The sequence below is a fragment of the Hymenobacter negativus genome (assembly GCF_017571495.1).
Taxonomy (GTDB): Bacteria; Bacteroidota; Bacteroidia; order Cytophagales; family Hymenobacteraceae; genus Hymenobacter; species Hymenobacter negativus.
The window spans coordinates 228,667-286,337 of sequence record NZ_JAGETZ010000005.1 but is presented as its reverse complement, the minus strand read 5'-3'; the positions used below and the strand labels follow the sequence as shown (position 1 = coordinate 286,337).

44 protein-coding genes (2 of these 44 only partly in view) are annotated in these 57,671 nt (G+C 61.0%); 23 read left to right on the top strand and 21 right to left on the bottom strand.

Annotated features, from left to right (window positions below; translation table 11 throughout):
* The 3 genes from J4E00_RS13585 to rhaT form a co-directional block, all read right to left on the bottom strand.
* Window positions 1-254, bottom strand: the beginning of a protein-coding gene (locus tag J4E00_RS13585) for a rhamnogalacturonan acetylesterase (RefSeq protein WP_208175716.1). It extends 517 nt beyond the left edge of the window; the window shows 254 of its 771 coding nt (coding positions 1-254); its start codon is at window positions 252-254; its stop codon lies beyond the left edge, outside the window.
* 50 nt (window positions 255-304) lie between these two features.
* The gene (locus tag J4E00_RS13580) at window positions 305-2,254 is read right to left on the bottom strand and encodes a rhamnogalacturonan lyase (RefSeq protein ID WP_317196623.1); all 1,950 of its coding nucleotides are present in this window, start codon (window positions 2,252-2,254) and stop codon (window positions 305-307) included.
* 75 nt (window positions 2,255-2,329) lie between these two features.
* The gene (gene rhaT / locus J4E00_RS13575) at window positions 2,330-3,418 is read right to left on the bottom strand and encodes an L-rhamnose/proton symporter RhaT (protein WP_208175714.1); all 1,089 of its coding nucleotides are present in this window, start codon (window positions 3,416-3,418) and stop codon (window positions 2,330-2,332) included.
* Window positions 3,419-3,663: 245 nt separating this feature from the next.
* Here rhaT and J4E00_RS13570 point away from each other — a divergent pair, with 245 nt between their 5' ends.
* The 16 genes from J4E00_RS13570 (at window position 3,664) to J4E00_RS13495 (ending at window position 24,919) form a co-directional block, all read left to right on the top strand.
* Window positions 3,664-5,772, top strand: a complete 2,109-nt coding sequence (locus J4E00_RS13570) for a bifunctional aldolase/short-chain dehydrogenase (protein ID WP_208175713.1) — start codon at window positions 3,664-3,666, stop codon at window positions 5,770-5,772.
* A gap of 288 nt (window positions 5,773-6,060) precedes the next feature.
* Window positions 6,061-7,104: a GntR family transcriptional regulator gene (locus J4E00_RS13565; protein WP_236049762.1), complete on the top strand. Its 1,044-nt coding sequence runs from the start codon at window positions 6,061-6,063 to the stop codon at window positions 7,102-7,104.
* 327 nt (window positions 7,105-7,431) lie between these two features.
* Window positions 7,432-8,712: a TIM barrel protein gene (locus J4E00_RS13560; protein ID WP_208175712.1), complete on the top strand. Its 1,281-nt coding sequence runs from the start codon at window positions 7,432-7,434 to the stop codon at window positions 8,710-8,712.
* Entirely contained in the window at window positions 8,709-10,094 is a 1,386-nt protein-coding gene (locus J4E00_RS13555) for an FGGY-family carbohydrate kinase (RefSeq protein ID WP_208175711.1), read from the top strand. The genes J4E00_RS13560 and J4E00_RS13555 overlap by 4 nt, the downstream gene beginning before the upstream one ends.
* A 105-nt stretch (window positions 10,095-10,199) precedes the next feature.
* Complete coding sequence (locus J4E00_RS13550) at window positions 10,200-10,946, top strand: (Fe-S)-binding protein (RefSeq protein WP_208175710.1); 747 nt, start codon at window positions 10,200-10,202, stop codon at window positions 10,944-10,946.
* A gap of 158 nt (window positions 10,947-11,104) precedes the next feature.
* A complete protein-coding gene (locus tag J4E00_RS13545) occupies window positions 11,105-12,505 on the top strand; it encodes a lactate utilization protein B (RefSeq protein ID WP_208175709.1) in 1,401 nt (466 codons plus the stop codon).
* Window positions 12,502-13,071, top strand: a complete 570-nt coding sequence (locus J4E00_RS13540) for a lactate utilization protein C (RefSeq protein WP_208175708.1) — start codon at window positions 12,502-12,504, stop codon at window positions 13,069-13,071. The genes J4E00_RS13545 and J4E00_RS13540 overlap by 4 nt, the downstream gene beginning before the upstream one ends.
* Window positions 13,072-13,250: 179 nt before the next feature.
* Window positions 13,251-13,820 (top strand): RNA polymerase sigma factor, encoded by a 570-nt coding sequence (locus J4E00_RS13535; protein ID WP_208175707.1) that lies wholly within the window; start codon window positions 13,251-13,253, stop codon window positions 13,818-13,820.
* A gap of 53 nt (window positions 13,821-13,873) precedes the next feature.
* Window positions 13,874-14,173 (top strand): MOSC domain-containing protein, encoded by a 300-nt coding sequence (locus tag J4E00_RS13530; protein WP_208175706.1) that lies wholly within the window; start codon window positions 13,874-13,876, stop codon window positions 14,171-14,173.
* Entirely contained in the window at window positions 14,148-14,510 is a 363-nt protein-coding gene (locus J4E00_RS13525) for an MOSC domain-containing protein (protein WP_236049758.1), read from the top strand. Before J4E00_RS13530 ends, J4E00_RS13525 begins: the two co-directional genes overlap by 26 nt.
* 147 nt (window positions 14,511-14,657) lie before the next feature.
* The gene (locus J4E00_RS30025; protein ID WP_208175704.1) at window positions 14,658-15,662 is read left to right on the top strand and encodes a FecR family protein; all 1,005 of its coding nucleotides are present in this window, start codon (window positions 14,658-14,660) and stop codon (window positions 15,660-15,662) included.
* Between the two features lie 131 nt (window positions 15,663-15,793).
* The gene (locus J4E00_RS13515; protein ID WP_208175703.1) at window positions 15,794-19,264 is read left to right on the top strand and encodes a SusC/RagA family TonB-linked outer membrane protein; all 3,471 of its coding nucleotides are present in this window, start codon (window positions 15,794-15,796) and stop codon (window positions 19,262-19,264) included.
* Window positions 19,265-19,405: 141 nt separating this feature from the next.
* Window positions 19,406-20,875, top strand: a complete 1,470-nt coding sequence (locus J4E00_RS13510) for a SusD/RagB family nutrient-binding outer membrane lipoprotein (RefSeq protein ID WP_208175702.1) — start codon at window positions 19,406-19,408, stop codon at window positions 20,873-20,875.
* A 147-nt stretch (window positions 20,876-21,022) separates the two neighbouring features.
* Window positions 21,023-22,294, top strand: coding sequence for a DUF5689 domain-containing protein (locus J4E00_RS13505; RefSeq protein WP_208175701.1), 1,272 nt, complete (start codon window positions 21,023-21,025; stop codon window positions 22,292-22,294).
* A gap of 141 nt (window positions 22,295-22,435) precedes the next feature.
* Entirely contained in the window at window positions 22,436-23,935 is a 1,500-nt protein-coding gene (locus J4E00_RS13500; protein WP_208175700.1) for a calcineurin-like phosphoesterase C-terminal domain-containing protein, read from the top strand.
* A 111-nt stretch (window positions 23,936-24,046) separates the two neighbouring features.
* A complete protein-coding gene (locus J4E00_RS13495; protein ID WP_208175699.1) occupies window positions 24,047-24,919 on the top strand; it encodes a glycerophosphodiester phosphodiesterase family protein in 873 nt (290 codons plus the stop codon).
* 465 nt (window positions 24,920-25,384) lie between these two features.
* On the opposite strand, the gene rhaM is transcribed toward J4E00_RS13495, so the two are convergent.
* From rhaM to J4E00_RS13405, 18 genes are all read right to left on the bottom strand, one after another.
* On the bottom strand, window positions 25,385-25,699 hold the full coding sequence (rhaM, locus tag J4E00_RS13490; protein WP_208175698.1) for an L-rhamnose mutarotase: 315 nt from the start codon (window positions 25,697-25,699) through the stop codon (window positions 25,385-25,387).
* Between the two features lie 72 nt (window positions 25,700-25,771).
* A complete protein-coding gene (locus J4E00_RS13485) occupies window positions 25,772-28,615 on the bottom strand; it encodes a glycosyl hydrolase (RefSeq protein ID WP_208175697.1) in 2,844 nt (947 codons plus the stop codon).
* 163 nt (window positions 28,616-28,778) lie between these two features.
* On the bottom strand, window positions 28,779-29,912 hold the full coding sequence (locus J4E00_RS13480; protein WP_208175696.1) for a glycoside hydrolase family 88 protein: 1,134 nt from the start codon (window positions 29,910-29,912) through the stop codon (window positions 28,779-28,781).
* A gap of 87 nt (window positions 29,913-29,999) precedes the next feature.
* Entirely contained in the window at window positions 30,000-31,226 is a 1,227-nt protein-coding gene (locus tag J4E00_RS13475; protein ID WP_208175695.1) for an oligogalacturonate lyase family protein, read from the bottom strand.
* A gap of 250 nt (window positions 31,227-31,476) precedes the next feature.
* Window positions 31,477-33,072 carry a glycoside hydrolase family 32 protein gene (locus J4E00_RS13470; RefSeq protein ID WP_208175694.1) on the bottom strand — a complete coding sequence of 532 codons (1,596 nt, stop codon included), beginning with the start codon at window positions 33,070-33,072 and terminating at the stop codon, window positions 31,477-31,479.
* A 127-nt stretch (window positions 33,073-33,199) separates the two neighbouring features.
* Window positions 33,200-34,096 carry a carbohydrate kinase family protein gene (locus J4E00_RS13465; RefSeq protein WP_208175693.1) on the bottom strand — a complete coding sequence of 299 codons (897 nt, stop codon included), beginning with the start codon at window positions 34,094-34,096 and terminating at the stop codon, window positions 33,200-33,202.
* Between the two features lie 210 nt (window positions 34,097-34,306).
* Complete coding sequence (locus J4E00_RS13460) at window positions 34,307-35,626, bottom strand: sugar porter family MFS transporter (RefSeq protein WP_208175810.1); 1,320 nt, start codon at window positions 35,624-35,626, stop codon at window positions 34,307-34,309.
* A gap of 120 nt (window positions 35,627-35,746) precedes the next feature.
* Entirely contained in the window at window positions 35,747-37,471 is a 1,725-nt protein-coding gene (locus J4E00_RS13455; RefSeq protein ID WP_208175692.1) for a RagB/SusD family nutrient uptake outer membrane protein, read from the bottom strand.
* A 22-nt stretch (window positions 37,472-37,493) separates the two neighbouring features.
* A complete protein-coding gene (locus J4E00_RS13450; protein WP_208175691.1) occupies window positions 37,494-40,652 on the bottom strand; it encodes a SusC/RagA family TonB-linked outer membrane protein in 3,159 nt (1,052 codons plus the stop codon).
* A gap of 255 nt (window positions 40,653-40,907) precedes the next feature.
* Window positions 40,908-43,676: a substrate-binding domain-containing protein gene (locus tag J4E00_RS13445; RefSeq protein WP_208175690.1), complete on the bottom strand. Its 2,769-nt coding sequence runs from the start codon at window positions 43,674-43,676 to the stop codon at window positions 40,908-40,910.
* Between the two features lie 105 nt (window positions 43,677-43,781).
* Complete coding sequence (locus J4E00_RS13440) at window positions 43,782-44,204, bottom strand: response regulator (RefSeq protein ID WP_208175689.1); 423 nt, start codon at window positions 44,202-44,204, stop codon at window positions 43,782-43,784.
* Window positions 44,205-44,340: 136 nt separating this feature from the next.
* The gene (locus J4E00_RS13435; protein ID WP_208175688.1) at window positions 44,341-46,050 is read right to left on the bottom strand and encodes a sensor histidine kinase; all 1,710 of its coding nucleotides are present in this window, start codon (window positions 46,048-46,050) and stop codon (window positions 44,341-44,343) included.
* A 4-nt stretch (window positions 46,051-46,054) separates the two neighbouring features.
* Window positions 46,055-46,384: a circadian clock KaiB family protein gene (locus tag J4E00_RS13430; protein ID WP_208175687.1), complete on the bottom strand. Its 330-nt coding sequence runs from the start codon at window positions 46,382-46,384 to the stop codon at window positions 46,055-46,057.
* An 8-nt stretch (window positions 46,385-46,392) separates the two neighbouring features.
* Complete coding sequence (locus J4E00_RS13425; protein WP_208175686.1) at window positions 46,393-46,707, bottom strand: circadian clock KaiB family protein; 315 nt, start codon at window positions 46,705-46,707, stop codon at window positions 46,393-46,395.
* A 49-nt stretch (window positions 46,708-46,756) separates the two neighbouring features.
* A complete protein-coding gene (gene kaiC, locus J4E00_RS13420) occupies window positions 46,757-48,466 on the bottom strand; it encodes a circadian clock protein KaiC (RefSeq protein WP_236049757.1) in 1,710 nt (569 codons plus the stop codon).
* A gap of 231 nt (window positions 48,467-48,697) precedes the next feature.
* A complete protein-coding gene (locus J4E00_RS13415; protein ID WP_208175684.1) occupies window positions 48,698-48,916 on the bottom strand; it encodes a DUF1153 domain-containing protein in 219 nt (72 codons plus the stop codon).
* Window positions 48,917-48,987: 71 nt separating this feature from the next.
* Window positions 48,988-49,752, bottom strand: a complete 765-nt coding sequence (locus J4E00_RS13410; protein WP_410779754.1) for a LytR/AlgR family response regulator transcription factor — start codon at window positions 49,750-49,752, stop codon at window positions 48,988-48,990.
* A complete protein-coding gene (locus J4E00_RS13405; RefSeq protein ID WP_208175683.1) occupies window positions 49,731-50,843 on the bottom strand; it encodes a sensor histidine kinase in 1,113 nt (370 codons plus the stop codon). Before J4E00_RS13405 ends, J4E00_RS13410 begins: the two co-directional genes overlap by 22 nt.
* 367 nt (window positions 50,844-51,210) lie before the next feature.
* On the opposite strand from J4E00_RS13405, the gene J4E00_RS13400 reads away from it, so the two are divergent.
* From J4E00_RS13400 to J4E00_RS13370, 7 genes are all read left to right on the top strand, one after another.
* A complete protein-coding gene (locus tag J4E00_RS13400) occupies window positions 51,211-52,383 on the top strand; it encodes a cytochrome-c peroxidase (RefSeq protein WP_208175682.1) in 1,173 nt (390 codons plus the stop codon).
* A 141-nt stretch (window positions 52,384-52,524) separates the two neighbouring features.
* Window positions 52,525-52,713 carry a hypothetical protein gene (locus J4E00_RS13395; protein WP_208175681.1) on the top strand — a complete coding sequence of 63 codons (189 nt, stop codon included), beginning with the start codon at window positions 52,525-52,527 and terminating at the stop codon, window positions 52,711-52,713.
* A 154-nt stretch (window positions 52,714-52,867) separates the two neighbouring features.
* A complete protein-coding gene (locus tag J4E00_RS13390) occupies window positions 52,868-54,775 on the top strand; it encodes a gliding motility-associated C-terminal domain-containing protein (protein WP_208175680.1) in 1,908 nt (635 codons plus the stop codon).
* Between the two features lie 96 nt (window positions 54,776-54,871).
* Window positions 54,872-55,111 (top strand): HPr-rel-A system PqqD family peptide chaperone, encoded by a 240-nt coding sequence (locus J4E00_RS13385; protein WP_208175679.1) that lies wholly within the window; start codon window positions 54,872-54,874, stop codon window positions 55,109-55,111.
* 7 nt (window positions 55,112-55,118) lie between these two features.
* Window positions 55,119-56,177 carry an ATP-grasp domain-containing protein gene (locus tag J4E00_RS13380; protein WP_317196621.1) on the top strand — a complete coding sequence of 353 codons (1,059 nt, stop codon included), beginning with the start codon at window positions 55,119-55,121 and terminating at the stop codon, window positions 56,175-56,177.
* A 46-nt stretch (window positions 56,178-56,223) separates the two neighbouring features.
* Window positions 56,224-57,570: a diaminopimelate decarboxylase gene (locus J4E00_RS13375; RefSeq protein ID WP_208175678.1), complete on the top strand. Its 1,347-nt coding sequence runs from the start codon at window positions 56,224-56,226 to the stop codon at window positions 57,568-57,570.
* A 52-nt stretch (window positions 57,571-57,622) separates the two neighbouring features.
* Window positions 57,623-57,671: the beginning of an urea transporter gene (locus J4E00_RS13370; protein ID WP_208175677.1), read on the top strand. 2,318 nt of this gene lie beyond the right edge of the window; 49 of the gene's 2,367 nt are visible here — the first part of the coding sequence; it begins with the start codon at window positions 57,623-57,625; the stop codon falls past the right edge of the window.

Here is a 57,671-nt window from a genome sequence, read left to right as displayed (position 1 = left end):
TCGATGGTGGTTTTCCAACGGCCTTCGGTGATGAAGGTGCGGGTGCTGCGGCCGGCCTTGGCGTTGTTGCGAATCTTTAGCCGCGTGGTGTCGAAGTAGGCCCCGATGACGTTGCCCCAGCCCAACTGCCCCTTGCCATTGTTGTTCACCGTCGAGTCGCCGATAATAAACAGCGTAGGCGGCGGGCTGGGTTTGGTGAAGGCAAGCGACAGCAGCAGGAGCAGCACAAAGGGAAACAGGAGTCTGGCTTTCATGAGGTGTGGAGGTTCAGAAATTGGGTGCTCAGCAGGCATGATGGCCTTTATCAATTCGCTTCGCCTTTCATGCCTTCGCCCAGAAAAAAACCGGGGTGCGGCGGCTGGTTATAGCCCACGTTTTCGCGGGCCACGCCCAGACGGTAAGCGCGGTCCTGCATCAGCGTCGCCATGCGGTGAGTGGTCGGAATCGTTGTGCTGAAAATGAGCAGCGCCGCATTATCGGCCGTGCGCCATACCACCTCCTCGCGCCAATCGCCCAGCAAGTCGGCGCTGAGGCAGGGCGTGGCTTTGGTGCCATTGCAGGAGGCGGCGCCGAAGGCTTTGCCTTCGAGCAGCGTGCTGAGCTGGCCAGCCTGATAGTCCCACTTTTCCACGCGGGTGTCGTTGAGCAATTCGCGCAGCAGGTCGCCGTCCCACCACAGGCCGAAATTGACGGAACGGGGTGCAGGACCTATTTTCTCGCCCTTGCAGCTTAGCAGGCCCAGTTCGGCCACGTTGGTCCACATTTCGGCCCCGGGGTGGCGCGGGTCGATGTCGGCGGCCATGCCACGGCCCACATCCTGGCCCGGCAGCTCGGAGAAGAGGATTTTGCCAGTGCCGGCGGCGTACAGAGCCGCGCCGGGGCCATTTTCGTAGCCGGGCACTTTCTCCTCGTTCTCGTGCACGCCCCAGGCTTCGAGGCCAGGTGTAGCGGGGTCGAAGTCGCTCACGTGCAGGGCATCGCCGTGGCGCAAACCGGTGCTGAAGAGGCCCGTGCCATTGTCGTCCACCACCATCGAGCCGTACACGATTTCGTCTTTGCCGTCGCCGTCCACGTCGTTCACGCTCAACCCGTGGTTGCCCATGCCAGAAAAGGGGCTTTTGCCATCTTTTGAGTCGAATACCCAGCGCGAGGTGAGCTGGCCGCCGCGCCAGTCCCAGGCAGCCAGCACGGTGCGGCCGTAGTAGCCGCGGCACATCACCACGCTGGGCTTGGCGCCGTCGAGGTAAGCCACGCAAGCCAGGAAACGGTCAACGCGGTTGCCGTAGCTGTCGTTGCCGCCATTGCCCCCGATGCCGCCCCAGCCATTGAGGTCGCCCCGGGCGGGCAGGTAGGGTGTGCTGGCGAGCGCGCCACCGGTCAGGCCATTGAACACCGTGAAATACTCCGGCCCGGCCAGGACGCGGCCGTATTTGCTGTCGCGGGCCGAGGCCACGCCTAGCCCATCGGTGGGCACGGTGAGTGAGCGGTAGTCTTTGCTGGCATCGCCAAGGGTTTTGCCCTGGCCGTCCACAGTGCCATCGGCGGTTTTGCAGGCTACTTCGGCCCGGCCGTCGCCGTCGAGGTCGTAGGCCATAAACTGGGTGTAGTGTGCGCCAGCCCTAATATTCTTCCCTAAGTTGATGCGCCAGAGCCGGGTGCCATTCAGCTTATAGGCATCCAGAATGACCGGGCCGGTAATACCGTTCGAACCATTGTCGCGGGAGTTGGTGGGCTCCCATTTCAGCACGATTTCGTACTGGCCGTCGCCGTCCAGGTCGGCCGTGCTGGCATCGTTGGCAGTGTAGGTGTAAGCGCTGGTTTCGGAGCCGCTGCTCACGGTGCCACCGGGCGGCGGCTGAAGCGGCAGGCGCAGGTAGCCGTCGGCCCACGCAGCAGCGGTGGCAGAAGCATCATTTGCGGCTTTGGACGTGCCGGCCAGGCACACGGAGTAGGTGCCCGACTTGCCTTTTTTAGCAGCTTCATCCAGCCAGTTGGTGCCGGCCGTGAGCGGCTGCGCGTTCAGCTTAATGGGAGTCCCCTTGCCGGTTTGGCGGTACACATCGAAGGCCACACCGGGCGCATCCGTGGTCAGCAAGCGCCAGCTGATGAACACCTTACCATCAGGCTGCGCCACGGCCACCACGCCGCGCCCCAGCCGCTCGGCCTGGGCCTGCGGGGCAGCGGGAGGCGCGGCCATCGGGCGGGCACTTAGCAGGCCAGTGGTCAGCAGAAAAGCAACGAAGCGTTGGGTCATGGCAAATGAATAAAAAAGCCCAGGCCCCATCTACTGACAAGGCCCGGGCGCTTGGCCTGCGGCAGCCAAAAACGACTATTTGCCGGAACTGACGGCCGCTGCATCCTGCGCGGGCTGGCTGTGCTCCGGCGAGCCCAGGTAGTTGCCGTAGCCCACCACAATGGTCGAAAACACTACCGTCAGAATGCCCAGCGTCACGGTGCGCATAGTGGCCTTATTGGCCCCGCGCCACTCGTGCAGCACCAAGCCCCACATGCTGCTGAAGGCGATGATGAAGGCCATGTGCAGCGTCCAGCCCGAGAAGCGGTAAGTGCCCAATTTGGTATCGCCCATGCCGTAGAAGAAGAACTGGAAGTACCACATGGTGCCTGCCATAGCGCAGAAAATGATGTTGCGCAGGGCCGGATACGAGGGGTTGAAGTAGTCGGTGTAAGTTTTGTTCTTGACGTTGAGGTAGAGGCACCACACGGCGTTGGTGGTGAGGCCACCCAACAGAATGACCACCAGAATGGCGTTGTTCTTAAAGAGCGGGTCGGCGCCCTGCTGCACGGCCAGGTCGGCTATTTTCTGCCCGGCCGCCAGCCCGAAGGCAAAGCAGGCGCTCATGATGCCGGAGAATACGGCCACCATCAGCCCCTTGCGCAGGTCGTACTCAGCAATGGACTTGCCTTTTTCTTCCGCCGTCAGCGACTTCTCCTTCATCAGGCCAGCGCGGCTACAAATCAGGATACCCACCAGGCACACCAGCAGCCCCAGCAGCGTTACCTGCCCGGAGAGGGTGCTAGCCAGGTGCCCCATGGTCCCTTCCCAGATGGGCGGTACCAGCGTGCCCACCAGGGCGCACAGGCCCATAATCACGGCCATGCCCAGGCTCAGGCCCAGGTAGCGCATAGCCAGCCCAAAGGTGAGACCACCAAAGCCCCACATGATGCCCCAGAAATACACCCACAGCAGCGTGGTACCATCGGTTTGGTGCAGCACCTCCAGCAGGTTCGGCACGGTGGCAAAGCCCAGTATCCACGGCACCACCAGCCAGCTCACGATGCCTCCCACCAGCCAGTAGCTTTCCCAGGCCCAGCCGCTCACCTTCTTATAAGGCAGGTAAAAACTGCCGGAAGCAAAGCCGCCCAGCGCATGAAGGATAACTCCCCAGATTACAGCCATAGTTATGTCGATTTTAGGCAAAGCTGCCCGGTAAGTGAGTCCAAACCCTCCTGTGCTCTCCTGAACGCGAAATAACAGCGAATTTGCGGTCCAGGCCCTCGTTTGCTGCGATATTACCAGCAGGCCAACATTTTTTTTACGACCGAAGCAGGAGAGTGCAGGATGTTGCCGGTTTGTTATTCCAGCACCTTTGTCGAAAGCAAACCTATCCCTGTTTTCTGGTTAACCGCAACCGAAGCCTTATCATGGAAAAAACCCTCACTTTCCAGCACGTCAGCTACCTCTGGGACGAAGCCAAAGCCGCCGAGCTGGCGGGCGATGAAGTAGCCCTTTTCCTCTACCGCTCCAACCTGCTCGGCGCCGACCTGCGCCTGACCAACTACGCCGGTGGCAACACTTCCTGCAAAATCCAGGAGACCAACCCCGTGACCGGCGAAGCCGCCGAAGTGATGTGGGTGAAAGGCTCGGGCGGCGATATCGGCACGCTCACCAAAGCCGGCTGCGCCAACCTCTACGTGGAAAAGCTGCACCAGCTGAAAAACCGCTACCGCGGCCTGGAATTCGAAGATGAAATGGTGGGCCTGTTCGAGTACTGCCTTTTCGACCCCAAGTGCGCTACGCCTTCCATTGATACCCCCCTGCACGGCCTGCTGCCCTTCAAGCACATCGACCACCTGCACCCCGACGCCCTGATTGCCATCGCGGCCAGCAAGGACGGCGAGCAAATCATGCACGAAATCTGGGGCGACACCATGGGTTGGTTGCCTTGGCAGAAGCCCGGTTTCGACCTGGGCTTGCAGCTCGAAAAGATTGTAGCCGACAACCCCGGCCTGCGCGGCGTCATCCTCGGCGGCCACGGCCTGTTCACCTGGGGCGACACGTCGTACGAGTCGTACATGAACACGCTCGAAGTTATTGAGCAAGCTGCCACCTACCTCGAAGCCAACTACGGCAAGAAAGCCCCGGTTTTCGGCGGTGTGAAGCGCGAGCAAACCCTTGATGCTGCCGGCCGCCGCAACGCCGCCGCTGCCGTGATGCCCGTGCTGCGCGGCCTCGCCAGCAGCCAGCGCCGCATGCTGGGCCACTACACCGACGACGCCCGCGTGCTGGAGTTCGTGAATTCGCACGACCTCGCCCGCCTCGCCGCCAAAGGCACTTCCTGCCCCGACCACTTCCTGCGTACCAAAATTCGTCCGCTCGTGCTCGATGCCGATGTGATGCAGGGCGATGCCGCCAGCGTAAAAACCTACCTGGAAAGCCAGTTCGAAGCCTACCGTGCCGACTACGCCGCCTACTACGAGCGCAGCAAGCATCCGAACTCGCCTGCCATGCGCGACGCCAACCCGGTTATCATCCTGTGGCCCGGCGTGGGCTTGTTCTCCTTCTCGAAAGACAAGCAGACCGCCCGCGTAGCCGCTGAGTTCTACACCAACGCCATCAATGTGATGCGCGGCGCCGAAGCCGTGAGCACCTACCAGGGTCTGCCTGAGCAGGAAGCGTTCAACATTGAATACTGGCTGCTGGAAGAAGCCAAGCTGCAGCGCATGGCTCCGCCCAAAGCCCTTTCGGGCAAGGTGGCCTATGTGACTGGTGGTACCGGCGGCATCGGCAAAGCCATCTGCGAAGAGCTGCTGAAATTCGGCGCCTGCGTGGTAGCCGTGGACCGCGACCGTCTGGAAGAAACTCAAACCGACCTGCGCAAGCAATTTGGCAAGGACAGCGCCATCACCGCCCCCATCGAAGTAACCAGCGCCGAGAGCATCGCCGAGTCGCTAAAGGCCGGCGTGCTGCAATTCGGCGGCGTCGACATCATCGTGAACTGCGCTGGTCTGTCGATTTCCAAACCGCTGGCCGATACTACGCAAGCCGACTGGGACATCCTGAACGATGTGCTCGTGAAAGGCCAGTTCCTGGTAAGCCAAGCTGCCGTGACTATCCTGCGCCAGCAAGGCCTGGGCGGTGACATCGTGAACATTGCCAGCAAAAACGGCCTCGTGGCCGGCCCCAACAACGTGGCCTACGGTACCGCCAAAGCCGCCCAGCTGCACATGAGCCGCCTGCTGGCCGCCGAACTTGGCGCCGACAAAATCCGCGTCAACACCGTGAACCCCGACGCGGTGCTCCGCGGCTCCAAAATCTGGGAAGGCGACTGGGCCGCTGGCCGTGCCAAAGCTTACGGCATCTCGGTGGAAGAGCTGCCCGCCCACTACGCCAAGCGCACCTTGCTAGGCGAGGAGTTGCTCTCTGAAGACATTGCCAAGGCAGTTCGCGTATTCGTGGATGGCTCGCTGAGCAAGAGCACCGGCAACGTGCTGAACGTGGACGGCGGCGTAGCAATGGCTTTCGTGCGCTAAGCCGCTGACGACTGTGTCAGTTTGATTAGAAAGAACGTCATGCTGAGCGCAGTCGAAGCCTCTCATGTGCAGTAGTAAACCAATTGATTGAGTTACTACTGCACGAAAGAGGTTTCGGCTGCGCTCAGCATGACGTTCTTTTTTGTGCAAACAAAAACGAGATATCTATCCACTGGCATTGCGGAAAAAGCTACATTTGGGGTAACGCCTCGCGTTTGCCTCTCCCACCTTCCTACTTGCGCTGCTGAATTTCGCTGCCTCCAACCGGGTTTCCCTTAGTAGAAACGCATGAAATCGCATGATTTGCCCACCACCCCCGGGATGTATCAACTTCAACTAAAGCCGCTCGATAAAACCCCGAAGTACAAGCAGATTGTGCAATCGGTCATCATGGATATCGAGCGCGGCGTGCTGAAAAACGGTGACCACCTGCCCAGCATCAGCGAGCTGAGCGTGGAGCATTACCTGGCGCGCGACACCGTGGAAAAGGCCTACCGCGAGCTGCGCGAGCGGGGTTTCATAACCTCGGTGCAGGGTAAAGGCTACTACGTGCAAGCCAGCGACACCTCGAAGCTGAAGATTTTGCTGGTGTTTAACAAGCTCAGCTCCTACAAAAAAATCATCTACTACGCTTTCCTCGAAACCCTCGGTGACCGGGCCACCGTCGACCTCCAGATTCACCATTACAACGTGAACCTGTTTCAGGAAATCATTGAGAAGAATCTCGGCAAGTACAACTACTACGTGGTGATGCCGCACTTTGCCCTGAACAGCGACAAGGTGCAGTCGCGCGCGGTACTCAACACCATTCCCAGCCAGGAACTGGTGCTACTCGACAAGGACATTCCTGAGCTGACCCACGATTGCCTGCGCGTCTTTCAGGATTTCGACAAGGACATTTTCAACGCCCTGGAAAGCTCCGAGGACCTGCTCGAAAAGTACTCCCGCTTGGTTCTCGTGCTGCCTTCCGACGCTAACCACCCGGAGGAATTACCCTGGGGTTTCCGCTCCTTTTGCCTGATGCGCAATAAGGAGTTTTCGGTGGTTGAAAACGCCATGAACGAAGTGGTGCAGGCCGGCACTGCCTACGTGGTAATCCGCGAAACGGACCTAGTGGAGCTGGTGAAGAAAATCCGCCAGACCAGCTACCTGCTGGGCCGTGAAGTGGGCATTATTTCCTTCAACGAAACGCCCCTCAAAGAACTGCTTAACATGACGGTGATTACCACCGACTTCGAAGCCATGGGCAAAACCGCTGCCACGCTGTTGCTGGAAAAGCAGCGCGTGAAAGTGAAGAACCCGTTCTACACGATTCGGCGCGGGTCGTTGTAACTGCGTTCGCCTCCCCCGGCCCCGGTTTGCTTAAAGCGCGAAGCCCGCGGAGAGGAGAGCCACGGCGGCGCAAGCGGTGTAGCGCGGACTTTCAGTTCGCGTTTAGTTAGCATTGGTTTAGGCAACTCACGGAATGAAAGTCCGCGCTACAAATCGCTAGGTTCCCCTCTCCGCGGGCTTCGCGCTTTAAGCAAACCGGGGCCGGGGGGAGGTTTCCCGCGTCAGGTTTTCACGCACAAAACAGGAGAGCCCAGAACAGTTCCGGCCGATACCAACGGGTAATTTGTTCTACCCAACCCACACCGGACATTATTTCTTTAGCCAACTATGTTCTCTGACCAACGCCTAGCCGAACTCAACCAGCCGCTGCTGGCCGAGCACCAAACCCAGTTTCAGTACACGGCCGAGTCGCCGCGCCTGCGCCACGCCGATGTGGCTGCCGTGGTGCAAAAGCTGATTGATTTTCAGGTGGCGATTCCGAGTTGGGCACTGGGCACCGGCGGCACCCGTTTCGGCCGATTTGCAGCCGGCGGTGAGCCTGCTACGCTGGAAGATAAAATCAGCGACGTGGGCATTCTGCAGGCGCTCAACCGCTCATCGAACTCCATTTCGCTGCACATTCCCTGGGACATCCCGCAGGACATTCCTGGCCTTCAGCAACTGCTGAAAGAAAAAGGTCTGGTGATTGATTCGGTAAACTCCAACACCTTCCAAGACCAGAAAGACCAGCCGCAGTCGTATAAATTCGGCTCGCTCAGCCACACCGATAAGGCCGTGCGCGAACAGGCCATTCAGCACAACATCGACTGCGTGCGCTATGGCAAACAGCTCGATGCCAAGACGCTAACCATCTGGCTAGCCGACGGCTCCAACTTCCCGGGCCAGTCGCACCTGCGCCGCGCATTTTTGCGCACCCAAGAGTCGCTGGCGGCCATCTACGAGGCCATGCCGAGCGACTGGACCATGCTGGTGGAGTACAAGCCCTACGAGCCTAACTTCTACTCGATGGTGATTCCGGACTGGGGCACTTCGCTGGCGCTTTGCCAGGCACTGGGCCAGCAGGCTCAGGTGTTGGTTGACCTCGGCCATCACCTGCCCAACACCAACATTGAGCAGATTGTGGGCCGCCTGCGGCAGTTTGGCCGCCTAGGTGGCTTCCACTTCAACGGCTCGATGTACGGCGACGACGACCTGACCACCGGCAGCATCAAGCCCTTCCAGTTGTTCCTGATTTTCAACGAGCTGGTGGACGCCGCCCTCGACCAATCGGTACCCGCCGAGGCCGTGGCCTACATGATTGATGCTAGCCACAACGTGAAAGACCCGCTGGAAGACCTCCTGCAATCGGTCGAAAACATCCTCTCGGCCTACGCCAAAGCTCTGCTGGTAGACCGCGAAGCCCTCGCCGAAGCCCAGGACGCCAACGACGTAGTGCGCGCCGAGGAAATCCTGCGCGACGCCTTCCTCACCGACGTGCGCCCGCTAGTTTCAGAAGCTTATCTGCGCGCCGGCGGCGCCATCCGGCCCCTTTCGGCCTTCCGCGCCGAGAGCGTGCGCGAGAAACTCATCCAGCAGCGCGGCAAGCACAGCGTATCGACGGGGCTATGAATCCAAGCGTAAAGAAAACCGTCTATGCCGTTTTCGATATCGGCAAGACCAATAAGAAGCTGATTCTTTTTGATGAGGACCAGCAGATTATCAACGAGGAGCTGCACGTCTGCACCGATGTGCTGGATGATGACGGCTTTGTATGCGACCACCTGCCCCGCCTCACAGAGTGGGTGCTGGACCACTGGAAGCAGCTACGCCACCACCCGCACTACACCGTAAAGGGCGTGAATTTCACGGCCTACGGTGCCAGTTGGGTGCATCTCGGGGCCGACGGCCAGCCCATGCTGCCGCTCTACAACTACCTCAAACCGATGCCGGCCGACATTGAGGCCAAGTTCTACACAGAGCTGAGCCAGTCGCCAGAAGAATTCGCGGCCGACACTTGCTCGCCGCGCCTGGGCTTGCTCAATTCGGGCCTGCAGCTCTACTGGCTGAAATATGCCAAGCCGGAGAAATTCGCCCAGATTCACACCTCGCTGCACCTGCCGAATTACCTCTGCTACCTGATTTCAGGTGAAAAATTCAGCGACTTCACGTCCATTGGCTGCCACACGGCCCTATGGGATTTCAAGCGCGGCGACTACCACGAGTGGGTGTACCGCGAAGGCATCGACGAGAAGCTGGCGCCCCTCACGCGCGACTCCATCGCCTCCGTGGTGGATGGTATCATGGTGGGCGTAGGCCTGCACGACAGCACTTCGGCGGTAATGCCCTATCTGGCGGAGCACGACGAGCCCTTTGTGCTGGTCTCCACCGGCACCTGGTCGGTCACCATCAATCCCTTCAACAGCAACCCGCTCACGCCGGAGCTGCTGCGCCGCGACTGCCTCAGCTTCATGACGCCGCGGGGCGAGGCTACCCGCGCCGCCCGCGTATTCCTGGGCCGCGAGCACGACTACCAAGTGGAGCGCATTGCCGCCCACTTCCACGTCAAGCCCGATTTTTACCGCTCCATCGTGCTGGCCCGACCGTATGATGAGGCTTCGGCTGGCTTCCGCCCCGCCTGCATGGCCGGCACCGGCCCCTTCCCCGACCAACCGGCCGAGGACTGGGACCTGAGCGGCTTCCGCACCGCTTCGGATGCCTACCAGCACCTCATGCACGGCTTGATAAACATTCTTCTCGAATCTATTCACCTCGTGTGGCAGGGCGAGAAAACCATCTTCGTCGATGGCGGTTTTGCTCGTAACCCGCTCTTCATGCAAACGCTGAGCTGGAACTTCCCGAAGGCGGAAATTCGCACGCTGGAAGTGCCGCAGGCCACGGCGCTGGGTGCCTTGGTGCATCTGGAGCAGGGCGAGGCGCTGAAGAAAACCCAGCCGCTGTTTACGGATGACGAGGATATGCCGCTGGTAGCCGCGCCAAGCCGGACGGTTTAAGAGAGCTGAACAATTGTAGCGTGGACTCTGCGAGTCTGCGCGTTGCCGGGATGTTCGCCTACGCGCGAACTCACAGATTACACGCTGCATACGCTATAAAACAGAATGAAAGTCGCCCTATTCGTACCGTGCTATATCGACCAGTTCTACCCGCAGGTCGGCATTGCGACGCTGCAGCTGCTGGAGAAGCTGGGTGTGCAGGCGCACTTCCCGGCTCAGCAAACCTGCTGCGGCCAGCCCCTGGCCAACAGCGGCTGCGAGCGCGACGCCCTGCCCATCTACAAGCACTTCGTGCAGACGTTTAGCGACTACGACTATGTAGTAGCCCCATCGGGAAGTTGCGTGTATCACGTCCGCAAGCACTTCGACAAGCTGGACCAGACCGCCGATGTGCAACACGTGCGCGGCGCGGCCTACGACCTGATTGACTTCATCAGCACGGTGCTGAAGGTGGAGGAATTGCCCGGGGCCTTCCCGCACAAAGTGGGCCTGCACCTGAGTTGCCATGGCCAGCGCGGCCTGCACCAAGCCAACGAGTCGGAGATGACGCCCGTGCGCGATGGCCAGCTCAGCCGCCTGCTACGTTCGCTCGATGGCATTGAGCTAACCAACTTGAACCGCAACGATGAATGCTGCGGTTTCGGCGGCACCTTCTGCGTCTCGGAAGCTGGAATCTCAGCTCGTATGGGCCAGGACCGCGTGGCCGACCACGTCCGTAACGGCACGCAGGTGCTCACCGGCAGCGACATGTCTTGCCTCATGCACTTGGAAGGCATTGTGCGCCGCGCCAAGCTGCCCATCAAAGTGATGCACGCAGCGGAGATTCTGAATGGAGTAATGGTTAATGCGTAGATACTTCAGGTTGAAACAGCCCGTCATGCCGAGCACAGCCGAGGCATCTCGCGTGCAGAAGTGATTATACCATTGCAACGAAGTGAGCGCGATGCCTCGGCTGCGCTCGGCATGACGGGCTGATTGTCCGCCCATCCACCAATCCACTACCCCACCGCATGAACCACGCCATTCGCGCCGACAAATTTTTGCTGGATGCCGACCGCACCACCTGGCACGACGAAACCCTTTGGTTCGTGCGGGAGAAGCGTGACCGCGCCGCGTACGGCGTGCCCGAATTCCAGGAACTGCGCGAGCTGGCTTCCGGCATTAAAAACCACACATTGAGCCGGCTCGACCTGTATTTGCAGGAATTCGAAGCAGCAGCACAAGCCAACGGCGTGCACGTGCACTGGGCTGCCGACGCGGCCGAGCACAACGCTATTATTCTGGATATTATTCAGAAGCAGGGTGCCACGCGCATCGTCAAAAGCAAGTCGATGCTGACGGAAGAGTGCCACCTAAACCCGTTCCTCATCAAGCACGGCATCGAGGTGGTGGACACGGATTTGGGGGAGCGGATTATTCAGTTTCGGGACGAGCCGCCGAGTCATATTGTGCTGCCGGCCATTCACCTGAAGAAGGAGGATGTGGGCGATACTTTCCACACGCACCTGGGCACGACGAAGGGCGAAAGCGACCCGCAACGTCTTACCGAAGCTGCGCGCCAGCACTTGCGAGCCAAGTTTCTGGCGGGGCAAGTGGCCATTTCGGGCGTCAACTTCGCCATTGCCGAAACCGGCGCGGTAGTGGTTTGCACCAACGAGGGCAACGCGGATTTGGGCGTGAATCTGGCCAAGGTGCACATCGCGGCGATGGGCATTGAGAAGATTATTCCGCGATTGAGCGACCTGGGCGTATTCACGCGGCTGCTGGCGCGGAGTGCTACCGGGCAGCCGGTCACGACCTACACGTCACATTTCACCAAGCCGGCGCCGGGCAAGGAGATGCACATTGTCATTGTGGACAATGGCCGCACGCAGCAGTTGGGCCGACCTGATTTCCGGGCGTCGCTGAAGTGCATTCGCTGCGGAGCCTGTATGAACACCTGCCCGGTGTACCGGCGCAGCGGCGGCCACAGCTACGACTTCACCGTGCCCGGTCCGATTGGAGCCATTCTGTCGCCCAATATCGACATGAAGAAGCACGCTTCGCTGCCGTTTGCCAGCACGCTCTGCGGCTCCTGCACCGACGTGTGCCCGGTAAAAATTGACATTCACACCCAGCTCTACAAGTGGCGGCAGGTGCTGGGCGAGGCCAATGAAATCCCAGCCTCCAAGAAGTGGAGCATGAAATTTATGGGTCGCGTACTGGCCAGCACGCGCGTGTACGGACTGGGCGGACAGTTTGCGCGCAAGGCCCTGCGCCTGCTTCCGCACGGCCTCACCCATGCCCCCTCTATGAATGCCTGGGCCGTGGCCCGCGAGTTGCCCGAAGCGCCCAAGCAAAGCTTCCGCGAGTGGTACGCCAAGCAGCCCGCACCAGCCGCTCAGCCCACGCAACCTCAGATTTCCGCATGAGCACCACTTCCCGCGAACGAATTCTAGCCGCCACCAAGGCCAACAAACCGGAGGAACTGCCGCTGCCCACCGTGCCCGACTTTGGCGGCGAAGCCACCATTGAGCGGTTCACGACCGTGCTCACGGGTATTGGCGGCACCGTGGTGCGGATGGCCGGCCTGAATGAGCTGGAGGAAACGTTGCGCCAGCTTTTTCCGGAAGCCAAGCTGAAGGCCTCAACTCTGGCCACTGCTACGGTCGCGGTAGATGCCCAAACGCCCACCGATGTGCTGGCCGACATCGACCTGGCCGTGTTGCAGGGCGAGATTGGGGTGGCTGAAAACGGCGCGGTCTGGCTGCCCGAGGTGAACATGCTGAACCGGGCCTTGCCCACCATCACGCAGCATCTGGCGCTGGTGCTCGACCACCGGCGCATTGTGGCCACTATGCACCAAGCCTATGCGCAATTGCCGAATACGGGCGGTTATGGCAAGTTTGTGGCCGGGCCATCCAAAACGGCCGATATTGAGCAGTCGCTAGTCATTGGAGCGCACGGGGCGCGCAGCTTGGTAGTGCTGGTGTATTAGGTGTATAGAGACACAGCGCTTCGCGTCTCGCGGTTGAAAAATTTATCAATAACGGCGCAAGCAGGCAACGCGAAATGTCGCGCCTCTACAGTCCAAACCCAATCCAAACCCAGATTAACCATACCGTAACAAAGCGGTAACTTGCCCGCCTTACGTCGCCGGTAGCTTTGTCTACTGGTATGATGTTCGCACTTACTTCTTCTGACAAGCAGTACCTCGAAGCGCTTGCTTCGGGCAATGAAGCGGCTTTTGATGCGCTGTTTACCCGCCACTACGCCGGGCTGCTGCGCTACGCCAAGAGCCTGCTCCCCTACCCCACCGACGCCGCCGAAGACGTGGTGGCCGACACCTTTTGCGCCATTTGGACCAGCCGCGCACAGCTCCACGTACAAGGCTCGCTGGCGTCCTACCTCTACGCGGCTGTGAAGCACCGCAGCTTTGACAAGCTCCGGCAGCAGCGACGCAGCATTATTGAGGCGGAGGAGGAACTGCCGCTGCATCAGTCCGAAGACGCTTACCTGCAACCGGACCAACTGCTGGTTTTTCAGGAGCTAAATTCTCAACTGTTCAACTTTATAGAGCGGCTGCCGGAGCGTACCCGCCAGGTTTTCCAGCTGCACCGCGACGGCAACCTGACGTATGAGGAAATTGCGACGTTGCTGGGCATTTCCATCAATTCGGTGAAGACGCATATGTTCCGGGCCCTGCGCTTTTTGAAAGAGGCGCTACAGGTGTCCGGCGCCCGATAGCCTGGCGACAGGTTGGATAGCGGCCCACCAGTGGAAAGTGGCTACTTTTGGTCATGATGCGCATCTCCTCCGTTAATGTAGGCCTGCCACGGGAGATTCTGTGGGAAGGCCAGCCCGTGAAAACCGGCATTTTCAAGCAGCCCGTAAGCGGCCCCGTGCGGGTACTGGCCAAGCACTTGGAAGGCGATGGCCAGGCCGACTTGCGCGTGCACGGCGGCCCTGACAAGTCGGTGTACGCCTATGCGCTGGAGCATTACGATTACTGGCGCGACATCGTGCCAGCTGACAGATGCTGCCTTTGGGGAGAACCTGACCACCAGCGGCTTGTTGGAAACGCAGGTTTGCATCGGTGACTTGTTTCGGGTGGGGACGGCGGTGCTCATGGCCGTGCAGCCGCGCATGCCGTGCTACAAGCAGGGCATCCGGCTCAATGATGCCGGGATGGTGAAGCAGTTCGTGCGTGCCCGGCGTAGCGGCATCTATTTCCGGGTGCTGGAGCAAGGCGTCCTGCAAGTCGGTGATGCCATCACGCTGCTGGAACCGTCGGCTCACGCGGTAACCGTGCAGCAGGTAGTTGATAATTTCTGGTTGCCGGATAAGGATGCCGCGCAGGTGCGGGCCATTCTGGCGGTACCGGTTTTGCCGGCTTTTTGGCAGCGGGCATTCCGCGAAATTCAGGCGGCGCTTTAGCGGTTTCTTACGGGGCAGGTGCAGGGACTCGTATTACGCTAGCGTTACGGTTGTTACCCTTCGGTTATGCTTGATTTCCCGTGTCACGAGGTGCGCGGGCGGCGGCGTCTTTGAGGCATACGGAGCCAGTTCGGCCCGTGCTGCCCTGTGGAATTAGAAGAAATCTACCTGCTCATCACCCGCTACCTGGCCCGGCAAACGTCGTCGGACGAGAACACACAACTGGCTACCTGGGTCGCTCAATCGCCGGAAAACGAACGCACGTTCGAGCAGCTAAAAGCCGTGTGGCAACGCAGCCAGACGCCCACCGCCACGCCCGAAACCGCCGTCGCGCTCCGTAGCGTGAAAGCCCGACTGGCCCAGTCGGCGCCCCAGCCTGTTGCACCTGCCCGCCGGTGGCGCATGGCGCGTCGGCATCAGTTCGTGGCCATGCTGCTGCTGGTGGGCTTGGTTGGTGGCGGATACGCTTATCTGAAGCCCAGCCCGGCGGTAGCCTACCAAACCTGCCGGACGATGGCGGGCCAAAAGCAACAGGTGCGTCTGCCCGATGGCTCACTGGTGACGCTGGCGCCGCAAAGCCAGCTGCGCTACCCGGCCAAATTCAGCGACACCAACCGCGAAGTGTACCTGGAGGGCGAGGCTTTTTTTGAAGTCAGCAAGAATCCGCACCGGCCGTTTCGGGTGCACAGCGGCACCTGGGTGACGCAGGTGCTGGGCACCAAGTTTAACGTCAGCGCCGTGCACGGGGCGGGGCAAACGGCCGTTTCGCTAGTGGAAGGCAAGGTGGAGGTGTTTGACAGGCAGGAGCATTACCTGCTCGCACCGGGCCAGCAGCTGCGGGCCGAGCACGCCACGGGCCACATCTACCGGCAGTCGTTCGACGCGGCAAAGGTGACGGGCTGGCGCACCAACAAGCTGGTGTTTCGCAACGAGAAGCTGGGCGACGTGGCCGGCCAGATTGAGCGCCTGTACGGCGTGAAGCTGGTGTTTGCCGATGCCGCCACGGCCGAGGTTCGCCTCTGGGCCACTTTCGAAAACGAACCCCTCCCGGCCGTACTGGCCGCCCTGCAACTAGCTGGCCCGCTGAGCTACCGGCGCGAGGGCCAGGTGATTTACCTACAGCAACCAACCAGCGGAAACGCCGCTGAATGATGCTTTTTCAAAAGGAAAGCAGCAGGCGCCAACCCGCTGCCTCCCAGGCAAAAACCGGCAGTTCGTACCTGCCGGCGAGGTGGAGAGTCCCTAAATCCGATTAGCACTTAACAACGCTCACGCACAAACTTATGACCAAAACGAGGTACTCCCGAACGGGGCGGCGCTACCGGCGCGCCCTGCTGGGCCTGAGCCTGACCGCCCTGAGCCCCGTGCCCGGCTTTGCTACGGCCACGGGGCTGGCCGCAGTGCAGGACGAGCCCGCCGCTACGCCCTGCGTCCTCACGGTGCACCAGCAGCCGCTGGCCGAGGTGTTCGCCAGCATCGAGCAGCAAACTGGCTACCGGTTTCTATACGTGGACCAAGCCGGGCTGCTAGGCCGTAAAATCAGCGTAGACGCCCCGCACAGCACCCTCGGCGCCGTGCTCGACCTGGTGGCGCCGCAGGCCGGTGTGCAGTTCACCATGCAGCAGAAGCGCATTCTGGTGAAGGCGGACGAAACGCGCAAAGCCGCGCCCGTGAAGGGCCGCGTGGTGGACGCCAAAGGCGGTGGTCTACCGGGCGTTTCCGTCCGCATCAAGGACAGCACCACGGGCACTATTACTGATGCGGATGGCAGCTATGAGTTGGCCGCGCAGCCCGGCAACGTGCTGATTTTCTCCTTCATCGGCTTCGTGCAGCAGGAGCTGACGGTGGGCGGCGACAACAGGTACGACGTGACCCTGCGCGAGGACGTGACCAGCCTCGACGAAGTGGTGGTGACGGCGCTGGGCATCAAGCGGGAGGAGAAAGCGCTGGGCTACTCCGTGACGCAGGTGAGCAACGAGCAGCTTACCGAAGCCAAATCCAACAACTGGACCGATGCGCTCTCGGGCAAGGTGGCGGGGCTGAACCTGGTGCGCTCGGGCGGCGGCCCGGCCGGCTCGAACAAGATTGTGCTGCGCGGCGAAAGCTCGCTGGCGGGTGATAATGATGCGCTTATCGTCGTAGATGGCGTGGTGCTGGGCGGCAGCAACCGCAACACCGGCAACGGCAGCACGGCCTACCTGCAATCGGAGTCGCCGGTCGATTTCGGCACCAGCCTCAACGACATCAACCCCGAGGACATTGAGTCGGTGACGGTGCTGAAGGGGCCCGCGGCCACGGCGCTGTACGGCGCGCGCGGCGGCAACGGCGCGGTCATCATCACCACCAAATCGGGCAAGGCGCGCAAGAAAGGCATTGGTGTCACCTTCAACTCGAACGCGGCGCTGGACCAGATTTCGCGCTGGCCCGACTTTCAATATGAGTACGGCCAGGGCGCGGCGGGCGAGAATTACTACTCCTACAATGCCACCGCCGACGGACCCAGCACCCGCAGCACCAGCTCGGCCTGGGGGCCGAAATTCAACGGGCAGTCGTTCTTCCAATATGACCCAGCTACCAATACTACCGGCGCCGAGCGCACGCCCTGGGTGCCCTACAAAAACAACCGCAAGGACTTCTTCCAAACCGGCAAAACCTTTACCAACACCATTGCCCTGGACGGCGGCACCGACCGCACGGCCGTGCGCCTCTCGCTGACTAACCTCCAGAATACCTGGATTATCCCGAACACGGGCTACGACCGCAACACCGTGGCGCTGTCGGCCAGCCAGAAGATTACCGACCGGCTCACGGTGTCGACCAAGGTGAACTACACCAACCGCAACAGCGACAACCTCCCCAGCACCGGCTACAACAACCAGACGATTATGTACTGGACCATGTTTCAGCTGCCGAACGCGGATTTGAGCTGGATAAAGGACTACTGGGCGCCGGGCGCGACGGGCATTACGCAGCGCTATCCCTTTAGCAGCCTGGTGGATAACCCCTACCTGATTACGCGGGAGATGCTAAACAAGAGCAACCGCAACTCGCTCACGGGCAACGTGCAGGTGAACTACAAGTTCGGCAAGGACTGGAACCTGATGCTGCGCTCGGCGCTGGACTTTTCGTACGAGGCCCGCTCGCAGCAGCGCCCGAAGGATACCGAGAAGTACAAGGAGGGCATGTACCGCACCCAGAACATCTTCTCGCAGGAGATGAACCACGATTTCCTGCTACAGTACGCCCACAAATTTGGCAAGTTTGAGACGAGCCTGTCGGGCGGCGGCAGCACCCTGCGCAACCGCTACAATAAGGACGAGCTGCGCGCCGAGCGCCTGCTCTACCCCGACGTGTTCACCTTCGCCAACAGCCGCGACCTGCCGCTGGCGCTGCCCTACCGGGCCGAGTTTGCGGTGAACAGCTTCTACGGACTGGCTACCGTGGGCTATAACAACTTCCTGTACCTCGACCTGACCGGGCGACAGGACTGGACCAGCACGCTGGCCACGCCCACGTCGGTGAAGGCCTCGCGGGTGCCGTTTTACTCATCGGCCAGTTTGAGCACCATCGTTTCGACGCTGGTGCCGCTGCCGGAATTCGTGTCGTTTGCCAAGCTGCGGGCCTCGGTGGCGCAGGTGGGCAGCGGCACCACCACGCCCTACCTCACGTCGTACACCTACGCGGTAGCCTCGGGCTTTGCCTCGGGGTTGAGCAACCCCGAAGCCATTGCCAACGACAACCTGAAGCCCCGCCGCACCGAAAGCATCGAGCTGGGCGCCGACCTGCGCTTCCTGCGCAACCGCATCGGCATCGACGTGGCGGTGTATCGCAACAATACCTTCGACCAGATTCTGCGGGTGCCCGTGGACCGCGCTTCGGGCTACAATTACGCCGTGCTGAACGCCGGCCTGGTGCGCAACGAGGGCCTGGAAATTCAAGCCAACGCCCAAATTATTACGAGCCCCAAGGGCTTCAGCTGGAAGACCTACGGCACCTTCACCGCCAACCGCAACCAGGTGGTGAGCCTGGCCGACAGCGTGCTGACTTACCAATTGCAGCGCGGCCCCGGCGGCCGTGGCTCAGTGGAAGCGCGGCCCGGCGGCAGCATGGGCGCCATTTATGGGCGTGGCTACGAGCGCGCCCCCGACGGCCAGATTATCTACCAGAACGGCTACCCCGTGCTGGGCGACGAAATCAAATACCTCGGCAACGCGCTGCCGCAGTGGAAAGCCAGCGCCGGCACCGAGTTCAGCTACAAGCAGCTGCGTCTCAATATTTTGTTCGATGGGCAGTTTGGGGCCAAAGCCTACTCGATGACCAACGCGGTGCTGGCCGAGCAGGGCAAGAGCAACCTCACGCTGCCGGGCCGCTACAACGGCATTATCGGCAACGGCGTGATTGCCAACGGCGACGGCACCTTTCGCCCCAACGACGTGGTGGCCACCGACATCCCGGCCTACTACACCGCCCACTACGGCCGCGACAACGTGGAGGCCAACCTCTTCCGCACCGACTTCATCAAGCTACGCGAGATGCGCCTTGACTACGCCCTGCCCGCCACGCTGCTGAGCAAGCTGAAGCTGACCCAGGCCTCCATCGGCCTCTACGGCCGCGACCTGTTCATTTTCACTAAATGGCCCGCCTTCGACCCCGAATTCGGCACCCTGAACGACGGCACCATTGACCTGGGATTTGAGCTGGGACAGTTCCCGAGCACCCGCACCATGGGCATCAACCTGACGGTGGGGATCTAGAAATCGAGAACGGTGTAGAGACGCGACACTTCGCGTCTCGTCGTGGAACGTCCCTTTGACCAACCAGGACTGCACCGGCTAAACAACATCAGCAACGACGAGACGCGAAGTGTCGCGTCTCTACATTCCACTTTCATCGTCGTGAAAACCCTAAACCGCCTGTTCCTCCTGCTCCTCACCGCTGCCGGCCTAGCTACTGCGCCGGCCTGCACCAAGGGCTTTGAGGAGATGAACATCAACCCCAACCAAAACCCCAACGTCATTCCCGAAACGCTGCTGGCGCCGGCTCTTACTGATTTGGTGAAGCGTAATATGGACCGCGCTTTCCGCATCACCAACGAGTTGATGCAGGTGCACGTGTCGCGGGTCGATAACGACGAGTTTCACCGCTACGTCATCCGGCCGGCAGAGGCCGATTACATGTGGAACGGCTGGTATACCCAGCTCACCGATTTCCGCGACATGTACCAGAGTGCGACGGCGGTGAAGAGCAAAACCTTTATGGCCATTGCCCGCATCTGCGAAGTCTGGACGTTTTCGCTGCTGACGGATACGTTTGGCGACGTGCCGTATTCGGAGGCCATCCAGGGCCGCGCCGGGCAGCTGCAGCCGAAGTTCGACCGGCAGGAAGACATCTACCGCGACCTGTTTGTGAAGCTGGAGGAAGCCAACGAACTGCTGAAAACCAACGTCGACCTCACCGCCGACCAGTCGCAGCTCGACCCGCTGTTCCAAGGCAACGCGCTGAAATGGCGCAAGTTTGGCAACTCGCTCTACCTGCGTCTGCTCATGCGCGTGTCGAACCGGACCGACGCCATTGCGCCGGGTGGCCTGAGCCCGCAGGCCAAGCTGCGCGACATGGTGAGCACCAACCCCGGCAACTATCCGCTCATCGCCAGCAATGCGGAGTCGGCCATTCTGCGCTGGACCGGCACCGCGCCCTACCAGTCGCCCTTCCAAACCTGGCGCACGGCCGATTTCAGCTCGTTCAGCTCAATGAGCGAGTTTTTCATCAACAACTTGGTGGAGTGGAACGACCCGCGCCTGGCCAAGTGGGCCACCCTCTCGAACGGCACCTACGAGGGCATCCCGAGTGGCTACCTGCCCACCCAGATTCCGGTAGGCAAATCGACCTACCCCGCCACGCTCATGACCGAGCCGCTGCTCGGCAACATCCTCAACTACCCCGAGGTGCAGCTGCTGCTGGCCGAAGCCGCCCTGCGCGGCTGGATTACGGGCGACGCCAAAACCTACTACGAAACCGGCGCCACCAACGGCATCACGCTCTGGGGCCTCACCGTACCCGGCCCCTTCCTCACCAACGCCGACGTGAAGTGGGAGCCCACCAGCACCTTCGATACTAAGCTCGACCAAATTCATCTGCAGAAGTATTACGCGCTGTTTTTCACCGATTTTCAGCAGTGGTTTGAGTACCGCCGCACGGGCCACCCGGTGCTGCCCCTCGGCCCCGGCCTGAAGAACAACCGCCGGATGCCCGCTCGCATCAACTACCCACTCTACGTGCAGAGCCTGAACCAATTAAATTACCAGGCCGCCGTGGCCGACCAGGGACCGGATGATATCAACACGAAGGTGTGGTGGCAATTGTAGGATAGCAGAAAGATGACAAAAGGCCGTCATGCCGAGCGCAGCCGAGGCATCTCGCGTGCCACCAGTAATCAGACCCGATTGCAACGAAACGAGCGAGATGCTTCGACTACGCTCAGCATGACGGCCAAACAATCCCATTGAATTCAAATGAAATCTAAGCTTCTAATCGCCTTCCTCACGGCCCTGACCCTCACCAGTTGCCTGGAAGAAAACCCCGACTACGCGGCCGGCCAGCCCAGCCCAATTGTCTCCCTTGAGGACCTGCGCCGGCTCTACCAGGGCGCGAGCGTGCCGCTGGAACAGGCCCAGCTTTCGGGCGCGCACCAGGTTGTGGGCATCGTCGTTTCCGATGCCAGCGGGGCCAACGTGCCCGGCGGCCCCACCACACTGGTGGTGCAAAACAAGCGGCGCGGTGTGGTACGCGGCATCATCATCCCGCTGAATGGTAACGCGAACGTCGCCGTGGGCGACTCGGTGGTGGTGGATGTGGCTGGCACCACGCTGACCAAAACCACCGGCGCGCTCCGCATCGAAGGCGTGACGGCCGACCGCGTGCGCAAGGTGAGCAGCAACAACGCCGTGCGCGCCCGCGACATCAACATCGAAACCCTGCTCACCAATTTCGACCAATACGAAGGCACGCTGGTCCGCATCACCGGCGGCAGCATCACGCCGCTGCCCGTATCGGGCGACACCTATGCGGGCAACAAAACCCTGGCCGACGGCGCGGGCAAAAGCATCACCCTGCACACCGAAGCCGGCGCGGCTTTCGCAACGCGCCGCATTCCGGCCAGCGCCACGTTCCTGGGCATCCCGGTGGGTGGCCTCGACGCCAGCCAGGCCGCCGCGCCGCAGCTCTGGCTGCGCACCGCCGCCGACGCCGTGGACCCCAGCGGCCCCATCTACCGCAACTTCCCCGAAAGCTTTGAGGCTGTGCCGCAGGCCACCAAGGGCAGCTATGATATGAACACCGCCGCCGTGCCCGACAACACCGTGACCTTCGGCACCGGCCCCTGGAAGCTGTACCAAGCCATCCTCGGCAACACCTCGGGGCGCGACCGGTACACCGGCGCCCAGGGCATCCGCATACAGCAGGGCCTGACGGTGCCAGCTGTGGTGGAAATGAAGTTCGACCTCCCCAACGGCGCTACCAAAGTCACGCTCATCTACGGCGCCTATTACACCGACGCCGCCAGCTCCTGGAAACTGGAGTACTCGCAGGACCAGGGCCGCACCTGGACGCAAACTGGCGCCACCATCACCGATGCCGGCAACTGGCAGCACTCCATCACCTTTCTCATGAGCATCAGCGGCCCGGTGCGCTTCCGCATCAACAAGCTGGGCCTGGGTGCCAGCAACCCGCCCGCCATTTTGAACGGGCGCTTGGGGCTGGATGACATTGCCATCTACGAAAACTAACCGCTGCTAAAAGGAACGTCATGCAGAGCGCAGCGAAGCATCTCGCGTGCTTCAACTAACTCAATCATCAGAATTAGTGGTGGCACGCGAGATGCTTCGCTGCGCTCTGCATGACGTTCTGTTCAAATCATACCACCGCCCATGTTCCGCAGACAATTCCTCCAAAACCTTGGTCTCGTCAGCGCCGGCCTTAGCCTGCCTTTCGCTCCCGCAGCCCTCGCTGCCGAAGAAACCCAGACCACGCCCAGCGGCCAGAAAATCAGCCTCGCACCGCTTACCATCAAGGGCAAGGTACACCAGAATGGTACTGGTATTGCCAACGTGGCCGTGACCGATGGCACCAACATCGTGCTGACCGACAAAACCGGTAAATACACGCTGGAAAGCAACGCCACGGCCGAATTCGTTCATATTTCCATCCCACGTGGCTACGCGTTTCCGCACGAGAAAGGACTGGCGCAATTCTTCCAGGCTATCAAGCCGGGCACGGATAAAATGACAGCCGACTTCGCCCTGCAAAAGCTGGCCGGCGACGACACCAAACACACCTTCGTGGTGTGGGCCGACCCGCAGATGATAAACAAAAAGGACTGCCATGAACTGCTCACCAGCTCCGCGCCGGACCTAAAAAAGCTGGCCGCGCAATACGACGCCAATACCTTCGCCATCGGCTGTGGCGACTTGGTGTGGGACAAGCACGAGCTGTTTGAGGACTACAAAAAGGCGGTAGAAATCAGCGGGCTGCCGTTCTTCCAGGTCATTGGCAACCACGACATGGACCTCACGGCGCGCACCGACGAGGGCTCGGCCCAGACCTTCAAGAGCTTATTTGGCCCCACGTATTATTCCTTCAACCGGGGCGAGGTGCACTACGTGGTGCTCGATGATGTCTTCTTCATCGGCCCACCCAAAAAGTACATTGGCTACCTCACGGAGAAGCAATTGCAGTGGCTGGAGCAGGACCTGAGCCACGTGAAGCCGGGCAGCACCGTGGTGGTGGCCCTGCACATTCCGGTGGACAGCGGCGACCAGCGGCGCAACAAGCTCAAGGACGAATCCTTGGGCGGCGTGGTGTCGAACCGGGCCGAGCTGTACCGTATTCTGAAGCCTTATACGGCGCACATTATGTCGGGCCACACGCACGTGTGCGAGAAGATTTTCAACGAAAACACCATCGAGCACACCCACGGCGCGGTGTGCGGCGCCTGGTGGACCGGCCCCATCTGCACCGACGGCGCGCCCAGCGGCTACGGCGTATACGAGGTGAGCGGCGGCGAAATAAAGTGGTACTACAAATCCGTGGGCCACGACCGCAAGCACCAGCTCCGCTCCTACCCCAAAGGCGCGGTGCCCGGCCGGCCCGATGAAATCGTGGCCAACGTTTGGAACTGGGACCCGCAGTGGAAAGTGGCTTGGTTTGAAAACGGCGTACGCCAGGGCGAAATGCAGCAGCAAGCCGGCCTCGACCCGCTGGCCGTGCAGCTCCAGGCCGGCGAAAACCTGCCCGCCAAACACAAATGGGTGGAGCCCACCATGACGGACCACCTGTTTTTTGCCCGCCCATCGGCCAACGCCAAGGAAATCCGCATCGAAGCCACCGACCGTTTCGGGCAAGTATATAGCGAAACCGTTGCCGTGTGATAACAGCCCGAGTACCCCCGAATTTCCAATTCGACCCGCTGGAACGTACTGTATTAATCGTTCCAGCGGGTCGAATTGGAAATTCGGGGTACTCGGGTCTACAGTCCATTCATGAAAAACTTCGTTTTCGCCCTACTGCTCCTCGCCCAAACCGCCCTGGCTCAGACGCGCCCGCTCGACATTCAGGGCCACCGCGGCTGCCGCGGGCTGATGCCGGAAAACACCATCCCGGCCATGCGCAAGGCACTGGACCTGGGCGTGACGACGCTGGAAATGGACATTGCCATCAGCCAGGACAAGCAGGTGCTCCTCTCCCACGACCCGTTTATGAACTCGGGCTTCGTGTATCAGCCTAATGGCCAGCCCATTGCCAAAGCCGATGAGAAAGCTCTGAAAATTTACAGCCTGCCCTACGCTGAAATCCGGCGCTACGACGTAGGCAGCCACGGCAACCCCAAGTTCCCGCAGCAGCAAAAGCTGCTCGCTTACAAGCCCCTGCTGGCCGAAGTCATCGACTCCGCCGAAACGTATGCGCGGCGCAAGCAGCGGCCCGCACCGTTTTACAACATCGAAACGAAAACTACACCCGACGGCGACGGCACCAACCACCCCGCGCCGGAGGAATTTGTGCGCCTGCTGTTGGCCGTGGTGAATGCCAAAGGCGTCCAGAGCCGCGTAATCATCCAGTCGTTCGACCCACGCACGCTGGAAATTGTGCACCGCGTACAACCTGCTTTACGCACCGCGCTGCTGGTCGACAACCCAGAAAGCATGGAAAAGAATCTGGCGCGGTTCAGCTTTACACCGAGCATCTATAGTCCTGCTTATAAGCTGGTAACGGCCGAGCTGGTGCAGGCCTGCCATCAGCGCCGCATGCAGGTCATTCCGTGGACGGTTAATACCACCGCCGAGGTCGGGCAGTTGATTCAGCTGCGGGTCGATGGGGTAATTACGGATTATCCGGGCCTGTTTCCACTCAAATAAAAATGCTGCTTTCGGCAGGTGCAGACAAAAAAGAAGCGGCCCCCAATGGAGGCCGCATCTTCGGTTAGTTTTGTTTCACTAAAACTCACAAAAACTCTTAAACTCTCACGCCTTGATATCCTGGTTCTAAGCGGCTAAAACTTTATTAACCAGCATTATTCAAGCATTTGACTTCTAAATCTATATAAGTACTGAATTGGGCTGCCAAAATCGGGCACAACCACAAAACAGCGACAAAAACATAGTTATAGTTATCCTGGAAAGGAAACTGAAATACTTGATGCCACAACACTGACGTGGCCCGCGGCGGGGATTGAAGAAAGAGGACTCCCACCCATCGTTTCTCCGTGTGGCCGCGTGCCAGTCAGGTTGTTTGCACTCACAGTACAAAACTGGAGATTGAGCACACACTAACCTTCCCGCACTCTCCTGATTTTACGAAAAGAGTTTATTTTTTTAGCTGGACTATTCCTGGTGGAACACCCGCGTTAACGACTGCACTACCGGCGAATTGTCCGGGTTGGTATCCATCAAATCGCCCATGTAGGCCCACCAGCGCTGCATAATTTCCGTGGTGGGCAACCCGTCGGTGGTGTGGCCGGGCAGACGCTTCTGCACAGCAAACAGCCGGCCGCTGGCCGCATCCAGGTAAATTGAATAGTCGCGGATGCCAGCCTCGTGCAACAGGGCCGAAAGCTCGGGCCAGATTTCGTCATGACGGCGCTGGTACTCGGCGGCCACGCCGGGCTTGAGCTGCATTGTGAATGCTACTTCTTCCATGGGTGATGAGTTGTCAAGTACTAGTTACTTGTTGTCAGTTGTTAGTCAGCCAGCTGTGCCAGGGCCTGGCAACTACTGAACCGGCGCGCTTATGGAGGCCGGCGTGAGGGTGACGGGGCCAAGCAGGCCGGATTCCAGCGGCGACCACTTTTCGGTAGTGAAGAGGCCGTCGGCGCCGCGGTTTTCCTTGAGCTTGGCGGGCATGTTGGTGTTGTAGAAAATCTTCCAGTCGACGTGGTTGCGGTCCAGGTCTTCGATGCGGTTGGCCATCAGGTTGCTCACCGTCACGGTGAGGGTGTTGCTGGCCTTGAGCTGCGATTTCGGCACGAACACCTGGTACACCGGACCGAGCAGCGTGGTGGCTGGCTGGCCGTTTACCTGCACGCGGGCGCTCTGAGCCACCCGGCCAAGGTCGAGCAGAAAGCCGTCGCCGCTGCCCTGCGGCAGGGCGAAGGTGGTGGTGTAGGCGGCCGTGCCGGAAAACTTCTTGCCTGCGTCGCCGGCCAGCGTCGTCCAGGAAGTCAGCTCTTTCACCTGCTGCTTGGCTGGCAGCTCCGGGCCGCCCGAGAGGAAGCTCAGCTCCCACGGATTGGTGAGGGGCTGGGGTGCGGCGGCCACCGTCAGGTACGGGTAAGCCGGGCCGTTGATGGTGCCTTCGTTGGTGTCGAGGATGCAGGTTTCGCCGGGGGCCAGTTGCACGTACACTTCGGGCAGGCCGTTGGCAGCCGCGCGGATGTTGGCCATACCGGTTTGCTCGGTCATGGGGTTGTAAAGAGCCGAGGATTTGGCGGGCGTTTGCAGAGTTATCCAGCCGGCGTAGGGCTTCTCGCCCCAGTTCGCTAGGAAGTAGTAATGCCCCTTGGCATGACGGCGGCGGATGAATTGCAGGCCCTGGTCGGTCAAGGTTTCGCGCTTCACGCCGGCTTGGGCCAACAAGGTCGGCACGTCGTCGCCGAGCAGAATCCGGCCCTTGCCCACGGCAGCCTGCTGCACGCCGGCCGTTTTGGTGTCAGCAAACTTCAACTGCGCCAGCAGCTTTTTGAATTCGGCGCGGCGGGTGGCCAGCGCGCCCAGGCCGGGCACATCGGCGGGAGCCTGGTGCTGAAAGGCGATGGTGGCGCCGCCCTGGGCCAGCTTCAGCAGGTTTTGCAGCGTGGGCAGCGGCATCACATGCGCATTGGGCACAAGCAGGGTTTGGTAGGGAGCTCCGCCACTGGTCGTCAGGGTGCTGCCCGTGTTTTTGATTTGCTGCACCTGCTTGTCGGAGATGAAATCATACCCGTAGCCCTTGGTGAGCAGCAGCTCGCTGGTAGTCTCAATGGGCAGGCCCTTGAAGCCGTGCTCGATGCCGTCGAAGTGCTGGAGCAGCACCTTGCCGGGCCGGGTGTAGGCGTCGGACTGCGGCAGGTAAAGCAGCACATCGGTGCTGGGCTGCCCGGCTTGCAGAAACGACTGGGCGCGGGCCGTGTACTGGTTCAGCTTGCCAAAATCCGTCCAGAACGGGTTCTGCGGGTTGAATTCCACGGCAGCATAGAACAACCAGCCGGGCCACTTGGCCGCGGGCGGCGAATAGGCCGTGCCGTGGTAAAACACGTGGTTTACCCCGCCCAGCAGCATGCGGTCTATGGCCTTCTTCACGTCGCTGAGCTTGCTCAGGAAGTGGTCATTTTCCCAAGTGGCGGTTTCGGCCGAGGCCAGCGGCTTGCCAGTGACGTGCGCGGCCGACGACGCGAACTTGATGCGCGTGAGGTTCTCGCCTTCCGTTTCCGGAATATCGGTGGCGGCGTACAAGTCCAGGATGTTGGCCGGCGAGCCGTGGGCTTGGTTGCGGATGAGCGCGCCATGGGTTTTGGCCCAGGCGCCCCAGGTTTTGGTGTAGTTTTCGAGCAGTAGCTCCGAAATGGTTTCGCGGTAGTCGGTGAGCACGCGCTGATTCTCGTCCTCGGCGGCTTTGTTGAACAGTGCGGGCAGGTGCTGGCGCAGGTCGTAGCCGCGCCGCTTCTGGAACTCCGCAAACATGAGCGGCGTCCAGTTAGCCTCGCCCTGGGCATCGTCCACTTCGTATGAATCATTGAAGAAGGCCCGAATCGGCTTTACATCGTGGCCCGCAAATGCCTTATCGAAATAGGCCAGGTAATGGTCGGTAGCCGTTTTAGAGAGGTGGTCAATCACGTCGCCCTCGCCGCCGGGGCCGGCGCGTTCCACCTGCTTGCCGTGCCAGCCCTGGAAAAGGGCGTAGAGCGTCCAGCTGCCGGCGGGCGCGGTCCAGCTCAGCTTGCCATCGGCAGCTACTTTACTGGTCAAATCCAGCACCTGGCCTTTGTCCGAATACGCCATCAAGGTCTGAAGCGGCAGAGGTTTCTCGAAGCGCACCTGGTCGAGGGCCAGCGTCTGCAGGTCCTTGTTTTTAGCCACCGGGTCTACCAATTGCTTGAGGTCGACTTTGTGGTTGATGGCCGTGATGATGGGCTTCTGCATAAAGCTCACCGGCTCGGTCAGGCTCGCGCCGCCTTTTACCTCGTAGGTTGTGTAGGCCACGTACTTCGACGCATCAGCCGGCGCCACCCACGGCCCGCCAAAGGGCCAGCCCGATGCCTGGGCCATGTCGATGCCCAGCCCCAGCCGCTGCCCTTCGGCGAGGGTGTGCGAGAGCATGTCCATCCACTTTGGTGAGAGGAAGTCGATGAACTGGCTTTCGGCACCTTTCACACCGTAGATGGTGGTGATTTCCAGGCCGCCGAGGTTGGCTTTCTGGTACTCAGTCATCACGGTGGTAAGGTCGGCTTTGTTCACGGCGCTGCCCTCCCACCACCAGCGCGTCCAGGGCTTGGTTTGCTGGGTGATGGCAGGCCACTTGGGCGCCTGTGCCTGGGCAGTGAGCGAAGCAAAGAGCAGCAGGGCGAGGGAGCGTTTCATGTATGTCGTTCTGGTGGCAGTCCCTTCCCCCCGGCCCCTCTCCCATGGAGAGGGCAGCCACGGCGGCGCGGGCCCCACCTATTTAAATCAACGTTAAAAATTATCCGGCTTTCCTGCCCATGGGTGAAGGCCGGGGCAAGGTTAGGCCTCAGGGGCGCTAGGCCTACTTCAACTTATATACCTCGCTGCCGGCCAGCAGGAAGCAGCCTAAGCCGTAATCCTCGAAGTCGGGCTTGCTGGTGAAGGTTACCGGTTGGCTGTCCTTGGGCTCCTTGCCAGTGCCTTGCACGTAGCCCAGGAAACCGTCTTTGTGGATGCAGTCGGTCACCATGCCTTTCCAGGCTTTGGCAATGATGGGCTCGTACTGTTTCTTGTCGAGCAGGCCGTGGTTGAGGCCCCAAGCCATGCCGTATACAAACAGCGCGGTACCGGTCATTTCCTTGCCGCCGAAGTGCGTGGAGTCATGCAGGCTCACGTTCCAGAAGCCGTCCGGGCGCTGCAGCGGCGGCAGGGCCTGCATCATGTTCATATACATCTGTTCGTATTCGGCGCGGTGCGGGGCGTCTTTCGGCATCACGTCCAGCACGCGCACCATGGCGGCCACCACCCAGCCGTTGCCGCGGCTCCAGTAGCAATCCTCGCCGTTGGGCTCTTTGTAGGGTGGCACAAAGTCCTTATCGCGCCACCAAAATTTATCCTGCGGGTTGTAGAGGCCCTGGCCGCCGTGCTGGGTTTTCGAGTAGTTGTAGATGCGGTACATCTTCTCGTAGTAGGCCGTATCCTTGGTCATCACGCCCAGCTTAGCAAATACCGGCATGGCCATTTGCAGCGCGTCAATCCAGTTCCAATCGTCGATTTTCGGGCTGTTCACCATGTTATCCACGGCGGCCTTGATGTCGTGCAGCCGCTCCGGCTTGGGGTCAATCTGGTACAGCTCCAGATAGGTCTGGCCGGCGCACTGGTTGTCGGCGTTGCGGTCGGTAATGCCCCGCCGGATGCCCCACTGGTGCTTGGTGCCCCAGTCCACGGCGTAGTCGTAGTAGCGCGCCTGCTTATCGGTCTGGTAGAGGGCCATCAGGCCTTCGTAGTACACGCCGCGCGTCCAGATGTGGCTGGGCCGGGCAATATTGGTCACGATTTCCTTGCCCGTATCCGGCCACTTCTTCATAAAGTAGTCGTTGGTCAAAGTCATGCTTTTGAGCACGGCTTTTTTCTTCGGGAGCTTCTGGGCGGCGGCCGGCAGCGCGAGCAGCAGCGTGGCGCAGAGCAAGGAATTCAGGGTGGTTTTTAAGCGCATTGGTTTTTAATCTGGAACATCATGCAGGTAGAACGCGTCATGCCTCGGCTGCGCTCGGCATAACGCGTACTTTATTCTTGTTCATTCTTACGACGCCGACTTGGCGATTTCTACTGCGTACACCTGCGCCTGGCCTTCAAAATTGGCCCGAAAAATCAGCCATTTCCCATCGGGTGAAAAGTGCACGTTGGGTTCCAGCTTGTAGTCGTGCACTTTCAGGTTGGCCAGCTTCTCCGCGTTGAAGTGGTCGCCATCGGGCGTGAATAAGTAAATCCAGTGGCCTTCGGCCGATTTTGCAACCGAAGTCGGGTAGCCGCCATCGCCGGCAAACGTCTTCTGGTGGGCCGAGCTGGTGTAGTGCACCGACCACTCGTCGCGCTTCAGGGCATAGGTCTTTTCGGTGCCGGTTTTTAGGTTAGTGCCGGTTACGGCGAAGGTTTCGCCGCGCGGCTTCTGGTGGTCGAACCAGATGGTTTTGCCATCGGCCCCGAACCATTCGTGGCCCGCAATTTCGCGGTCGAGTGTGCGCTTGTGAATCAGCTTCACAGCCTTGGTTTTGGTGTCGATGGTCCAGATGCGGTCCACCTTTTCCCAAGGCCCTTCGTGACAAAACATCAAGCAGTTGGCATCGGTGGGCGAAAACTGCACGTGGTTTAGCCAGGCATTATCGGTAAACAGCTTCGTGAGCTGACTCTTACCATCGGCGCTCACCATGAAGAGCGTGCGCGGCAGCTTGGCCTCGTAAATGCGGGTAAAAAAGTCGTGCTTGGCCGGAAACTGACGGTAGATTTCCTTCTCCGCGTCGCTGCCCCAGGCCCCACCCAACTGGGTTTCATCGGCGTTAAGCGTAGTGATGTCGGCCTTGAAATCAGCCGGAAAAACATAGACCAGCCGCGTCTTCTTGTTATCGATGTGCGTGGCGTAAACCGTATCGCCCACTTGGTAAAACACTTCGCGGCGCTTCTTGGCCACTATTTCGCCGTGCACTTTAGGGAAGGCCCGCGTCAGCGGCTCGCTCTGGCGTGTTTTCAGGTTGAAAGAGTAGAGCTGCTTGCCAGCCGGCGAGGTGTGGTAGTACACCATCTTGTCGCCTTCGGAGCCCAGGCTTTTCACAAAGGGATTGTTGTGGAAATAGAAGCTCTCATTCGCGCCATCCAACGTTGTCAGCCGTACGATTTTATGGCCGGTATCAGCATCAATCCACTCGGCGGCAGGCATGGGCTTTTGGCTGCCGGTAGCCAGCTTGGTTTGGGCATGGCTGCCAAAATTCAGCAGCAGGCTGGCAAGAACGAGCAAGTAACAGTCGGTTTTCATCGGGTGGGATGGGGAAGGATATGGGAGCCGCTTAAAGTCCCGGTAAGGCGCGGCTCACCAGTTAGAACGAGCGCAAGAAACCGTCCATTCTCGCCCAAACTCTCCTGTACTCTTCGGCTTGGCAGCTTGCGCCGGCCCTTCCTACCCTGCGCTTATTCAATACTCCGGAGCACTGCTGGCCCTAAGGCAGTACAGGCTTCCGGCGGTGCGCCGGAAGCCTGTACAATGCTTTCCCCAATATTTGCCGAACCTAATTCGCGGAGGCGGTCGCCTGCACGCCGGTCAACTTACTGAACGACAACTCCCGGATGGTTATCCCCGCCGTCGATTCCAGCTTGAGCGCGGTAAAGGGCTGGGACGGAAAAAACAGCTCCGACGCTACGCTCAATCCACCATCCGCAAACAGCTCCACCGAAGTGGCATCTACATACAGTGTCACATCGGCGGCCGGCGTGGTAGCTAGACGCGGCGTAACGTGCCGGCCCGCAAATTTGCTACTGAAGCCAGTCGGGCCCGCCTTGCGCCGGTCGATGTAGTACTGTTTGGCCAAGGCATCGTAGCCGAGGCGCAACTCTTCACCAGCTGCGTTGCTCAGCATCAGCCCGAAATCCTGCAGCTGCGCGGTGCTCAGTTTCAAAGAGAATTTATCGCCGCTGAAGCTGAGTTGGCTGGTTAGGTCCAGCGGCGCGTCAGTAGCTTTCACATCCTTGAGCACCACGGCTGGCTGAGCCAGCTTGGCCAGTTCCTTTACCGGCTGCGAGGTGAGGTAGATTTCTGAACCAACTTGGCGCAGGCCCAGCTCGCGCGGAATGGTGGTGGCGTTGCGCCAGGGCGAGGTGGGGACCTGGTTGGCGTAGTCCCAGTTGCTCATCCAGCCCAGGAAGATGCGGCGGCCGGGCGTGTTGCCCCAGGTCACGCCGGCGTAGTCATCGGGGCCGTAGTCGGCCCATTTGGTCTTGTCGTTGAGGGGCGTGAATTTGTGGCCATCGAAGGTGCCCACGAAGTACTGGGTGCCCGAGCCGCCGTTGGGGCCGCCGGGGTTCAGGTTCACAATGAGGACCCAATGGGTTTTGCCATTGAGGGTGAGGGGGAACAAATCGGGGCATTCCCACACGCCGCCGTGTGCGCCTAGCTTCTCGCCAAATTCGCTTTCCTTGGTCCAGTCCTTCAGGTTGGGCGAGGAGAAAAACGTGATGCGGTCGAGGGTAGCCAGGGTCATTATCCATTTCTTAGCCACGTCGTTCCAGCTCACTTTCGGGTCGCGGAAGTCCTTAATGCCAGGGTTTTTCAGCACCGGATTGCCGGCGTATTTTGTCCAGGTTTTGCCCGCATCGAGGCTATACGCCAGGCTCTGGTTCTGGAAGGTTTTCGTACCGGCTTTCTCGCCCTTGGGGTCGTGGTGCGTAAAAATGGCCACCAGCGGCGTTTTGCCATCCTTACCGAAACCGCTGGTATTCTTCGCATCCACCACGGCGCTACCGGAGAAGATGTAGCCCAGCGAATCGGGAGCCAATGCTACGGGCTGTTCCTTCCAGCTCACCAAATCGGTGCTGGTAGCGTGTCCCCAATGCATAGGGCCCCATACCATGGCGCCAGGGTAATACTGGAAAAATAGATGGTAGACGCCCTCGTAGTACACCATGCCGTTCGGGTCATTCATCCAGTGCGCAGCAGGCGAAAAGTGGTAGCCGGACCGGTATTGCGGCGTAGCGGGCGGCACAGCAACGGCGTCGGCTGGGGCGGCTGGGGCTTCCTGGGTCGCGGCGGCTGTGTCAGTAGTTTTAGAATCGGGGCTGCACGCGGCAAGGCTGGCACCGGCCAGCACCAGAAATAGGGTGTTCTTCATTGGTGGGAATTGAAAAAAGGCGAACGATGTAGAGACGCGACCCTTCGCGTCTCCCGTTGAACGATGTCGAGCAAATTGTGCAGACGTTGAGACGCGAAGTATCATCGCGTCTCAACGCAATTCCTATCTACACTGCCTGCGCGGCCAGCAGCTCCGCCACTTCGGCCTCGCTGATGCTGGGCGTAGCGCCCAGGTGCGTGGCTACCAGCGCCCCGGTGGCGCAAGCGAAACGCAACGCCTCGCCGGGGTGCTGGCCGGTGAGCCAGCCCTTGAGCAGGGCCGCCAGAAACGAGTCGCCGCTGCCGATAGTGTCCTGCACCTGCACCGCCACACCAGGCGCGCGGTAGAGCTGGTCGTTGGCCCACAGCATCGCGCCGTCGGCGCCGCAGGTCACGCACACGGCTTGCAGGTCGAAGCGCTGGGCCAGCCAGGGCATGGCAGACGCCGGCTCGGTTTCAGTGCCAAACCACTCCATTATTTCGGCCAGCTCGTGGTGGTTCATCTTCACCATGTTCGCTTTGGTGAGCAGGTATTTCACCACCTCGCGGGTGTAGTGCGGCGGGCGCATGTTCACATCGAACACCTTGAACTTAGCGCTTTCGAGCAAGCGGTACAGGGTTTCGCGGGTGCCCGCCTGCCGGGCCGCCAAGCTCCCAAAAACGAAAGCATCGGCGGTGGCTACGGCGGCTTCCACGGTGGCATCGTACTGGATGTAATCCCAAGCCACGGGCTGCACAATCTTGTAGGTCACCTCGTTGGCATCGTCCACGTTGGCTTTCACCACGCCGGTGAGGTGGGTTTTGCCGTGCTGAATGAGGTCAGTCGCTACGCCTTTCGAGGCCACGAAATCGACCAACTCAGTACCCAACTCGTCGTCGCCTACGCGGCTGATAAAGCGCACGGGCAAACCCAGTTGGTGCAGATGCACGGCCACGTTGAAGGGCGCGCCGCCCGGCTGCTTGCCGGTGGGCAGAATGTCCCATAGAATTTCGCCGAAGCAGGCGATGGTGGGGAGGGTGGACATGGAGAAAGTTGGTGAAGTTGGGAAGAGGGAAACTATTATACAGAGTGGGGCCTCCGGTTCAATGAAACCTCACCCCGGGCCCCGGTTCGCTTGATGCGCGAAGCCCACGGAGAGGGGAACCACGGCGGCGCGCCCGTCTGCAATCGTCAGGCTCGCCTCTCCACGGGCTTCGCGCATCAAGCGAACCGGGGCCCGGGGTGAGGTCACGCGCTAGTGCATCACCAGCACCTTATCCGCTTCCTCCAAGGTCTTGCCCTTGGTTTCGGGCATCAGTTTCCACACGTAGAGCAGCTGGAGCACCATCATGCCGCCGAAGAAGGCGAAGGTGTTGCCGCCGCCCAGCTTCTCGGTGAGGGCCGGGAAAATGAACGTGATGGCCGCCGCCAGTACCCAGTGCGTGCTGGAGCCCAAAGCCTGCCCCTTGGCCCGCACCGCCGAGGGGAAAATCTCGGAAATGAACACCCAGATAACCGCACCCTGCGAGAAGGCAAAAAAGGCAATGTAGCCGAAGAGTAGCAGTGGCACCGCCGCAAATTCCTGGGTGTAGAAGGCCCGCGCCACCAGCCCCAGCGTGATAATCAGGCCCACCGAGCCCACCAGCATCAGCCGGCGGCGGCCAAACTTGTCGATGATGTTCACGGCCAGAAGCGTGAAGCAGAAGTTGACCAGCCCCACGCCGGCCGACGACAGCAGCGCTGCGCTCTGCCCGCGCCCGGTCATCTCAAAAATGCGTGGCGCGTAGTAGATAATGGCGTTGATACCAGCCAATTGGTTGAAGGCCGCGAACAGCACCGCCAGCAGCACCGGCCGCCGGTACTGCGGTGCCCATAGCGACTCGCCAGGGCCCTGCTCGGCCGCATTTGCAACCAGAATAGTACTGATGCTTTCGTCGGCCGTAGCGGGGTCGATGCGCTCGAATACGGCTCGGGCTTCCTCGGTGCGGCCCCGGCGGAGCAGCCAGCGCGGGCTCTCCGGAATGCGGAACAACAAGAGGAAGAAGGCGATAGCCGGCACCGCCTGTACCCCCAACATCCAGCGCCAGGCGTTAGGCCCGATGTCTTTCAGCAGGTAGTTCGACAGGAAAGCCAGCAGGATGCCAAACACCACGTTGAACTGGAACATGCCCACCATGCGGCCTCGCGTGGCAGGCGGCGACACTTCCGAGATGTAGAGCGGAGCCGTCACCGACGAGGCCCCTACCCCCAGCCCGCCCAGAAAGCGGAACAGCAAAAAAGGCACCCAGGTCGGCGAGAGCGCCGCGCCCACCGCCGACACGAGGTAGAGCACCGCAATCCAGGTGAGGGTGCCGCGGCGGCCCAGCGCATCGCTCGGCACGCTGCCGAAAATGGCCCCAATCACTGTGCCCACCAGCGCAATCGACATGGTGAGGCCGTGCTCGTAGGAACTCAGGCCCCAGAGTTTCTGGATGGCCTCTTCGGCCCCCGAAATCACGGCCGTATCGAAGCCGAACAGCAGGCCGCCGAGAGCGACGACTACCGACCAAAAGAAGACGTTATTTTTCACGGATATATCTGTAGAAAGGATTGAACCATGCGTCTCAACTCAAGCTTCCGCCCCGCTTTCCGGGACACTTGTTCCCACCACGCCGCCGGGGCACAGGGCAGAAGTTGAGTTGAATAAGCCGCTTTATTACCAGCCGGTGTTTTGCTTATAAAGCCCTTTGCTGAAGTTGATTTGGTTGAGCGGGATGGGCATGTACTCATCGCGGCCGGCCGTGAAATTGGCCGTGGCCAGGTACTGGCGTTTGTTTTTTTCCACGCTGAAATAGGTGTTCATATAGGTGGCGGCAATGCCCCAGCGGGTGAGGTCGAAGAAGCGGTAGCCCTCCATGGCAAATTCCAGGCGGCGCTCAAAACGCAGGGCTTCGCGGGCGTAGGCCTGCGTCCAGCCGCTGCTGGGGTATAGGCCAATGCGGTAGTTGGAGATGGGTTGGCCGGCGCTGTTGCGCAGGCGGGCGGTGCTGTTTTGGGCGCGCTGGCGAATCTGGTTGATGATGGGCAGGGCCTCCGAAGCGCGGTTGAGCTCAATCAGGGCCTCGGCCTTCCAGAGCAGCACGTCGGCGTAGCGGATGACGGTCCAGTTCTTCGAGGTGCTCATAAAGGGCGGGTTCTTCTGGAAGCTAGGGTCCGAGGGCAACACGTTCTCCTTCATCGACATGAAGTAGCCGTACACCTGCGGCACGCGCACCCACGAGTTCTGAAACACAAACGTGGGGTCGTATTTGTACGGGTGCGAAGGGATGGCCACGGTGTGGTCGAGGCGCGGGTCCACGGCGTTGGCCTGGAAGTCGGCGGGGATATCGGCACGCAAGTCGCTGTTGTTGAAGGTGGTGAAGAGTGGCAGGCCCTGCGCGTCGGTCTTGTAGGCGTTCACCAGGTTCTGGCTGGGCTGGTGGAAGCTGCAGCAGCCGTAGTCGGGGTTCATGGGGTAGTTCAGCTCGTTGCCGCGGTCGGTGCGGCCCTTGGGCGTGCCGTCGTTGCGCGAGAACTGGATGGCGAACACCGATTCGCGGCTGTTGTCGCCCACCGTCAGGAAGTTGGTGGCGTAATCGGCATTCAGGGCGTAGCCGGCGGTACTCACCTGGTCGCACAGTGCCACCACTTCCGTCAGCTTGGCTGGGTCAATGCCCGTCACGGCGTTGTTATCGTTCTGCGTGTAAGCCTGGTAGAGGAGCGTTTTCGCCAGGTAAGCCTGGGCGGCCGACTTGGTGGCCCGGCCAATTTCGGGCTGCACAGCCGGCAGGTTGGCTGCCGCAAAGCGGAAGTCGTCGGCAATTTTGCCCCAGAGCGCGTCATTGCTCAGGGCCACGTTCGAGATGGTGGCGTAGTCTTTGGTGGCCACGCTTTGGTCGATGTAGGGAACGCGCTTGAACACCTCCTTCAGCAGAAAGTAGAAGTGGCCGCGCAGGAAACGGGCTTCGCCCTGGCGCACGGCCTTGTTGGGCATGGCGGCGTCGCTCACGGCATCGAGGCGGCGCAGGGCATCGTTGGCGCGCGACACGCCGATGTAAAGCAGGAACCACAGCTCGTCGGTGTTGCCAACGTCGACGCGGTTGAAGGCGAAGGTTTCGTAGAAGTGGAAGGCGTCCACGTCGGCGGTGCCGCCGCCGCCCTTGTAGGCGTCGCCGGCCCGCACGTTGCCGTAGGGCCACATGGAGGTATAGGGGGTGCGGTACACATCGTTGCCGAGCTGCGAGTAGGCGGCAATCACCTGCTTTTCAATGTTGGCGGGCGTATTCAACTCTTCGTCGGCGAGGGCGCCGGTGGGGTCTACTTCGAGGAATTTCTTATCGGAGCAGCCAAAGGAGAGCGACAGCAGGGAGCAGGCCAGCGCGAGGGTTTTAATCGATTTCATGGCGGGGGAATTTTGCTGGGCTTTAGAAGGAAAGGTTGAGGCCGGTGGTGAAAATGAGCGGCACCGGGTATTGGTAGTTCGTTACTTCGGGGTCGGGGCCGGTGAACTGCTTGCTTTTGCCGAGCAAGAAATTCTGGGCCTGCACGTAGATGCGTACCCCTTGCAGCTTCACCTTGCCGGCCACTTCGGCAGGCAGCGAGTAGCCCAGCTGCACGTTGCGCAGCTTCAGGTAAGAAGCGTTTTCGATGAAGTAGGTAGAAGCACGGCCTTCGTTATTGGAGTTGATGAGGGTAGCCGCCGGAATGGTCGAGCCGGTGTTCGTGGGCGTCCAGGCGTCGAGCAGGCGCGCACCCCAGTTCTCGCCGGAAGCCAGAGAAGAGAAGTCGGTGCGGAACTTGGAGTTGTTGTAGGCATAGAGGCCCTGCACGCCTTGCAGGAAAATCTGCAGGTCAAAGCCCTTGTAGCCAGCGCCTAAGTTCAGGCCGTAGCTGTAAGCGGGTACACCCTCCGAAATCCAGGTCTGGTCGAAGTTGTTGATTTTGCCGTCGCCATTCAGGTCCTTGTAGCGAATGCGGCCGGGGGCGGCCCCTACCTGAGTGGGCGCTCCGCTCACCTCGCTGGCGCTCTGGAAAAGGCCGTCGGCCACGTAGCCATAGGTGGCATTGATGGAGTGCCCAATGCGGGTCACGTCCTGGCCGTTGCCGCCGTAGGCGTTAATCACCTCGTCGGGGAGGAAGGTGAGCTTGTTGCGGAACGTCGAAACGTTGCCCGTGATGTTGTAAGTCAGGCCATTGGCCAGCTTGTTCTGGTAGCCGAGCAGGAATTCCCAGCCCTTGTTCTGGATGGAAGCCCCGTTCACAAACTGGTCGCCGCCCTCGCCTACCACGGCCAGGTAGGGCAGGTTCACCAGGATGTCCTTGCTATCCTTCACGAAGTAGTCGACGGAGCCGCTCAGCTTGTTGTCGAGGAAGCCAAAGTCCACGCCCACATTGGTTTGGGTGGTGGTTTCCCACTTCAGGTTGGGGTTGGCGCGCTGCACGCGGCGATAGCCCGAAGGCAGGGCCGTGTTGTTGCCGTAAATGTCGTAGGCCGTGCCGTGGTCGTAGTCGAAGGTGGGGTCCAGGGTGCCCAGCAACGACTGATACAGGCCGCGGGAAGCGAAGTTGGCAATGTCCTGGTTGCCCGTCTGGCCCCAGCCCGCGCGGAGCTTCAGGTCAGAGATAAACGGCGCGCTGTTCTTCACGAAAGCTTCCTCGCTCAGGCGCCAGCCCACCGACAGCGCCGGGAAAATGCCGAACTGGTTATCGGCGCCGAAGCGCGACGAACCATCGCGCCGGATGGTGGCCGACGCCAGGTATTTATCAGCAAACGCGTAGTTGACCTTGGCGAAGTACGAAGCCAGCCGGTAGGCCGTGGCCGAGCCGCCGTTGTCCTTGTTGGCCGCACCGGCGTCCAGCACGATGTAGCTGGGGTCTTCGGTGGCAAAGTTGGTGCGCGAGGCGTAAGTGCTCTCAAAATTGTAGCTAATGCGCTCGTTGCCCAGCAGCACGTCTAGCTGGTGCTTTTCGCCCAGGGGCACGCTGTAGTTCAGCGTGTTCTGCCACGTCCAGCTGCCCCCAAAATTGTTGTTGACGGTCACCCGGTTGTCTTGGTTGGAAAGAAAACCGGCCTTGAACGTTTTGTACAGCTCGGTGTACTTGTACAGGCTGTAGTCGACGCCGAAGCTGGTGCGCAGGTGCAGGCCCTTCAGGATTTCCGCATCGGCAAACACGTTGCCGAACGCTCGGCCGGTATTGGAGCGGTTCTGCTGGTTGTCGGTGAGCAGGCGCAAGGGGTTGTCGCGGTCGCCCATGCCGGCCACCGGCCCCCCCCAACCTACGCCGTCCACGGTATGGACCGGCACGATGGCGGGCAGTTGGCTGCTGCGGTCGCGTATCAGGTTCAGGTCGTACTGGGCCTGCTGAGTTTTGGCCAGCGTCAGGTTTTCGCCCACTTTCAGCTTGCCGCCGAAAAAGTTATAATCCGAGTTCAAACGAGCCGTGAACCGGTTCAACCCCGTGTATTTCAGCGTGCCGGTGTTGTCGTAGTAGTTCAGCGAGAACAGGGCCCCGCCCCGCTCGCCGCCGCTGCTCAAGCTCAAGTTGTACTGCTGGATGAGGGCATCCTGCTGGGTTTGTTTAAACCAGTCGGTATCGGCCGAGCGCAGGGTTTTGTCGGCATCGATGAACTCGGGCACCACCACTTGGTCGAGCACGGGCTGGCCGCTCGCGTCCAGGTGCGACTGGTAGCTGTAGAACGGGATGTTGGGCGTGGTGCGGTCGTTGGCCGACGCCTGCCAGTATACCTTACCGTAGTCCAGCGTGTTCAGCATCTGGATGTGCGGCCCGGCTTTTTGCAAAGTAAAAAAGGTGGAGAAATCGACGCGGGTGGCGCCCTTCTTGGCCTTCTTCGTGGTGATGATAATCACGCCATTGCCGGCCCGAGAGCCGTAGATGCTGGCCGCCGAAGCGTCTTTCAGCACCTGAATGCTCTCGATGTCGTTCTGGTTAATCTGCCCGATGCCTTCTTTGGTCGGAATGCCGTCGATGACGTAGAGCGGGTCGTTGTTGCCTAGCGTGCCGAAGCCGCGGATGCGCACCGTGGCCCCGCTTCCGGGCGCCCCGTCGGTGGTGATGTTCACGCCCGGCACGCGGCCCTGCAGGTTACGCGTCACATCGTTCGAGGTCATGCTCTTCACCTCATCCACCTTAATCACCGACACCGCACCGGTCAAGTCGGTCTTGCGCTGCACCTGGTAGCCGGTTACCACCACCTCGTCGAGGGCGGCCACGTCGGCGGCCAGTTGGGCCGCTACCGTTGTTTGGCTGCCCACCGCCACCTCCTGGGTTTTGTAGCCAACGAAGGAGAAAATCAGCGTCGCGTTGTCGGGCACGCTGATGGCAAAGCTGCCATCGGGGCCGGTGCTGGTGCCCAGGGCCGTGCCCTTCACGAGGACCGTCACGCCGGGCAGGCCTTCACCTTTCTCGTCGGTCACCTTGCCCGTGATGGGGCGGTCGGCCAGTTCCGAGTGGGTGAGGCCAGTTGGCCGGCCAGCTTCAGCAGGGGCTGCCGCCAGGGCCGGGCCGCCGGCCAGCAGCGCCACCAGCGCCGCCTGCGGAAGAGAATGTAGCAGAGTGTTCATGCGTTTTTGAGTGGGATTGAAAAGCAGGAAATAGGACCGAAACGGCTCCCGGCTACCAAGAGCGGCGGGTTGGTTGATGGTCCAAAATTCCGGCAGCCAGCCCCGGCGGGCTTGCTCAATCCTCTCAAAAGCGTTAACTATCCGTTCACTACCTAAAATATAATCTTAACCTTGAATCACAACATCTTATCTACTCCCAAACGTTTGGGGAAAGCCTTGGGCTTCCACTCTCGTTACATCGTTTTCACTATCCGTTCAGCCCACGGGCGCGATATGCAGTGCCCGATACTCGGAGGGTGAAATCTGGTAACGCGCCTTGAAGCTGGTGGAGAAGTAGGAAGGAGAATTGAAGCCCAGTTGGTAAGCCACCTCGGCAATGGTGAGGGTTTCATCGAGCAGCAGCTGGCGCGCTTTGGTGAGGCGGACGCTCTGCACGAAGTCCGTCGGGCTGGTGCCGAGCACGGCCTTCACCTTGCGGTAGAGCTGCACCCGCGAGATGCCCATGCTGCGGGCCACGTCCTCCACGCTCAAGTCGGCGCGCTCCAGGTTAGCCTCCACAATGGCGGTGAAGTCGGCCAGGAATTTCTGGTCGACGCGCTGGGCGGGGGCCACGGTGGCGGTGTCCACGCTCAGTTCGCGGCGGAAATGCTCGCGCTGCCTCTCCCGGTTGCCGAGCAACGTGCGCAGGCTTTCGAGCAGGAAGGTGGGGTTAAACGGCTTGGTGAGGTAGAGGTCGGCGCCGGCCTGCACGCCTTCCACCTGCTGCTCGGGCGCGCCCTGGGCCGTGAGCAGCACCACCGGAATGTGGGAGGTGCGCCAGTCGCCTTTCAGCTTGGCCACCAGTTCCAGGCCACTCATTTCCGGCATCATCACGTCGCTCACGATGAGGTCCGGTATCAGCTCGGCGGCCAGGCGCAGGCCGGCCGCGCCATCGGTCGCGGTGCGCACCTGGAAGTGGGGCTGCAGCTTCTGGGCCAGAAAGGCGTTCACCTCCTCGTTGTCTTCGATGATGAGCACCAGCGCGTCGCGGCCCTCGCCGGTGGCAAAGCTAGCCTCCGCCGTTTCGGGAGTCGCGGGAGCGGCCAGGGCCATCGGCTCTTCCTGCGTCAGGCCCGGCATGGCGGGTTGCGGGGTGGTGGCCAGCAGTTGGGCGGGCAGGGTGAGCGGCAACGTCACCACGAAAGTGCTGCCTGTGCCCGCCTGACTCGTAAACGCCAGCTGACCCTGGTGCAAACGCGTGAGGCCCAGCGCCAACGCCAGGCCCATGCCCGAGCCCTGTACGCCCGGCTGCTGCCCCTGGTAAAACCATTCGAAGATGTGCGCCCGGTCCTGCTCGCTGATACCACGCCCGGTGTCTTCTACACTCACCCGCACGCTGCCCTCGGCCGGCAGCGGCTGGATGCTGACGGTTATCTGTCCGCGCTCCGGCGTGAATTTCAGCGCGTTGGCCAGCAGGTTGAAGAACACCTTGTCGAGAATGTTCACGTCGAAGGGCAGGCTCACCACCGGCTCGGCGGGCAGGAAGCGCAGGGCCACGCCTTTTTGGCGAGCGGGCTTCTCAAACGCATCCAGGATTTCGCGCACGAAGGCCACGAGGTTGCCCTCGGTGGCATGCACCGGCATCTTGCCCACGTCAATCTTGCGGAAATCCATGAGCTGGTTCACCAGCCGCAGCAGACGCTGGGCGTTGCGACGCACCAGGCCCAGGTCGTGGCGGTAGGTGGCGGGGAGGTCGCTGCCGCTGGTCAGCATTTCCTCCACCGGCCCTAGAATGAGGGTGAGCGGCGTGCGCAACTCGTGCGAGAAGTTGGTGAAGAAGCGCAGCTTGGCCTCGGTCTCCACCTTGGCCTTTTCCGCAAACTCCTGAATCTGGTTGCGCTGCGAGCGGATTTCCTCGTTCTGCCCAGCCAGCACGCGGGTGATGCGGCGGTTGGCCCGCAGCGCCCGCCACGCCAGCAGCCCTAGGCCGGCCACCAGCAGCAGCGCGGCGGCCAGCACGTACAGTACCGTTTGCTGGCTGGCGTAGGTATCGCGCTGCTCCTGTAATAGCTGCTGCTGCCGCTGAATGTCCTGCTGCTGGTTGGCCAGCTGCTCGGTCTGCATCTTCATGGTCAGCGCATTGGTCGAGTCGATGACCATTGTACCCAGAATGTTCTCTTTGGCAAACGGCTGCTTTTGCAGAATCCGCATGGCCGTGCGAATGGCCTCCTCCCCGCCCGGCGAATACAGCAGCGTGGCATTTATCACGCCGTCCTGGACCAGCTGAATGCCACCCCGGCTGCCCGGCAACCCATCCACCCCAATGATTTTGACGCGCCGCTGCCGGCCCAGCTCCTTGCACACCTGGTAGGCACCCAGCGCCAGCCGGTCGTTGTGGGCAAAAATCAGTTCCACCTCGGGGTGGGCGCGCAGCACGGCGGGCAGGCGCTCCAGCACCGAAGGCCGCTCCCAGTTGCTGTTCACCTGCGCCACCAGCTGCAGACCGGGGTAGGCGGCCAGCGCGTCGGCAAAGCCCCGGTGCCGGTCCACGGCGGGTGAGCTGCCCGGCGCCCCCAGAATCTCCAGCACCCGGCCGCGCTGCCCGAGCAAGGTGGCGGCGTAGCGGCCGGCAGTGCGGCCCACTTCCACGTTGTTGCCACCCACATAGGCCGTAAAGAGCTGAGAACTGATGCGCCGGTCCAGAATCACCACCGGAATGCCCCGGTTATACACTTCCTCGATAACGGGCGTCACCGGCTCGCTCTCGTTGGCCGATACTATCAGTAAGTCAATGCCTTCGCGCAGGAACTCCTGAATCTGCTGCTTCTGCAAGGCGCTGCTGTAGCGGGCGTCCTTCATGCGGAAGCTCACATTGGGGTAAAAGCTTAGCTCCTTCTTCATGCCGGCCAGCATGGCCAGCCGCCAGGCATCGCCGTTGGTGCACTGCGAGAAGCCGATGGTGTAGTGGTGCGGTGGCGTCTCGGCAGCTTGGGCATTATTCACCCACCGGCCGCAGCAGAGTAGCACGCAAAAAAACCAGGCCATACGCTTCATAGCTTGAAGGTAGCGCCCGGTTGGAACATTCGGGACAGACCGGCAACGTTCCCGAGCTACTCTTGCCACTGTATGAAGCACTTATCTATCCTTCACCTAAGCTTCTGGGAGGTGCCGGTCGAAATGGTTCTTCAGCACGTCGTTGATTTTGGCCTCGGTCAATGGCTTGTTTAAAAAGCCGGCGATGTTGAGCCGCTGCACCCGGTCTACGTCCTGGGGATGCAGCGAGGTGGTGAGCATCACGATGATAATGGCATTCCTTTGCTTGATGGGCAGCTTGTCGTAAGCTTCGAGAAAGGCGAAGCCGTCCATCACGGGCATCTTCACGTCCAGCAGAATCAGGACCGGACACTCCACAACGGCTTCCTGGCAGTGCAGGAGCAGCAAATCCAGCGCTTCCTGCCCGTTGAGGGCCACCAGCAGCTTGTCGGTCACGTTCAATCGTTTCAGCAGCAGGCTATTGAGGTAGTTGGTTGCCTGGTCGTCGTCAACCAGTAGGGCACAGGTGAGCTTTTGCATAAACAGTAAACGAACAAATCCAAATGCAGGGCAGCGCGCGGTGGAAGGTCAGGTAAATAATCTGAATCAAGCAGTAAGACGGCGTAGTCGAGCGGTCAGCCTATTGGGCCGCGCTTTCTACGGAATCCCTTATTACTTAACGAGGGAAGTATACGAGAAACGAGGTGCCGGTACCCAATTCGGAGCGCACTATAAGATGACCACCCGCGTTTTCCACCATCTTCTTCACCATGTACAGCCCAATGCCCGACCCCTCCACGTGGTCGTGAAAGCGTTGAAACATACCGAATAGCTTGTGTTTGCTAGCCGCGTCCAGCCCCAGGCCGTTGTCTTCCACTTCCAACACCACAAAGCCTTCTTCGGTCCAGGTGCGCAGGGAAATGCGCGGCGGCCGCTGGGGCGAACGGTATTTCAGCGCGTTGCTGAGAAGGTTGAATACCACCGAGCGCAGGTTCTTCTGCGAAAACAGCACCGTGAGCGCTTCCAGCGCTATTTCCAGCTCGGCCGCGTTGCTGTGAATAAGCGGTTCCAGGTCGAGGCGCACGTCGTGCACGACGGTGCCTACGTCGATGGGTTCGGTGGGGCGGCCGTGCTCCTTTTGCAGCTTGCTCACGTCAGTTAGCTGCTCAATGGTCCGCTTGAAGCGGTTCACCGAGTCCTGCATCAGGCCCAGAATGGGCTGCACGGGGTCTTGCTGCACGGTTTCGGCGGGCAGCTCCACCAGCAGGGCATCGAGCAGGCCCTCAATGTTGCTGATGGGCGCTTTGAGGTCGTGCGAGGCCGTGTAGATGAAGTTGTCCAGGTCCACATTCACCCGGGTAAGCTGGGCATTGTTGTCACGCAGCTGTTTCTGGGCCAAATCGATGCGTTCCAGTGCCAGGCGGTGTTCGTGAATATCGGTGCTCGTGCCAATCCACTGCATGATTTCGCCCGTGGCGTTGCGCGAAGGCAGGGCACGGCCCAGCATCCAGCGGTAGGCCCCGGCCTGGTTGCGAAACCGAAACTCCATCTCAAACGCGTCGCCGGTGCTTAGAGAATGCGCCAGGTGAATGTTGGTGCCCTCGGCATCGGCGGGGTGCAGGTGCAGCAGCCATTGCTCGTCGAGCGGCGTGTGGTTGTCGTGGCCGGTGTAGTCGTACCAGCGGCGGTTGAGGTAGGTGATGCGGCCCTGCGGGTTGGTGGTCCAGGCAATGTGAGGGATGCCTTCCAGCATGCGGTGGGCTTCGGCGGCGGCGCGCTCCACTTCCTGCCGGGCGGCTTCCTGCCGTTGGATTTCCTCGTTTTTGCGGCTGATAATGCGGTTTTGTTCGGCTACCTGCGCCTCGATGGCAGTTATTTCGCGCTGTGCCGACAAGTCCGTCACAATTACGGCCAGCACATCGTTATCATTAAACGTCAACACGTTCGTACTTACCGAAAACGGTATCAGCGGTCCGGCCTCCGTTCGTAGCGGCAGTTCGCCTTTGCTCTTACCGGCCCAGCCCTTCAGTACTAGCCCAGCCCAGTAATCCCGAAAAGGCAGCGGTATAAAGCTGTCGAACGTGCTGCCGATGACCTCGCTCAGGTTGCGGCCCAGCAAGCTGGCCAGGCCGGCATTGGCGTAGAGCACGGTGCCGTCGTTGCTGAGCAGCAGGGCGCCTTCGCTCATCTGCTCGATGAGGGTGCGGTAGCCCTGGTCGGCGCCCTGCAGTGTGAAAATGCGCGGCCCCTCGGAGCCCTGCACAGCCAGCGCATCCACGGCCCCGGTCCGAATGGCGTGAATCAGCTCGTGCGCTTCCTCCAGCTGGTAGCGCAGCTCCTCGTTTTCACGGGCAAGGTCGGCGGCGGTAAGACTTGGAGTGCTCATCGCCTTAAAGGTCGTCAGGCAGCCGCATTATTCCCAAAGCCTTCAGCACCCGGTCGTGGTCCGAGAGGTCGCCCACCAGCCGGCGCACCAGCCCGGGGCGCCGCTTGATGAGCGTAGGCACACCAATCAGGTCTTCCTGCTGAGCCAGTTCTGGCTGCTGGTAGATGTCCACAATCACTAGCTCGTAACGCCCCTTCAGGTGCAACTCACATATTTCCTTGATGTTACGCACAGCACGCGTCGAATTAGGCGTGGCCCCCGTGATGTACAGGTGCAACGAGTATTCGGGCTCAGCAGGCTCCGGAAAGGCCAGGGGGTCCGGGAACGGTTCCATGGGCCAGGCTAATCGCGGAGGGCCGGACGAACGTCGAGCCCTACCAGTACCCGCTCCTCGTTCGAAAGGTCGCCAATGATTTTGCGGATTGGCTCGGGCACCTTGCGTACCAACGTGGGAATGGCCAGAATCTGGTCACCTTCGGCCAGCTGCGGGTTCACCAGCAGGTCGATAACCTCTAACTTATAGCGCCCCTTAAGGTGCAGTTCGCAGTGTTTTTTCAGGTTGGCCAGCGCTGTCACTGACTTCGGGGTTTGACCGGCCACGTACAGACGCAACTCCCAGGTTTCCGCTGGGTTCTCTTCTTCAATTACTTCAGACATGTAAAAGGCAATGGGTGGCGGGTGGCCGGGGGCAACGCGGTGATACGGATTACTCGCCGCTGGGGTTGGCAGCGGGCGGGTTCTGAATGGGCGGATTGGCGGCGGCAATGCGCTGTTTGCCGCTCTGGAGCGTTTGGTGACGGGTTTGCTCGTGGGTAGTTATTTGCCGCAGCTCTTCTTCCACGCTCTCAAACTCGGTGCGCAGGTTGGCAATGTTGGCTTCGAGCACGCGGCGACGGCGCTCCAGCTCGCGGTCGCGGCGCTCGGCTTCCTGGTGGGCGGCCAGGTCCTGGGCGTGCTCGGCCAGCTGCTGGGTGAGGCGGCTGGCCCCGGTCACGATGCCGGTTGGTCCTATCACTACGTCGAGCAGCTCGATGCCGTGGTCCGTCACAATAAACTCACGCACCTGGTTGGAATGGGCCATGCCGCGCGATTTCAGAATGCTGAGCCCGCGGTTGCGCTCACCCACGCCCTCCAAATCGCGCACCGAAACCCAGGTATCAACCAGCGACGACACGCCTTCTTCAGTCATTTCGGCGCGGCCTACGCCAGTATTTACCAAAGCCGTAAACACGGCCGTGATGTTGCTTACCTTCAGAAAATCAATCAAGCGCGTGAGCATGCTCCGTACTTCTGCCATGTTGCCTACCGAAATCAGGTTGGTGATGGGGTCGATGACCACGGCATAGGGGTCGAGCTCCTTCACCAGCCGGTGGATGGTGACGAGGTGGCGCTCCAGCCCATTGAGCGTAGGCCGTGAGGCTTCGATGTGTAGCAGGCCGTTTTCGATGAAAGGTGCCAAGTCGATGCCCACCGAACGCATGTTGCGAATTAGTTGCTGGGGCGATTCTTCGAACACGAACATCAGACAGCGCTTGCCTTCCTGGCAGATTTTCCGGGCAAAGGAGGCACCCAGCGTGGTTTTGGCCGTGCCGGCGGTGCCGGTGATGAGCACGCTGCTGCCGTGGTAGAAGCCGCGCCGGCCAAACATCTCGTCCAGGGCAGGAATGCCGCTGGAGTCAATCTGGTCCGATACTTCATGTTCCAGCCGGAGCGAAGTCACGGGCAGTACCGAAATGCCGTCTTCGGTGATGAGGTAAGGGTATTCGTTGGTGCCGTGCGTGCTGCCCCGGTACTTCACAATGCGCAGCCGGCGCGTGGTAATCTGGTCAATTACGCGGTTGTCGAGCAGAATCACACAATCCGACACGTACTCTTCCAGGCCCTGACGCGTGAGTGAGCCGTCGCCGCGCTCGGCGGTGATGACGGTGGTCACGCCCCGGTCCTTGAGCCAGCGAAACAGCCGACGGATTTCGGAGCGCAGCACGGCCTGGTTGGGAAAGCCCGAAAACAGGGCCTCAATGGTATCGAGCACCACACGCTTGGCACCGATGGAATCAATGGCATAGCCCAGCCGGATGAACAGGCCATCCAAATCATACTCGCCCGTTTCCTCAATCTCGGAGCGGTCAACGTGCACGTGGTCGACGCGCAGCAGCTTCTGGGCCTGCAGGTTTTTCAGGTCGAAGCCCAGCGAGGCCACGTTGGCGGCCAGTTCGGGAACAGTCTCCTCAAAGGCCATGAGCACGCCCGGCTCGTTGAATTCCTGAATGCCGCGCACCAGAAACTCGATGCCCATCAGGGTTTTGCCACAGCCGGCACTGCCGCAAATCAGCGTGGGGCGGCCCAGCGGCAGGCCCCCTTCAGTTATTTCATCAAGCCCCTCGATGCCGGTCGGGGACTTGGGTAATTTAGGCAATGCGGAAGCAGCCGCAGGGTTTTGCGCTTGCATAGAGGAAATTTATATCCTAGCAAAGCTAACCCCTGAAGAGAATAGTTGGGAGAAGTCTAAACGAGGGCGAGCCCCAATAGATTAAAGGCTCGTCGTTGCTGATAGTGTTTGATTTGCGCGGCTGAGCGTGGTCTCGTGCGGCGCCGGTTGCTCAGCAGCAAAACGCAAGGCGTTACGGCTCTAAACCATTCAGGTATGCTAGCGACCAGCTTCAAAATCGCGCCAGCCAGCGCGGTGGTCTTCCATCTCGGTGGGGCTGATGCCGTATGCCCGGCAGGCTTCATCGGTGCTCATCAGGCCCTGGTCCACGGCATTGAGCACGGCCCACACTTTCAGCTTGCGGTCCGCAGCGCTGGCATCAGGGGCCGGTTCGGGTCGACCATCGGTGTCAAAGAAATCAGGCGGTGATTGGCTCATAGCTCGTGCAAGATAAACACCATCTGTTAAGCCAGCGTAAATTCCTCCCGAATCCAGCCCATCTTTTTTTCCTATTTCCAGCGACTAAAAAACTGGTCGAAGGCCTCGCGGTAGCCGTCGCTCACGGGCAGGGTTTCGCCGGCTATCTGAACCGTGCCCCGACCCACGGCCTGGATGTGGCCCAGGCCCACAATGTAGCTGCGGTGGATGCGCATGAACTTGCCGGCGGGCAGTTTTTCCTCCATGCTGCGCAGGCTGGTGAGCGAGAGCAGCGGCCGGGTGGCGCTGGCCAAATGCACTTTCACGTAGTCCTTGAGGCCCTCCACGTACACGATGTCGGCCAGGGCCACGCGCACCAGCTGGTACTCCACTTTGAGGTAGATGTGGTCCTGCTCGGGCTCTGGGGCGAGGGCGGCAACGGGCGGCGCGGCGGCATGGGCCTGCTTTAGCTCGAAATACGCCTTGGCCTTGAGAGCAGCACGCAGGAACTCCTCGTAGTTGAAGGGCTTGAGCAGGTAGTCCAGGGCGTCGACGCGGAAGCCTTCCAGCGCGTACTGGTTGAAGGCAGTGGTGAAGATGACACGGGGCCCTTTTTGCAGCACGCGGGCCAGCTCCAGACCGCTGAGGTCGGGCATTTTGATGTCGAGAAACAGCAGCTGAATCTCGGGCTGCTCGTGCAGGGCGCGCAGGGCCGCCACGGCGCTTTCGTGGCGGCCGGCCAGGCGTAGGAAGGGCGTTTGCTCAATAAAGGCGCACACTAGGCCTAAGGCCAGCGGCTCGTCGTCGACGGCCATGCAGTTGATAACCAGCGGAGCTACAGATTCAGGTACAGACATACTTCGTATTCGTTGGAAGAATTGCGGGGGATGACGCGGACGGTGTGGGCCTGCGGGTAAAGTAAGTCGAGGCGGCGCTGGGTGTTGGCCAGGCCAATGCCACCGGGTTCGTCGTCATCGGCATCCGGGCGCGCAGGGAAAACGGTGTTGCGCACGCACAACTCCACGGTGTGGGCGCTGGGCTGGCGCAATTCGATGGTGATGTTGCTGGGCGAAGTGGCACTCACGCCGTGCTTGAACGCATTCTCTACAAAGGGCTGAAAAAGCATTGGCGCAATGAATGGGTCAGGGCTGAGCGGGTCGGGCCGCTCGAAATGGACCTGTACTTTGTTGGTCAGGCGCAAGTGCATAAGCTCGATGTAGTCTTGCAGGAAGCTGATTTCCTGGCTGAGGCGGGTGTGGCCGGCCGGCGATTCGTAGAGCACGTAGCGCATCATGCGCGAAAGGCGATGCAGGGCGGCGCGGGCCTGGTCGGCGTTGAGCAGCGTGAGGGCGTAGATGTTGTTGAGGGTGTTGAAAAAGAAATGCGGGTTTATCTGGGCTTTGAGCAGGCTGAGCTCGGTGGCCACCTGGCGGCGCTCCAACTCCAGGCGGCTTTCGGCATCGCGCTGGCCCTTTTGCATGGCCGCAAGGCTGGTGGCAATGCCCAGCACCAGCAGCGTGATGAGCAGCACGCCGGTGTTGAATAACGGCCGGCCTTCCTCGGGACCCAGCTGCGGGTGCGGGCGCGGGCCCGACCACGGGTTGGGTGGGTTCAGTACGGCTTCGCGAGCGGTGGCTACCAGTTCGGGCACGCCCAGGCGGGTTTCCACCTGCTGATGAACGGCCAGCACCAGCACCACGGCTCCGGCATTGAGCAGCACGTAGGCCCAGGCTTTGTGGCCGTAGAGCAGGCGCGGCGCAGCCCAGCCCACGTTCAGATAAAACAAGGCCACCATCAACCCAAAAACCACGGCCTGCGTCAGCCAGAACTCGGTGGGCTTGGGGCCCGGGTAATCGGGTTGCTGGGCCCACAGCAGCACCACCACCAAGCCCCAAACCAAGGCGTGTTGCAGCAGCGTGGAAGCCGAACGGAGTAGCTGTAAGGGCATAGATTCCTGAGTTGAATGCCAGAAGCGAATGGTGAAAAAGGCTGTCTGTTTCAACCGTTCACTTTTAGCTCTTCGCTCCTTCTTTGCTCCGCAAGCTACAACCCGGGCCTGAGCTGCCGCTGCCACATCGGCCGGCAGGGCGAGGGCATCGGCCAGCTAGCGCTTTGGGCAGTTGGTATGCTGTAAAAGGGTGATTAGTCGTCCGCGTTGGGCAATCGGCCTCTCAAACATGCCAATGGGCGACGCGCACCCGGCACTCGGCGATTGGGGTGCGCAACAGCACCTTTTCACCAACAAATTTGAGTTAACCCAGCAACCCAATTAAACGGCGGGCTGCTGTTTTTCCGCTTCTATTTTACCTCGCCGAATGGCCGCTTCTCTATTCCCAAGAATTGCTTCGATGCTGGCCGCCGCGGCCCTGCTGGTGGCAGTGGCGTGTCAGAAGCAGACCGCCGACCCCAACACCGTCGACCTGTCCACACTTCAGGCGCTGCCCCAAGTGGCACCCGCACCGGCCAACAACCCCGGTAGCCCGGCCAAAATTGCATTAGGCCGGGCCCTGTTCTGGGACCCCGTGCTCTCGGGCGGTAAGGATGTGAGCTGTGCCAGCTGCCACCACCCTGCTACCGGCTACGCCGATGCCCTGGACCTGTCCGTGGGGGCCAATGGCACCGGTTTGGGCACGGCCCGCCACTTCCGGGCACCCAACGATATTCCGTTTGTGAAGCGCAACTCACCTACTATCCTCAACGCGGCTTTCAACGGAATCAGCGCCAGCGGCAGCACCGACCCAACCACAGCCGCTATGTTTTGGGACGTGCGCGCCCAGTCGCTCGAAACGCAGTCGCTCGTGCCCGTTGCCACACTGGAGGAAATGCGCGGCCGTCAGTGCACCGAAGCTGCCGCCCTGGATTCAGTGGTGGCTCGGCTGCGCCGCATTCCGGCGTATGGTACGCTGTTCGGGGCCGCTTTTGCGGAGGCCACCCCCATCACGGCCGTCAATATTGGCAAAGCGCTGGCTTGCTTCGAGCGCACGCTACTGGCCACGGACGCTCCGTTTGACCAATACATGCGCGGCAACAAAGCGGCCCTGAACACGCTGGAAGTGCAGGGCCTGAATGCCTTCGTGACGAGTGGCTGTGCCAAGTGCCACAGCGGGCCCATGCTCAGCGACTACAAAACCCACATCCTCGGCGTAGCGGATAATGCCAAGAACACTGCCTCCGATTCAGGTGCGAACGGCACGTATGCTTTCCGCACGCCCAGCCTGCGCAACGTGGCCCTGACGGCGCCCTACATGCACAGCGGCACGGTGGCCAACCTGCAAGGCGTGCTCAATTTCTACGACCCCGGCCGGGGCGCGCCGCCTTCTGCCAACCCGCACGTGCCCACTAGCCAGCGCGACCCGCTGTTTCCCACCCGCGTCACGGACCCCCAGGCCATCATTGCCTTCTTGGGTACGCTCACGGCCTCCACCTACGACCGCACCGTGCCCGCTACCGTGCCCAGCGGCCTAGCCGTAGGCGGTAATATTCAATAAAATAAGCACCTCAGAGGACTATGCTTCGGCTCAGGCGAATGACGCTGTAACGGCTTCCGCCGGACCAAAGCACAGCTTCGGGGTACTAGGCCCTCTCTCTTCTATCAGTTTCCTTTTTCAACTTTTCCCCAACCAAATTTTATGCGCCTAACCAACTTCCTACGCCTTACCAGCGCCGCCGCGCTGCTGTGTTCCATGAGCAGCTTCTCGGGCTGCGAGAAAGACAACGTAGCCCCCAACGGTGGCTGCCAGAAGAAAACGACCACGACTACGCCCACCACAACTACTACCACCACTTCGGGCAATACCACGCCTGGCGGTGCTAGCTAAGCAGCGGCAGTAGCCTCACCCCCACCCTTGCTTTTCAGGGAACAGGCCTGCCTTTCGTTCCCACCAAGGCAAGACCGGTGCCCCCTCTCCTTGGGGAGAGGGGGTCAGGGGTGAGGTGAACTGCTCGCGCATCACTACTTCTTATTCTGTTTCCATGATTGTCTCCTGCTTAACCCGGCTTATGCTACTGCTGGCCCTGCTGCTGCCGCTGGGAGCTTCGGCCACGCACATTGTGGGCGGGGAGCTGGATTTGCAGCACAGCACCGGCAGCAATTATACCCTGACGCTTAACCTGTATTTCGACGCCATCAACGGCAGTGCCGGGGCGCTCGACCAAAGCCTGATAGCAGGCATTTTTGATAAAACCACCAACCAGCGCCTCACCCTCGTCACGCTACCGCTCACCAGCAACACCTTCGTGCAGTATACCAACCCGGCCTGCGCCGTAGGCTCGCTGAGTACCCGCAAGCTGGTGTATGCCAAGGACATTGTCCTTGACGCTACCACTTATGCCAACCCGGCTGGCTACTACGTGGCCGTGGAGCGCTGCTGCCGCAACCTGAGCATCAGCAACATTGTGAACCCCGGGAGCGCGGCCCAGACCTTTTACCTCGAATTTCCGGCCGTCGTTCGCTCAGGCGCGGCTTTTATTGACTCGACGCCGCGCATTTTCCCGCCGCTGGGCGACTATGCGTGCCGGGGCGAGCTGTTTTATTACGATTTCGGCGGTGTGGACCCCGACGGCGACTCGCTGGTGTACGATATGGTGACGCCGCTCAACGGCCACTCTACCGCCGCGGCCAACAACACCGCGCCGCTGCCTACGGGCGCTCCCTACTCTCCCATCACCTGGAACGCGGGCCTGAGCACCCGCAACCAGATTCCGGGCTCGCCCGCGCTGGGCATTGATGCGCACACCGGCCGCCTCACGGTGCGCGCCAGCAACCTGGGCCTGTTCGTGTTTGGAGCGCGCTGCTCGGAATACCGGCGCGGGGTGAAGATTGGCGAGACGCGGCGCGACTTCCAGCTCTACGTGCTGAACTGCCCCACTAACACTGCCCCGGCCCTGCAAATGCACCTGGCCGGCAGCATCATCAATTACCGCCCTGGCCGCGACACCTTGCGCCTGCTGCCCAGTGGCCCACGCTGCCTCACCATCCGTTACACCGACCCCGACGCTAACTCGGTACTGACCATGACCAGCCGGCCGGTCAATTTCACGGTACCCGCCGTCACGTTCACCACCACGGCCACGGGCACGGTACGTGCGGCCACCGACACGCTGACCACGACGCTCTGCTTTCCTGAGTGCACCGACACTAAAGGCAAGGTGTACCTGCTCGACCTCATTGTGGCCGATAACGGGTGCAGCCTGCCCAAGCACGACACGTTGCGCGTGGCCTTCACTGCCACCCAGCCCCCAAATGCCGCGCCGGTACTCACCACCAGCTTCCCGCCGGCTCCCCTGCCCATCTCCGACGATGTGCCCGCCGTGGTCCGCGTGACCATGGGCCAGCGCTACACCGCCACCCTGGCCGGCACCGATGCCGACCGCAACGCCCTGGCCCTGACCGCCACTGGTGCGGGCTTCGACCTGGCCGCTGTGGGTATGCAGTTTACCGCTCAGAATGGTACGGGCCAGGCCAATGCCACCTTTAGCTGGGAGCCCAGCTGTACGGCCGTGGCAATAGCCGGCGAGGGTGGCCTCCTGGTCCACTTCCAACTGGCCGAAACCGGCCCCTGCACACCGCTGCCCCAGACCCGGACCGTGCGCTTTGAGGTAGTGCCAGCAGCCGACCCGGCAGTCTTCAAGCCCGCAAACGTCATCACCCCGAATAATGACGGCCTGAACGACTTCTTCTACATGCCCGACCTGCCACTGGACTTTTGCGACCAGAAATTTGCCAACATCCGCATTTTCTCGCGCTGGGGGCAGCAGGTGTATTCGTCCTCGGAGCGTGGCTTTCAGTGGGGCGGCATGGGCACGGGTGGGCTGTATTATTACCTCGTCACGTACACCGATGGCCGGAAGTTCAAGGGCTGGGTAGAGGTGATTCTGTAATATTAAGTAAAACGCCATGCTGAAAGCAGCCGAAGCATGACGACCTTTTATCGTTTGAACCTTTTGCCGCCCCACCCCTCCCTGCCGTTCTTTCGCATGAAGCTCAAACCAAATATTGCCACCAGCGACGCCGGGTTCATCTTCAATCCCGCCACCGGCGACTCCTTCGCTGCCAACCCACTGGCCGCCGACATCCTGGCCCGCACCAAAACCGGGCAGGATGCTGCGGCTATCAAGGCCGATATCCTGGAGCGCTACGACGTGGCCCCCGGCCAGCTCGAAAAGGATTGGGATGACCTGCTGGCCCAGCTGCGCGACTTCAACTTGTTAGATTAATCCCACCGTGCCCACCACCTCTGCCCTGCCGCGCCTCACCGTGGCCGTAACCGGCCTCAACGCCACCGATAGCCCCGGTCCCGGCGTGGCCGTCATCCGTGCCCTGCGCGAAAGCCCGGATTTCGACCTGCGCATCATCGGGCTGAGCTACGAGGCGCTGGAGCCGGGCATCTACCTGCGCGAACTGGTAGATAAGACCTTCCAACTGCCCTACCCTTCGGCTGGCACAGCGGCGCTGCTGGAGCGGCTGGCTCACATCCGGCAGCAGGAGGACGTGGCCGTGCTCATCCCCAATTTCGACGCCGAGCTGTACAACTTCATCAAGCTGGGGCCGCAGCTGCGGGCGCTGGGCATTCACACGTTTCTGCCCACGCTGGCGCAGCTTGAAGCCCGCGACAAGCTTAATCTGGCAGCTTTCGGGGCCGCGCATGGGCTGAGTGTGCCCACCAGCCGCCCCCTGCACAGCGCCGCCGAGCTGCTGGCCACCGCCGAAACCCTGGGTTGGCCGCTGGTGCTGAAGGGTCGCTACTACGATGCCGCCGTGGTGCACTCGCTGGCGCAGGCCGAGCAGGCGTTTGCGCGGCTGGCGGGGCAGTGGGGCGTGCCGCTCATCGCACAGCAGTTTGTGGCGGGGCAGGAAATCAATATTGCTGGCTTGGGCGACGGACACGGCCGCACCTTGAGCGCGGTGCCCATGCGCAAGCTCACCATCACGGACCGGGGCAAGGCCTGGGCCGGCATCACCCTGGCAGACGAGGCCCTACTGGCCCTGGCCCGCCGCTTCGCCGAAGCCACGAGCTGGCGCGGCGGCTTCGAGCTGGAGCTGATGCGCACGACCAGCGACGAGTTGGTTATTCTCGAAATCAACCCGCGCTTTCCGGCTTGGATTTACCTCACTGCCGCCGCCGGCCAGAACCAGCCCGCTGCTCTGCTCCGCCTCGCCATGAGCCTGCCGGTGATGGAGATGGAGGACTATGCCGTGGGCAAAATGTTCGTGCGCTACGCCTGGGACCTAATTACCGACCACACCGAATTCCAACAAGTAGCCGCGCTGGGCGAACTTTGAGCATCCCCTCAGAGGAGGAGGAGAGTTGACCTCCTCCGTTTTTCACATGAAACTTCCCTACGAACGTCCCACCATCCGCAAGCTCACGGCGGGCGCGCTGAACAAATTCGGGCCGCGGGCCGGAGCCACGCCGACTACGGCCCTCGATGGGGTGCGCGTGGAGGAGCTGGTGGCCCGGTTCGGCTCGCCGCTGTTTGTGCTGAGCGAGCGGCAGCTGCGGCGCAGCTACCAAGCGGCTGTACGGGCGTTTGGCACGCGGTATCCGCAGGTGCAGCTGGCGTGGTCGTACAAAACCAACTACCTGAATGCGGTGTGCCGCACCTTCCACCAGGAGGGCGCGTGGGCGGAGGTAGTGAGTGGCATGGAGCTAGAAAAGGCGCTGCTCAACGGTGTGCCCGGCCCGCACATCCTGTTCAACGGACCGGGGAAGCGGCGGGCTGATTTGGAGCGGGCCTGTGCGGTTGCTGCCGTCATTCACCTCGACAACGCCGATGAGCTGCACCTCCTCTTGGACGTGGCGGCCAGCCGCCCCGCCCCGCCCCGCGTAGCGTTGCGCGTGAACCTCGACGCCGGCAGCTACCCGCAGTGGGACCGATTTGGCTTCAACCTGGAGAATGGAGAGGCCTGGCAAGCCCTGAGCCGCGTAGTAGCCTCGGGCCGACTGGAGCTAGTGGGTCTGCACTGCCATATCGGCACCTACGTGCTGCAGCCCAGCGCCTACGCCACGGCAGCGGCCCAGCTGGCGGCCCTGGCCCTGCGCTGCCAGCGGAAGCTAAAAACAACCGTTCAATACCTCGACCTAGGCGGCGGTTTCCCTTCCACTAACACCCTGAAAGGCGCGTATCTGCCCGCTACCGACACCGTGCCCAGCCTGGACGAATATGCCGAAGCCATCACGGGGGCCTTGCTTGCGGCGGGGTTCCGTACCGGCGAGCTGCCGCTGCTAGTGCTGGAAGCCGGTCGGGCGTTGGTGGATGACGCGGGCTCGCTTATCGGCACAGTGCTGGCCACCAAGCGCCTGGCCGACGGCCGCCGCGCCACCATCCTCGACTTCGGCGTGAACCTGCTTTTCACCTCTTTCTGGTACGACCACCACATCAGCCCCGCCCGCCAATTCTCCGACCAAACCGAGCCCACTGTCCTCTACGGCCCGCTTTGCATGAACATCGACATGCTACGCGAGAGCATCGCCCTGCCCCTGCTCAGTGCCGGCGACCAAGTGGTGGTGCACAAAGTGGGCGCGTACAACATGAGCCAGTGGCAGCAGTTCATCAACCTGCGCCCCAATGTGGTGCTGATTGACCAAACCAGTCAGGTACATTTGGTTAGGGCCGCCGAGACGCTGGAGTACCTTCAGCAGCTGGAGCAGGTGCCGGTGCATTTGCAGTCCTGACTACTAATGGCACCTGCTGACGTGCCTCTTAAGTCCGTTGTTTGCCCAGTACATGCCCACCCTGCCCACCTACTTCCGCACCATCCTGAACAGCTACAGCA

Coding starts and splice junctions, on each gene's coding strand:
- J4E00_RS13540 (WP_208175708.1), top strand. CDS start 12,502: ATGAGCACCACTTCCCGCGAACGAATTCTAGCCGCCACCAAGGCCAAC.
- J4E00_RS13440 (WP_208175689.1), bottom strand. CDS start 44,204: ATGCAAAAGCTCACCTGTGCCCTACTGGTTGACGACGACCAGGCAACC.
- J4E00_RS13415 (WP_208175684.1), bottom strand. CDS start 48,916: ATGAGCCAATCACCGCCTGATTTCTTTGACACCGATGGTCGACCCGAA.
- J4E00_RS13470 (WP_208175694.1), bottom strand. CDS start 33,072: ATGAAGAACACCCTATTTCTGGTGCTGGCCGGTGCCAGCCTTGCCGCG.
- rhaT (WP_208175714.1), bottom strand. CDS start 3,418: ATGGCTGTAATCTGGGGAGTTATCCTTCATGCGCTGGGCGGCTTTGCT.
- J4E00_RS13465 (WP_208175693.1), bottom strand. CDS start 34,096: ATGTCCACCCTCCCCACCATCGCCTGCTTCGGCGAAATTCTATGGGAC.
- rhaM (WP_208175698.1), bottom strand. CDS start 25,699: ATGGAAGAAGTAGCATTCACAATGCAGCTCAAGCCCGGCGTGGCCGCC.
- J4E00_RS13405 (WP_208175683.1), bottom strand. CDS start 50,843: ATGCCCTTACAGCTACTCCGTTCGGCTTCCACGCTGCTGCAACACGCC.
- J4E00_RS13500 (WP_208175700.1), top strand. CDS start 22,436: ATGTTCCGCAGACAATTCCTCCAAAACCTTGGTCTCGTCAGCGCCGGC.
- J4E00_RS13390 (WP_208175680.1), top strand. CDS start 52,868: ATGATTGTCTCCTGCTTAACCCGGCTTATGCTACTGCTGGCCCTGCTG.
- J4E00_RS13430 (WP_208175687.1), bottom strand. CDS start 46,384: ATGGAACCGTTCCCGGACCCCCTGGCCTTTCCGGAGCCTGCTGAGCCC.
- J4E00_RS13535 (WP_208175707.1), top strand. CDS start 13,251: ATGATGTTCGCACTTACTTCTTCTGACAAGCAGTACCTCGAAGCGCTT.
- J4E00_RS13385 (WP_208175679.1), top strand. CDS start 54,872: ATGAAGCTCAAACCAAATATTGCCACCAGCGACGCCGGGTTCATCTTC.
- J4E00_RS13545 (WP_208175709.1), top strand. CDS start 11,105: ATGAACCACGCCATTCGCGCCGACAAATTTTTGCTGGATGCCGACCGC.
- J4E00_RS13505 (WP_208175701.1), top strand. CDS start 21,023: ATGAAATCTAAGCTTCTAATCGCCTTCCTCACGGCCCTGACCCTCACC.
- J4E00_RS13425 (WP_208175686.1), bottom strand. CDS start 46,707: ATGTCTGAAGTAATTGAAGAAGAGAACCCAGCGGAAACCTGGGAGTTG.
- J4E00_RS13495 (WP_208175699.1), top strand. CDS start 24,047: ATGAAAAACTTCGTTTTCGCCCTACTGCTCCTCGCCCAAACCGCCCTG.
- J4E00_RS13435 (WP_208175688.1), bottom strand. CDS start 46,050: ATGAGCACTCCAAGTCTTACCGCCGCCGACCTTGCCCGTGAAAACGAG.
- J4E00_RS13395 (WP_208175681.1), top strand. CDS start 52,525: ATGCGCCTAACCAACTTCCTACGCCTTACCAGCGCCGCCGCGCTGCTG.
- J4E00_RS13570 (WP_208175713.1), top strand. CDS start 3,664: ATGGAAAAAACCCTCACTTTCCAGCACGTCAGCTACCTCTGGGACGAA.
- J4E00_RS13450 (WP_208175691.1), bottom strand. CDS start 40,652: ATGAACACTCTGCTACATTCTCTTCCGCAGGCGGCGCTGGTGGCGCTG.
- J4E00_RS13400 (WP_208175682.1), top strand. CDS start 51,211: ATGGCCGCTTCTCTATTCCCAAGAATTGCTTCGATGCTGGCCGCCGCG.
- J4E00_RS13565 (WP_236049762.1), top strand. CDS start 6,061: ATGAAATCGCATGATTTGCCCACCACCCCCGGGATGTATCAACTTCAA.
- J4E00_RS13555 (WP_208175711.1), top strand. CDS start 8,709: ATGAATCCAAGCGTAAAGAAAACCGTCTATGCCGTTTTCGATATCGGC.
- J4E00_RS13445 (WP_208175690.1), bottom strand. CDS start 43,676: ATGGCCTGGTTTTTTTGCGTGCTACTCTGCTGCGGCCGGTGGGTGAAT.
- J4E00_RS13530 (WP_208175706.1), top strand. CDS start 13,874: ATGATGCGCATCTCCTCCGTTAATGTAGGCCTGCCACGGGAGATTCTG.
- J4E00_RS13475 (WP_208175695.1), bottom strand. CDS start 31,226: ATGAAAACCGACTGTTACTTGCTCGTTCTTGCCAGCCTGCTGCTGAAT.
- J4E00_RS13580 (WP_317196623.1), bottom strand. CDS start 2,254: ATGACCCAACGCTTCGTTGCTTTTCTGCTGACCACTGGCCTGCTAAGT.
- J4E00_RS13485 (WP_208175697.1), bottom strand. CDS start 28,615: ATGAAACGCTCCCTCGCCCTGCTGCTCTTTGCTTCGCTCACTGCCCAG.
- J4E00_RS13410 (WP_410779754.1), bottom strand. CDS start 49,752: ATGTCTGTACCTGAATCTGTAGCTCCGCTGGTTATCAACTGCATGGCC.
- J4E00_RS13375 (WP_208175678.1), top strand. CDS start 56,224: ATGAAACTTCCCTACGAACGTCCCACCATCCGCAAGCTCACGGCGGGC.
- J4E00_RS13515 (WP_208175703.1), top strand. CDS start 15,794: ATGACCAAAACGAGGTACTCCCGAACGGGGCGGCGCTACCGGCGCGCC.
- J4E00_RS13550 (WP_208175710.1), top strand. CDS start 10,200: ATGAAAGTCGCCCTATTCGTACCGTGCTATATCGACCAGTTCTACCCG.
- J4E00_RS13480 (WP_208175696.1), bottom strand. CDS start 29,912: ATGCGCTTAAAAACCACCCTGAATTCCTTGCTCTGCGCCACGCTGCTG.
- J4E00_RS13455 (WP_208175692.1), bottom strand. CDS start 37,471: ATGAAATCGATTAAAACCCTCGCGCTGGCCTGCTCCCTGCTGTCGCTC.
- J4E00_RS13560 (WP_208175712.1), top strand. CDS start 7,432: ATGTTCTCTGACCAACGCCTAGCCGAACTCAACCAGCCGCTGCTGGCC.